At 53.9% G+C, this 57,671-nt stretch carries 44 protein-coding genes (1 of these 44 running past the window's edge); 19 read left to right on the top strand and 25 right to left on the bottom strand.

Annotated features, from left to right (window positions below; translation table 11 throughout):
- The 4 genes from argF to trpS form a co-directional block, all read left to right on the top strand.
- Positions 1–782 carry the 3' portion of an ornithine carbamoyltransferase gene (gene argF / locus IEV29_RS13510; RefSeq protein WP_188381795.1) on the top strand. Its footprint begins 133 nt before the window's first position, so the window shows 782 of its 915 coding nt (coding positions 134–915); the start codon falls outside the window, past its left edge; it ends in the stop codon at positions 780–782.
- Positions 783–836: 54 nt separating this feature from the next.
- Complete coding sequence (gene argG, locus IEV29_RS13505) at positions 837–2,177, top strand: argininosuccinate synthase (RefSeq protein ID WP_188381794.1); 1,341 nt, start codon at positions 837–839, stop codon at positions 2,175–2,177.
- A 24-nt stretch (positions 2,178–2,201) separates the two neighbouring features.
- Complete coding sequence (ppnP, locus tag IEV29_RS13500; protein ID WP_188381793.1) at positions 2,202–2,516, top strand: pyrimidine/purine nucleoside phosphorylase; 315 nt, start codon at positions 2,202–2,204, stop codon at positions 2,514–2,516.
- A gap of 260 nt (positions 2,517–2,776) precedes the next feature.
- Positions 2,777–3,811 carry a tryptophan--tRNA ligase gene (gene trpS / locus IEV29_RS13495; RefSeq protein ID WP_188381792.1) on the top strand — a complete coding sequence of 345 codons (1,035 nt, stop codon included), beginning with the start codon at positions 2,777–2,779 and terminating at the stop codon, positions 3,809–3,811.
- A gap of 67 nt (positions 3,812–3,878) precedes the next feature.
- Here trpS and IEV29_RS13490 read toward each other — a convergent pair whose 3' ends face one another.
- Entirely contained in the window at positions 3,879–4,502 is a 624-nt protein-coding gene (locus IEV29_RS13490; protein ID WP_229726416.1) for a DUF1294 domain-containing protein, read from the bottom strand.
- 2 nt (positions 4,503–4,504) lie between these two features.
- Positions 4,505–5,533 carry a UDP-N-acetylmuramate dehydrogenase gene (murB, locus tag IEV29_RS13485; RefSeq protein WP_188381790.1) on the bottom strand — a complete coding sequence of 343 codons (1,029 nt, stop codon included), beginning with the start codon at positions 5,531–5,533 and terminating at the stop codon, positions 4,505–4,507.
- A gap of 138 nt (positions 5,534–5,671) precedes the next feature.
- On the opposite strand from murB, the gene IEV29_RS13480 reads away from it, so the two are divergent.
- Positions 5,672–6,157 carry a YajQ family cyclic di-GMP-binding protein gene (locus IEV29_RS13480; RefSeq protein ID WP_188381789.1) on the top strand — a complete coding sequence of 162 codons (486 nt, stop codon included), beginning with the start codon at positions 5,672–5,674 and terminating at the stop codon, positions 6,155–6,157.
- Positions 6,158–6,218: 61 nt separating this feature from the next.
- Positions 6,219–6,854, top strand: coding sequence for a retropepsin-like aspartic protease family protein (locus tag IEV29_RS13475; RefSeq protein WP_188381788.1), 636 nt, complete (start codon positions 6,219–6,221; stop codon positions 6,852–6,854).
- Positions 6,855–6,922: 68 nt separating this feature from the next.
- Here IEV29_RS13475 and IEV29_RS13470 read toward each other — a convergent pair whose 3' ends face one another.
- The 15 genes from IEV29_RS13470 to IEV29_RS16300 all read right to left on the bottom strand — a co-directional run bounded on the left by IEV29_RS13470 (position 6,923) and on the right by IEV29_RS16300 (position 21,608).
- Positions 6,923–8,119, bottom strand: a complete 1,197-nt coding sequence (locus tag IEV29_RS13470; protein ID WP_188381787.1) for a DesA family fatty acid desaturase — start codon at positions 8,117–8,119, stop codon at positions 6,923–6,925.
- A gap of 104 nt (positions 8,120–8,223) precedes the next feature.
- Positions 8,224–9,594, bottom strand: a complete 1,371-nt coding sequence (locus IEV29_RS13465) for a mechanosensitive ion channel family protein (protein WP_188381786.1) — start codon at positions 9,592–9,594, stop codon at positions 8,224–8,226.
- Complete coding sequence (locus IEV29_RS13460) at positions 9,594–10,850, bottom strand: RsmB/NOP family class I SAM-dependent RNA methyltransferase (RefSeq protein ID WP_188381785.1); 1,257 nt, start codon at positions 10,848–10,850, stop codon at positions 9,594–9,596. Before IEV29_RS13460 ends, IEV29_RS13465 begins: the two co-directional genes overlap by 1 nt.
- 67 nt (positions 10,851–10,917) lie before the next feature.
- On the bottom strand, positions 10,918–11,535 hold the full coding sequence (gene purN, locus IEV29_RS13455) for a phosphoribosylglycinamide formyltransferase (RefSeq protein ID WP_188381784.1): 618 nt from the start codon (positions 11,533–11,535) through the stop codon (positions 10,918–10,920).
- 103 nt (positions 11,536–11,638) lie between these two features.
- Complete coding sequence (locus tag IEV29_RS13450) at positions 11,639–12,037, bottom strand: barstar family protein (protein ID WP_188381783.1); 399 nt, start codon at positions 12,035–12,037, stop codon at positions 11,639–11,641.
- 33 nt (positions 12,038–12,070) lie between these two features.
- Positions 12,071–12,445, bottom strand: coding sequence for a guanyl-specific ribonuclease (locus IEV29_RS13445; protein WP_188381782.1), 375 nt, complete (start codon positions 12,443–12,445; stop codon positions 12,071–12,073).
- Between the two features lie 60 nt (positions 12,446–12,505).
- Entirely contained in the window at positions 12,506–13,747 is a 1,242-nt protein-coding gene (locus IEV29_RS13440; RefSeq protein ID WP_188381781.1) for a patatin-like phospholipase family protein, read from the bottom strand.
- A 66-nt stretch (positions 13,748–13,813) separates the two neighbouring features.
- Entirely contained in the window at positions 13,814–15,607 is a 1,794-nt protein-coding gene (ggt, locus tag IEV29_RS13435; RefSeq protein WP_229726402.1) for a gamma-glutamyltransferase, read from the bottom strand.
- A gap of 121 nt (positions 15,608–15,728) precedes the next feature.
- Positions 15,729–16,385: an adenylate kinase gene (gene adk / locus IEV29_RS13430; RefSeq protein ID WP_188381780.1), complete on the bottom strand. Its 657-nt coding sequence runs from the start codon at positions 16,383–16,385 to the stop codon at positions 15,729–15,731.
- 197 nt (positions 16,386–16,582) lie between these two features.
- Complete coding sequence (gene kdsB, locus IEV29_RS13425) at positions 16,583–17,332, bottom strand: 3-deoxy-manno-octulosonate cytidylyltransferase (RefSeq protein ID WP_188381779.1); 750 nt, start codon at positions 17,330–17,332, stop codon at positions 16,583–16,585.
- Between the two features lie 24 nt (positions 17,333–17,356).
- Positions 17,357–17,539, bottom strand: coding sequence for a Trm112 family protein (locus IEV29_RS13420; RefSeq protein WP_188381778.1), 183 nt, complete (start codon positions 17,537–17,539; stop codon positions 17,357–17,359).
- Complete coding sequence (lpxK, locus tag IEV29_RS13415) at positions 17,520–18,548, bottom strand: tetraacyldisaccharide 4'-kinase (protein ID WP_188381777.1); 1,029 nt, start codon at positions 18,546–18,548, stop codon at positions 17,520–17,522. The genes IEV29_RS13420 and lpxK overlap by 20 nt, the downstream gene beginning before the upstream one ends.
- A 45-nt stretch (positions 18,549–18,593) precedes the next feature.
- Positions 18,594–19,028: an ExbD/TolR family protein gene (locus IEV29_RS13410; protein WP_188381776.1), complete on the bottom strand. Its 435-nt coding sequence runs from the start codon at positions 19,026–19,028 to the stop codon at positions 18,594–18,596.
- A 12-nt stretch (positions 19,029–19,040) separates the two neighbouring features.
- A complete protein-coding gene (locus IEV29_RS13405; RefSeq protein ID WP_188381775.1) occupies positions 19,041–19,652 on the bottom strand; it encodes a MotA/TolQ/ExbB proton channel family protein in 612 nt (203 codons plus the stop codon).
- A gap of 300 nt (positions 19,653–19,952) precedes the next feature.
- The gene (locus tag IEV29_RS16300) at positions 19,953–21,608 is read right to left on the bottom strand and encodes a sigma-54-dependent Fis family transcriptional regulator (protein ID WP_188381774.1); all 1,656 of its coding nucleotides are present in this window, start codon (positions 21,606–21,608) and stop codon (positions 19,953–19,955) included.
- 500 nt (positions 21,609–22,108) lie between these two features.
- Between IEV29_RS16300 and IEV29_RS13395 the strand changes: the two genes are divergently transcribed.
- From IEV29_RS13395 to IEV29_RS13380, 4 genes are all read left to right on the top strand, one after another.
- Positions 22,109–22,936 carry an ABC transporter ATP-binding protein gene (locus IEV29_RS13395; protein WP_188381773.1) on the top strand — a complete coding sequence of 276 codons (828 nt, stop codon included), beginning with the start codon at positions 22,109–22,111 and terminating at the stop codon, positions 22,934–22,936.
- Positions 22,933–23,715 (top strand): ABC transporter permease, encoded by a 783-nt coding sequence (locus tag IEV29_RS13390; RefSeq protein WP_188381772.1) that lies wholly within the window; start codon positions 22,933–22,935, stop codon positions 23,713–23,715. Before IEV29_RS13395 ends, IEV29_RS13390 begins: the two co-directional genes overlap by 4 nt.
- Positions 23,716–23,768: 53 nt before the next feature.
- Positions 23,769–24,749, top strand: a complete 981-nt coding sequence (locus IEV29_RS13385) for an ABC transporter substrate-binding protein (RefSeq protein WP_188381771.1) — start codon at positions 23,769–23,771, stop codon at positions 24,747–24,749.
- Between the two features lie 143 nt (positions 24,750–24,892).
- Positions 24,893–26,578, top strand: coding sequence for a carbon-nitrogen hydrolase family protein (locus IEV29_RS13380; RefSeq protein WP_188381770.1), 1,686 nt, complete (start codon positions 24,893–24,895; stop codon positions 26,576–26,578).
- 80 nt (positions 26,579–26,658) lie between these two features.
- On the opposite strand, the gene IEV29_RS13375 is transcribed toward IEV29_RS13380, so the two are convergent.
- Positions 26,659–28,284, bottom strand: a complete 1,626-nt coding sequence (locus IEV29_RS13375) for an ATP-binding protein (RefSeq protein ID WP_188381769.1) — start codon at positions 28,282–28,284, stop codon at positions 26,659–26,661.
- A 303-nt stretch (positions 28,285–28,587) separates the two neighbouring features.
- Here IEV29_RS13375 and rarD point away from each other — a divergent pair, with 303 nt between their 5' ends.
- The 4 genes from rarD (at position 28,588) to IEV29_RS13355 (ending at position 33,188) form a co-directional block, all read left to right on the top strand.
- On the top strand, positions 28,588–29,553 hold the full coding sequence (gene rarD / locus IEV29_RS13370) for an EamA family transporter RarD (protein WP_373868139.1): 966 nt from the start codon (positions 28,588–28,590) through the stop codon (positions 29,551–29,553).
- A 110-nt stretch (positions 29,554–29,663) separates the two neighbouring features.
- Positions 29,664–30,488, top strand: a complete 825-nt coding sequence (locus IEV29_RS13365) for a hypothetical protein (RefSeq protein WP_188381768.1) — start codon at positions 29,664–29,666, stop codon at positions 30,486–30,488.
- Positions 30,430–31,047: a hypothetical protein gene (locus IEV29_RS13360; protein WP_188381767.1), complete on the top strand. Its 618-nt coding sequence runs from the start codon at positions 30,430–30,432 to the stop codon at positions 31,045–31,047. The genes IEV29_RS13365 and IEV29_RS13360 overlap by 59 nt, the downstream gene beginning before the upstream one ends.
- A gap of 83 nt (positions 31,048–31,130) precedes the next feature.
- On the top strand, positions 31,131–33,188 hold the full coding sequence (locus tag IEV29_RS13355; protein ID WP_188381766.1) for a TonB-dependent receptor domain-containing protein: 2,058 nt from the start codon (positions 31,131–31,133) through the stop codon (positions 33,186–33,188).
- Positions 33,189–33,274: 86 nt separating this feature from the next.
- On the opposite strand, the gene IEV29_RS13350 is transcribed toward IEV29_RS13355, so the two are convergent.
- The 3 genes from IEV29_RS13350 to IEV29_RS13340 all read right to left on the bottom strand — a co-directional run bounded on the left by IEV29_RS13350 (position 33,275) and on the right by IEV29_RS13340 (position 46,505).
- On the bottom strand, positions 33,275–33,841 hold the full coding sequence (locus IEV29_RS13350; protein WP_188381765.1) for an invasion associated locus B family protein: 567 nt from the start codon (positions 33,839–33,841) through the stop codon (positions 33,275–33,277).
- Positions 33,838–44,805 carry a filamentous hemagglutinin N-terminal domain-containing protein gene (locus IEV29_RS13345; RefSeq protein ID WP_188381764.1) on the bottom strand — a complete coding sequence of 3,656 codons (10,968 nt, stop codon included), beginning with the start codon at positions 44,803–44,805 and terminating at the stop codon, positions 33,838–33,840. Before IEV29_RS13345 ends, IEV29_RS13350 begins: the two co-directional genes overlap by 4 nt.
- 71 nt (positions 44,806–44,876) lie before the next feature.
- A complete protein-coding gene (locus IEV29_RS13340) occupies positions 44,877–46,505 on the bottom strand; it encodes a ShlB/FhaC/HecB family hemolysin secretion/activation protein (RefSeq protein ID WP_188381763.1) in 1,629 nt (542 codons plus the stop codon).
- Positions 46,506–47,102: 597 nt separating this feature from the next.
- Between IEV29_RS13340 and xseA the strand changes: the two genes are divergently transcribed.
- The gene (xseA, locus tag IEV29_RS13335; protein ID WP_188381762.1) at positions 47,103–48,443 is read left to right on the top strand and encodes an exodeoxyribonuclease VII large subunit; all 1,341 of its coding nucleotides are present in this window, start codon (positions 47,103–47,105) and stop codon (positions 48,441–48,443) included.
- A 6-nt stretch (positions 48,444–48,449) separates the two neighbouring features.
- Here the strand turns inward: xseA and IEV29_RS13330 are convergent, their stop codons facing one another.
- The 4 genes from IEV29_RS13330 to IEV29_RS13315 form a co-directional block, all read right to left on the bottom strand.
- The gene (locus IEV29_RS13330) at positions 48,450–49,634 is read right to left on the bottom strand and encodes a PepSY-associated TM helix domain-containing protein (protein WP_188381761.1); all 1,185 of its coding nucleotides are present in this window, start codon (positions 49,632–49,634) and stop codon (positions 48,450–48,452) included.
- Between the two features lie 5 nt (positions 49,635–49,639).
- On the bottom strand, positions 49,640–52,129 hold the full coding sequence (locus IEV29_RS13325) for a TonB-dependent siderophore receptor (RefSeq protein ID WP_229726401.1): 2,490 nt from the start codon (positions 52,127–52,129) through the stop codon (positions 49,640–49,642).
- A gap of 87 nt (positions 52,130–52,216) precedes the next feature.
- A complete protein-coding gene (locus IEV29_RS13320) occupies positions 52,217–53,170 on the bottom strand; it encodes a FecR domain-containing protein (RefSeq protein ID WP_229726400.1) in 954 nt (317 codons plus the stop codon).
- A 35-nt stretch (positions 53,171–53,205) separates the two neighbouring features.
- Positions 53,206–53,709, bottom strand: coding sequence for a sigma-70 family RNA polymerase sigma factor (locus IEV29_RS13315; protein ID WP_188381759.1), 504 nt, complete (start codon positions 53,707–53,709; stop codon positions 53,206–53,208).
- 223 nt (positions 53,710–53,932) lie between these two features.
- Between IEV29_RS13315 and sodB the strand changes: the two genes are divergently transcribed.
- The 4 genes from sodB to cysW all read left to right on the top strand — a co-directional run bounded on the left by sodB (position 53,933) and on the right by cysW (position 57,666).
- Entirely contained in the window at positions 53,933–54,511 is a 579-nt protein-coding gene (sodB, locus tag IEV29_RS13310) for a superoxide dismutase [Fe] (RefSeq protein ID WP_188381758.1), read from the top strand.
- Between the two features lie 271 nt (positions 54,512–54,782).
- A complete protein-coding gene (gene cysP / locus IEV29_RS13305) occupies positions 54,783–55,793 on the top strand; it encodes a thiosulfate ABC transporter substrate-binding protein CysP (RefSeq protein ID WP_308632731.1) in 1,011 nt (336 codons plus the stop codon).
- 161 nt (positions 55,794–55,954) lie between these two features.
- On the top strand, positions 55,955–56,800 hold the full coding sequence (gene cysT, locus IEV29_RS13300) for a sulfate ABC transporter permease subunit CysT (RefSeq protein ID WP_188381756.1): 846 nt from the start codon (positions 55,955–55,957) through the stop codon (positions 56,798–56,800).
- 11 nt (positions 56,801–56,811) lie between these two features.
- Positions 56,812–57,666, top strand: a complete 855-nt coding sequence (gene cysW, locus IEV29_RS13295) for a sulfate ABC transporter permease subunit CysW (protein ID WP_229726399.1) — start codon at positions 56,812–56,814, stop codon at positions 57,664–57,666.
- Positions 57,667–57,671: the final 5 nt, after the last annotated feature.

Genomic DNA, 57,671 nt, shown 5'->3' with positions numbered 1-57,671 from the left:
TGGTGATGGTGTTCGAAAAAAATTCTACCCGTACGCGCCTTTCGTTTGAGGCGGGCATGCACCAGCTTGGTGGTGCCGCCATCTACCTGAACACGCGTGACAGCCAGCTCGGCCGTGGCGAGCCGGTAGAAGATGCCGCACAAGTCATGTCACGCATGTGCGACGTCATCATGATCCGTACCTTCGGTCAGGAAATCATCGAGCGTTTCGCCGCCAATTCGCGCGTGCCGGTGATCAACGGCCTGACCAATGAACATCATCCTTGTCAGGTACTGGCCGATGTCTTTACCTATATCGAACATCGCGGTTCGATCAAGGGCAAGACCGTGGCATGGGTCGGCGATGCCAACAACATGCTGTATTCATGGCTGCAGGCCGCGCAGGTGTTCGGCTTCCACGTAAACGTTTCTACCCCGAAACGCTACGAAATCGACCCTACGCTGGTCGCTGAAAACAACACGCATTACACGCTGTTCAATTCACCTTCCGACGCCTGCCAGGGTGCGCATCTGGTCACGACCGATGTCTGGACCAGCATGGGATTTGAAGAAGAGAATGCGGCACGTCTGAAAGCATTCAAGGGCTGGATAGTCGATGCGGAGAAAATGCAGCGCGCGCAACCGGATGCCCTGTTCATGCATTGCCTGCCCGCGCATCGCGGGGAAGAAGTCTCGGCAGAAGTCATCGATGGTCCGCAATCGGTCGTCTGGGATGAAGCCGAAAACAGACTGCACGTACAAAAGGCATTGCTCGAGTATCTTGTTCTCGGCAAACTCGACTGACCCCCATTTCGTTTCACCCAATACACACTTATTTCACGCAGCGAAGCAGAAACCATGTCCACCATTCTCCAATCCGTTCCCGTCAATCAAAAAGTGGGCATCGCCTTTTCTGGCGGTCTCGATACCAGCGCTGCACTGCACTGGATGCGTCAGAAAGGCGCGATTCCTTACGCCTACACCGCCAATCTGGGACAACCGGATGAAGCCGATTACGATGCGATTCCAAAGAAAGCCAAGCAATATGGTGCAGAAGATGCACGCCTGATCGATTGCCGCGAACAACTCGCCGCCGAAGGGATCGCTGCACTGCAAAGCGGTGCGTTCCACATCACGACGGCTGGTCAAACATATTTCAACACCACCCCTTTGGGCCGCGCCGTTACCGGCACCATGCTGGTTGCTGCGATGAAGGAAGACAATGTCGACATCTGGGGCGATGGCTCGACTTTCAAAGGCAACGACATCGAGCGCTTCTATCGCTACGGCCTGTTGATCAATCCTGCCCTGCGTATCTACAAACCATGGCTGGATGACACCTTCATCAACGAACTCGGCGGCCGCAAGGAAATGTCCGAGTTCCTGATCAAGTCGGGCTTCGACTACAAGATGTCGGTCGAGAAGGCTTACTCCACCGATTCCAACATGCTCGGTGCAACGCACGAAGCCAAGGATCTGGAATTCCTGAACACGGGCATCAAGATCGTGCAACCGATCATGGGCGTGGCATTCTGGCGCGATGATGTCGAAATCAAACGTGAAGAAGTCACGATCCGTTTCGAAGAAGGTCGTCCGGTCGCATTGAATGGGCAAACCTTTGCCACCATGACCGACCTGATTCTGGAAGCCAACCGCATCGGTGGCCGTCACGGCCTTGGCATGAGCGATCAGATCGAAAACCGCATCATCGAAGCCAAGAGCCGCGGCATCTATGAAGCTCCCGGTCTGGCCTTGCTGTTCATCGCCTACGAGCGTCTGTTGACCGGCATTCACAACGAAGACACCATCGAGCAGTATCGCGAAAGCGGCCGCAAGCTCGGTCGTCTGCTGTATCAGGGCCGCTGGTTCGATCCGCAAGCCATCATGCTGCGCGAAGCAGCGCAACGCTGGGTTGCACGCGCAATCACGGGTGAAGTCACGCTGGAGCTGCGTCGCGGCAACGACTATTCGATCCTCAATACCGAATCGAAGAACCTGACCTACGCCCCAGAACGTCTGTCGATGGAAAAGGTCGAGGATGCACCATTCTCGCCAGCCGATCGTATCGGCCAGCTGACCATGCGCAATCTGGACATCACCGATACGCGTCACAAGCTTGGCATCTACAGCGATGTCGGCCTGCTGACCGGCAACACCTCCGTTGCACTGCCACGTATCGCAAAAGACAGCGACAAATAATTCACCCTCATTGATTCGACAACCATGACTACTCAATTCGATAACGTTTCCGTCGTCAAAAAAGCCAACATCTACTTCGATGGCAAATGTGTCTCGCACAGTGTGCTGTTCGCAGACGGCACCAAGAAAACCATCGGCGTGATTTTCCCATCCAAGCTGAAATTCAATACCGGCGCAGCAGAAATCATGGAACTGAATGCGGGCAAATGCCGTATTCTTCTGGCGGGTGAAACCGAATGGCAAACCTATGAAGGTGGCCAGCAGTTCAATGTGCCAGCCAATTCGAGTTTCGATATCGAAACCATTGAAACGCTGGACTACGTTTGCCACTTCGTCTGATCGATGCCGGCAACACTTTAGCGAAGCCCGGCTTGCTGCCGGGCTTTTTTCATGGTCAGTGCGGGAAATCGGCGACGGCTTGATGCTATACTGCCCGCCATGCAAAGCGGAATCCCATTTTCAGATTATCGTTGGTGGCGCGCCTGACCAAGGCGGCCCGTTTTCACACAGTTTCATAAAACGTGATGCCGCCAGTCCTGGCGGCATTGTTTTTTGATGTCAGTCAGGACTGGCGATCTTCCGAATACCACGGAGTAACCATGTCCCTGAATGCCTCTTCGTCAAGCACCCCTTCCCGTCCTATCGTTCTGACCGGCGATCGCCCGACCGGTCCCTTGCATCTCGGTCACTATATCGGCTCGCTGAAGTCACGCGTCGAGCTGCAACACACGGCGCAGCAGTTCATCCTGCTGGCTGATACACAGGCCATGACCGATAACGTTGGCCGTCACCAGCGCGTGACCGAAAACGTGATGGAAGTTGCGCTTGACTATCTGGCTGTTGGTATCGATCCGGAAAAATCCACCATCTTCATCCAGTCACAAATTCGCGAACTGTATGAATTGTCGATGGTACTGCTGAATCTGGTGACGGTGTCGCGGCTGGAACGCAATCCAACCATCAAGGAAGAAATTCGTCTGCGTGGTTTCGAGCGTGATATTCCTGCCGGCTTCCTGACCTACCCCGTCAGCCAGGCTGCCGATATCACCGCCTTCAAGGCTGTTCTGGTCCCGGTCGGAAACGACCAGTTGCCGATGATCGAACAGACGAATGAACTCGTACGTCGCTTCAACAATGTGGTCGGCAAGGATATTCTGGTCGAATGCAAGGAGCTGTTGTCAGCGACCAGCCGTTTGCCTGGTATCGATGGCAAGGCAAAGATGAGTAAGTCGCTCGGTAACTCGATCCCGCTGGGTGCCACCCCAGCCGAGATCAAGAAAGCCGTGAACAATATGTACACCGATCCCAACCATCTGCGCGTCGAAGATCCGGGTCAGGTGGAAGGCAACGTCGTGTTCTCCTTCCTCGATGCATTCGATCCGAACAAGGATGAACTGGAAGGACTGAAGGCGCATTATCGTCGTGGCGGTCTGGGCGACAGCGTCGTCAAGCGTCGTCTGGAAGCACAATTGCAAGCCATGATCGAACCAATCCGCACACGTCGTGAAGAATTCTCCAAAGACAAAGGCGAAGTGCTGGCCATGCTCAAACGGGGTACCGAGCGCGCGCGCGCCGTCGCTGCGCAGACGCTGTCCGAAGTCAATGCAGCAATGGGACTGAATTACTTCGACTGATGGATCGTCGCAGAAAACAAAAAGGGCGACAGACTATGCTGTCGCCCTTTTTGTTTTCTGCCCATATTCAGGCGCCACTCATCAGCAGCGCGCGCGCCGCACTGCCATAAGAAGAGAACAACCACACCACGCCCATCAGATGCAGCAGTACCGTGATCTTGTACATCGTCTGAAATGATGACTTGCCGGATTTATGGCGCAAGCGCTTTTGCGCAAACAATCCCGCTGGCCAGCCGCCCATCAGATCAAACAGATGCAAACGCGCTTCCGGGGTGCGCCAGGCTGCTTTCTGCGCCGCCTTTTTATCGATGGCATACGCAAAATAACTCAACAGATTGATTGCCGCCAGATAGCCGAGAAAATTCCACGGCAAGCTGCCGATCACGACAGACACAACCGCAACACTCACGTACAGCGAAGCCAGCCAGCCCCACAAGGAGTCGCCGCGATCTTTTCCCAGCGGTTTGTGCGATACGCTGCCGATCATAGAAGCGTATGCCACATCCTGCGCACATTCACGACCATTTTCCGTGCCGAGGCGATAGGTGACAACATCATTCAGAACCGGTCGCCGGCCACGCTTGGCAAAATTGTTGATGTGAACGAACACCCGCTTGTAATCGCCATTTTGCGAGATAAAGCCAAAGCCCTGCTCATCGCGCCACTCGATGATTTTTCCCTGAAATCGCATACTCAAACAAAAACCGGTTCCGGTTCCAGCGTCACACCAAAACGATCATGCACATCGGCTTGAATCGCCTGCGCCAACGCCATGATGTCAGCCCCGCTCGCACCACCGCGATTGATCAGCACCAGTGCCTGATTGGCATGCACCGCCGCCGCTCCTTCTTGCCGACCTTTCCACCCACACTGATCAATCAACCAACCGGCAGCCAGCTTGAAGCTGCCATCGGCTTGCGGATAGTTGACCAGATTCGGATAGATATCGAGCAATGCGGCGCGTTCGTGCGGTGACACGACTGGATTCTTGAAAAAACTGCCCGCATTGCCAATAAGACGTGGATCCGGCAATTTGCGCGAACGAATCGCAATCACGGCGTCCGCAATCTGTCTGGCCGACACTGCAGCGCCCTCTTCAGCCGATGGTTTCAACGCATCAGCCAGTTCACGATAGCTGGTTATTCCCTGCCATTGCGCCGGATGCGGACATAGAAAGGTGACAGACAACACCAGCCACTGTCCCGGATGACGTTTGAACACGCTTTCACGATAGGCAAAATGACACGCCTGCGCAGACATATGGCTGATAACGCCAGTCTGCCAGTCCAGTACTTCGACCGACTCGATGCGTTCACAGACTTCCAGTCCATACGCCCCGATATTCTGTATGGGTGCCGCGCCAACCGTGCCCGGAATCAGCGCCAGATTTTCCAATCCGGGAACATCCTGCTCCAGTAATGCCATGACGAATGCATGCCAGTTTTCACCAGCTGCCGCCGTTACACGAATGCCCTCTTCACTACTGCGATCAATCTGAATACCTCGTAGAGCGACCTGCACCGTCAGTCCCGGCACATCGCGCGTCAGCAGAATATTGCTTCCACCACCAAGAAAGAATGCGCCGCCATGGGCCTGACAGGCCGCAATCAGGTCGGGAATTTGTGCACGGTCATGCAGGACGGCAAATTGCTCGGCACGAGCCGCAATCCCGAAAGTGTTCAGGGATACCAACGATTTCGCCGATTCAAAAGAGAGTTTCATAGCCCGTCATTATAGGCCGCGCCTGCATTTATCGTTACCCTGCTTGCTTTCCGGCACCGTGTTTTGGACGGATTCGGTGTCCATGCGGTGATCGGCAGGCTAAAATGCGCGCTGAACAAAGTTATTCAGGAGAACAGCATGCCCTCATTTGATACCGTATCCGAAGCCAACATGGTTGAAGTCAAAAATGCCGTCGATCAGGCAAGCAAGGAAATCGGCACCCGCTTCGATTTCAAGGGCAGTGATGCCCGCGTCGAACAGAAGGACCGCGATCTGACGGTATTTGCAGATTCAGAATTCCAGTTGAATCAGGTCATTGATGTGCTGACCGGCAAGCTGACCAAGCGTAACGTCGATGTGCGTTTCCTTGATCGCGGCAAGATCGAAAAAATCGGCGGCGACAAAGTCAAGCAGGTCATCAAGATCAAGAATGGTATCGAGACGGAAACCGCCAAGAAGATCGTGCGCGTCATCAAGGACAGCAAGATGAAAGTACAAGCCAGTATTCAGGGCGATGCCGTTCGCGTTACCGGTGCCAAACGCGACGATCTGCAAGCAGCCATGGCCTTGCTGCGCAAGGAAGTTGCCGACCTGCCTCTGGAGTTCAACAACTTCCGTGACTGATCTACCGGCCCTTCCGGATCAACAGTCAGATTACTCATCTCTGTCCTGACCTTCGCCGACCATGAAGAAACTGCCGCTTGCCACTGCATTTCTACTTGTATGCAGCCCGCTGCTTCACGCAGCCGATATCAGTGTGGTCGGTCTGTTTCCCGGCAAGGCCGTTCTGGTCATCGATGGCAAGCTGCCAAAAACGTATTCGGTCGGCAGTGAAGTGGTCGGCGGCATCAAATTGATCGAGGTGAGTCAGACCACGGCAACCTTTGACACGAACGGCAAAAGACAACGCATCGACATCGGCGCCCATGTCAATCGGGTCGCACCATCTGGAAACGGTAGCGTGACACTGCGTGCCGATGCACGTGGTCAGTTCATCGCACAAGGACAGATCAATGGCGACACCATGCGCATGCTGGTCGATACGGGCGCGTCCATGATTGCCATTCCGGCAAACGAAGCTCAACGGCTCGGCATCAATTACCGCAGTGGCAAGCCGGTGCTGGTCAATACGGCCAATGGCGTGACCACGGCTTATCAGGTCGTTCTGAATAACGTCAAGATTGGTGACATCAGCGTCAACCAGGTCGATGGTGTCGTGCAGGAAGTCGGGCTGCCGTTCACGCTGCTCGGCATGTCTTTTCTCAAACGGATGGAAATGCGCCGTGATGGCGATGAAATGACACTGACCAAGCGCTACTGATCATCAAAACAAAAAAGCCGATACAGACGTATCGGCTTTTTTATCATCGGCCTCACGGCCAGTTTCGGTCAGGCGTAACTGCGCAGACGCAGCGAGAAATCACGCAGAGCGGAAATACCAGACGACTCTGCACGGGCGCACCAGTCCTGCAACTGTTGCAGCAACTGATCACGGCTTGCATGCGAACGCTCCCACAGGCTGCCCAGTTCCACACGCATTTCATGCATGGTCTTGAGCTGCGCGCTGTGCTGGAACAAGGTTGTCAGTTGCTCTTTATGCGGCTCTTGCAACTGGCTTGGCTCACGATGCAACAGCTTGCGGCTGGAACGCAGGAAACGCGATTCAAGCTTGGCTTTCTCTTTCAGATGCTGCAACTCTTCTGCCCAGATACGGCGTACCGATTTGGCATACGTTGCCGTGACATCATAGCGATTGGCAATCACCGACTGCAAGGTATCAAAATCCAGATGCAATTTGCTGCGATCGAATTTTGGTTCCGGCGCGACTTTCTTCACTTTGGCCAGGCCAACCGCAGACAGCATGCGGATATACATCCAGCCGATATCGATCTCATACCACTTGCACGAAAACTTGGCCGACGTGCCGTAAGTATGATGGTTGTTATGCAACTCTTCGCCACCGATGATGATACCGATCGGGAAGACATTGGTCGCTGCATCATTGCATTCGTAGTTGCGATAGCCCCAGTAGTGGCCGATACCATTGACCACACCTGCGGCCCAAAACGGGATCCACGCCATTTGCACCGCCCACACGGCCAGACCGACGACGCCAAACAGCAGCACGTCCAGAATCAGCATGATGGAAACGCCCAGTGCGCTGTGCTTGGTATACAGATTGCGTTCGATCCAGTCGTCCGGCGTACCGTAACCGTACTTCTGGAGAGTTTCCTGATTCTTTGCTTCCGCGCGGTACAACTCCGCGCCTTCAAAGAACACCTTCTTGATGCCTTTGACAACCGGGCTATGCGGATCGTCTTCGGTTTCGCATTTGGCGTGATGCTTGCGGTGAATTGCAACCCACTGCTTGGTGACCATACCCGTAGTCATCCACAGCCAGAAGCGGAAGAAGTGGCTGGCGATCGGGTGCAGATCAAGGCCGCGGTGCGTCGCACTGCGGTGCAAGTAAATGGTCACGCCGCAGATCGTAATATGCGTCACGATCAGCGTGAAAAAGAAAACTTCCCAACCAGTGAAATGGGTCAGGCCATTTGAAAGGAAATCCAATACTGCGTCCAAGATCATATCTCTCCGAGCGAATGCCAAAATCGGCATGGTCCATATCTGGTGCCGTTATCGCAAATTACGAGAGGCACAAGTGTAAAAATTACAGATGGATTGTAACGCCTTTAGGTCTGCAAGTCCTTGTTTGAAAAGGATTGTTGCGAATTTATGTGCGAATTCATGTTATTTCGGATCGCATTGTATTGCTCATCCATCAACCTTATTTCGCGACGTGCTGCCGGTACCTCAACTCCATTGGCCCTGAAGGCTTGCCAGATTGCACGATTGACATCGGAAGAAGCACCGCCTTTATGGTCTGGTGAATTGACAAAAAATCCAAGCTGCAACTCGATACCATCCGGCGTAAAGGACAAAACGGTCGCACCGGGGACACGATCCGGTCCCTTGCGAACACGCTCCACGCTGCGCGCAGCCTCTTCCAGAAGCCGCAAGGCCATTTCCACGTCCGACCGGTAATCGATGATGATGCGCGTTGTTGCCTGTACCACGTTGTCCGTCAACGTCATGTTTTGAACTGCAGCCGATACCAGCATGTCATTGGGCAAAACGGTATCTGTACCGTCGCCACCACGCAGCACCGTGTAACGCGTGTTGATCTGTGCCACCTTGCCACTGAACTTGTCTACCGTGACCGCATCGCCAATCGACAAGCTGCGTTCCAGCAGAATGACAAAACCGGAAACATAACTGCTGGCGAGCTTCTGCAAACCCAGACCCAGACCGACGCCAAGCGCACCACTGAATACGGACAATACTGTCAGATCGATACCGACCATCGACAGGCTGAACAGCAGGGCAACAAGAATCAGCAATCCCTTGCCCATGCGCGATAACACAGCCCGCATGGACGAATGCATGCTGCTCAACTTCATCAGTCGCTCTTCCAGCAAAGCCGATGCCCACAACGCCAGCAGCATGGTCACACTGACCGACACCACGGCTTGCAACACCGTCATCAGCGAAACGCGATTGCGTCCCAGCGGCACGTAGCTCGATTCGAGCGCATGCACGATCTCCGGCAGCAAACCGGTAAGGTGCAAGGCAACAATGATCCAGACCAACGTAGCAAAAGTGCGCTCAAACAGAATCACCGCACCGCCCACACGACCGCCGCGAACGAAGACACGATGCAGCAGATAGAAACCCATCCTGATCAGTGCGAACGAACCAAACAAAGGCATGGCCAGTCGCAACAAATCGACGCTATACCAGCGTTGCAGAAGCGCCGCGGACAACATCAACAGCAACGCCGTCAGCAACGGCCACAGAATGCGTTCCGCTGCCTCGGCAGCCAGACGACGACGGATGGAGTTTTCCTCGCTCTCGTGCGCCGTAATGGCATTGCGTACCAGCCGCGCCAGCATCCAGCCTGAACCGACACTGAATACGATCATCAGAAGCTGCCAGCGCAATCCCGGATTGCCGAGATCGGTCGACAGTTCAAGCCACAGCGAGGAAAGCAGGTTGTTATCCATTATTTCTTGCGTTCAAAAACCGCCGCAAAGAAGCCATCGGTCTGATGCTTGTGCGGCAGCAGTTTCAGATAATCATCCATCTCCAGCGCAACCTTCTGCTCCGCCAACACCTGATTCATTGGCAGCAAGGTAAAGTCATCGCGTGCTGCCAGAAACTGCGCAACGATGGCATCGTTTTCTTCATCCAGAATACTGCAAGTCGCATAGACAAGACGTCCACCCGGTTTGACCAGTCGTGCTGCCGCGCTCAAAATCGAAATCTGCTTTTCGTTAAGTTCAGACAATGCCTGCGGTGTCTGGCGCCATTTGACATCCGGATTGCGGCGCAAGGTCCCCAGACCGCTACAAGGCGCATCGACCAGTACGCGATCAATCTTGCCGGCAAGACGTTTTACCTTGGCATCATTCTCATGAGCAATCAGCACAGGATGCACATTGGACAGACCACTACGTGCCAGACGCGGCTTCAGCTTGGCCAGACGCTTGTCCGAAATATCAAACGCATACAAACGTCCCGTGTTGCGCATGGCGGCGCCCAATGACAAGGTTTTGCCACCTGCCCCTGCACAAAAATCGACGACCATCTCGCCGCGTTTTGCACCGACGATCTGCGACAGTAATTGACTGCCTTCATCCTGCACTTCGATCGACCCATTCTTGAACAAAGGCAGATTCTGCAGCGCAGGCTTCTTGATAACGCGAATACCCAAAGGCGCGTATGGCATCGACTCGCACAGAATCGGCGCCTGCGCCAGTTCGGCCACGACCGCGTCACGGTCCGCCTTGATGGCATTGACGCGCAGATCGAGCGGTGCCGGCTTGTTCATGGCCTGTGCCAGCTCCAGCGTCGCCGCCTCACCGTCACGCGCAACCAGTTTGTCGAACAGCCATTCAGGCAGATTGGCACGGAGTGCTGCAGGAAGTGTGCTGCGATCGATCTGCATCACACGCTCCAGCCAAACGCGTTCTTCTTCCGACAAACCACCCAGCGCATCCACACCCGCCGCATCAGCCAGGCCAAGCAAGGTCATGCGGCGCATGATCGTGCCTGTGCCGGATTCGGCAAAGTTGGTGTACACGGACTTGTTACGCAACAGTCCGTATATCGCCTCGGCAATCACGCCGCGCTCACGCCCGCCGAGTCGCGGATGCTCACGGAAATAACGCGACAAGGTGCCGTCCGCCGGGCCGGTAAAACGTAAAACCTCACGCAGCACTTCTTCCGTGCTACCAATGATCGCGGGAGGCAATCTCATGACTTTTCCTTCAACTAGATAAATGAATGCCTGTAAACCGGCAGTGTATCGATGAAACCGGACGCCGTTACGCTACACCGACCTCAGCAATCCGGACAATTCCGTCCACAATTGTCAGCCGGCCTTCAATAAACCAGCGCACCGCCTGCGGATAAATTTGATGCTCGTGTTCAAGAACGCGTGCAGCCAGCGTCTGTTCCGTGTCATCCGGCAAAACCGGTACGGCAACTTGCGCAACAATCGGGCCGTGATCCAGTTGCGGGGTCACAAAATGGACGGTCGCACCATGAATGCGTACACCAGCCTTCAGCGCCTGCCGATGCGTCGCCAGACCAACAAAACTGGGCAACAGCGATGGATGGATATTCAACATGCGTCCCTGATAATGCTGCACGAATGCATCCGTCAGAATACGCATGAATCCAGCCAACACCACCAGATCGGGTGCGTGCGCATCAATGGCAGCCTGCAGCGCGGCATCAAATGCCGCCCTGTCCGGATACGCGTCACTGGGAATCACGATGGTTGGCACGCCTTGCTGCGCGGCAAAAATCAGACCGGGCGCATCCGCCCGATTACTGATCACGGCAGCAATCTCAACCGGCCATTGTTCATCTTGTGCGGTACGGAGGATGGCTTGCATGTTGCTGCCCCGTCCCGAAATCAAAATGACGATTTTCTTCATGGCGCGCATTGTACCGCAGCGCCCCCTGCCAAGCCCAGAAGCAATAACGGCCGCCCGCAGGCAGCCGTTATAAACCGGTCGCCATCCGGCGACAGGCAGCAGATTACTGAAACGAATAAAAGACGCGGAACGCTACTTTCTTGTCAGCCCAGAAATCAGCCGCATCGCGGAATACGTCCAACAGTGTTTCGCGTGCTTCCTTATCGAATTTGGGTGTATTCGGCAATTGCTCAAGCACCACCAGAAACCCGGGTTGCGGACCGGCCTTGTGCGCCAGACTCGTGAGGCAATCAGACAGGGCATCGAAATTCTTGCCGAAATGCCTTGGAAAATGGAACGCTTCTGCAATTGCAGCCAGCACCTGCTGTTTGGTCGTGGCATGCGCGCAATGGGCATAGAGGAAGTGCTGCCCCAGAGTCGCAGCTTCGGTCTGCAAATCAGTGACGCGAAATGCACGTATCGATTGCACGACATTCGGCGGGACGGTTTTGAACAAACTCATGTAATCCTATCTCCAGCAAATAAACCTGACCGCTTACTCGCTCACACGACGAAATGTACGGTAATGATCAGCCGTGTAATACACCTCTGCCGTTGATTGCGGCTCACCGCCTGTCACCAGACGTCTGGCACCCCGATGCCGCACATACGGTGTTTTTACGGTGAATTCGCGATAATACCCGCGCTTGCGTTGGGGTAAAACCTTTTCGTAGTTTCCAAACACCGATCCGTCCTTTTCGTAAGGAAATGGCCCTCCAGCCCGGATCAGTTGTAGCGTTTCGCGCGCCTCAGCCGGCAAATCACGATAGCTGACCGTGCCGGAAACGCCACTTTCGAACGAAAATGCATTAAAAGAAAGTAATAATGTAGCGAAAAACAGCCAAAACCGTGGAATTAATTTATTGCTCATTTTCATTTTTGTTGGTTTTCATATAATTTTTGAACCTTGCGTTGGTACTAAAAGCCCTGATCAAATCAGGCCAGGCTTCAGCGACGCTCTACTTTCTCCTTCGACCCACCGCGTTTCGTCTTCCGTTGCGGCCGTACAGTCAAAAAACCGCAGGATTTCATTCTTGTGCGCCTGCGCATCCTTGCGTCCCAGAGCCATCAATTCGTGGGTATAACTGCGCTCAAACAGCAAATACGATGCCAGTGCCGCGCCTCGCAACTCGGTGGCACCAATACCGCTTAGCAGCATGCGTACCGGACGCGGCAAGCTCCCAACATGCTGACTGGCAATGGTATCAAGCCGTTCGGACGGCACAATTGCCAGCATTTCCACTGGTCGCAAGGAAGTTTGTGCACGCTGCTCCGGCGTCAAAACGGACAAAGTCTGGTTGACACGATTGAGTCGCTCGATATCACCGGCAATACTGTCCAGAAAAATGCTCGACATGGCATGGCCGGCGATCTGGGCCAGACTCGGATATTGCGCATGCATGCCCGGATCGATGGCCGGCTCCAGCAAACGCCCCGCACCGATCACCAACACCTTGTCCGCCCCCAGATGAATAGCGGGTGAGATCGGCGCGATCTGGCGCATCGAACCATCGCCGAAATACTCACGTCGCCCTTCGCAATACAAGGGTGTTGCCGGAAAGATCAGCGGAATGGCGGACGACGCCAGCAGATGATCGATACCGATCTGACCGCGTACTGAAACCCGTTGCGTGCGTACCCAGGGCTTGATGTCTGCTTCTGTCTGATAAAAGGTGATGTGGCGGCCCGCTGTATAAGACGATGCCGTAATCGCCAACGCATGCAACTTGCCGTCATTCAGCGCCGCATCCAGCCGCGGCAGATTCAGCATGCGATTAAGCAGACTGACCAAGGGGGTGTTGTCGAGCAGGGAAACGGGCGGATTGGCCTTCCATGATCGCAGCAGCCAGCCGAAAGAAAACAAGGTCAGCCAGCGTGCGCCCGAACGCAGTACTCCTAACGAATCAGCGCGATAAACCTGTTCTGCGGTGATGTGCTCCCATGCGCCAACGATCCGTTGCAAGCCATGATTGAAATCGTCCGCATGGCAAGCCAGTGCCGTCGCATTGATTGCACCGGCAGACGTGCCGCAAATAATGTCGTATGGATTACGTTCCGGCTGCCATCCCGATTCGATCAGGATGTCATTGATCGCATGCAAAACGCCAACCTGGTAGGCCGCACGTGCGCCACCTCCCGTCAATACCAGACCTGTTTTTTTCCTGTCTCCCATGCGCCTCATTATTCAAGCGTTTGTGTTTCGGAGCAAGCCTTCACCTCTCTATCCAAACGCAGGGAATCATTCGCCTGCCGCAATACCCTCCCGACGGGGATCGGCCCCACCAAACCACAACTCTTCACCATGAATATTCAATCGCATCAGGCCATGCAAACCCGAGGTTTGTTCTTCCACGACGACATCATGGCCGCGCGCTTTCAGTTCGGCAATCAGCTCTGGCGACACCCGCCCCAGCTCCAGTTCTGTCGGGCCGTTCCGACTGCCAATGTTCGGCAGACTGATCGCCTGCTGCACATTGCGTTGCCAGTCCATCGTCCCGACCAGTGTCTTGGCAACGTAATTGATGATGGCCGAACCGCCTGGTGAACCAAGTGCCATCACCAGTTTGCCGCTGGATTTTTCGAAGATCAATGTCGGTGCCATGGAACTGCGCGGCCGCTTCCCTGCCTCTACCCGATTGGCGATCGCCCCATGTTCATCCGCAGGCAAGCTGGAAAAATCGGTCAGCTGGTTGTTGAGCAGGAAACCACCGACCATCTGACGCGCACCGAAACCGTTTTCGATCGTAGTCGTCATTGCCACCACATTGCCATAGGCATCGGCGATCGACATATGCGACGTGGAGGGACGCTCACTTGCCTGATCCGAACCAAACGCCAACGGCTGGGCGAACGGCTGCCCTGCCACGGCCTTGCCCATCGACCGCTCACCAATCAATGCAGCGCGTTGCGCCAGATAGGTTTTGTCCAGCATTGGCATGCCGCCACCTGGCAACGGGACAAAATCGGGGTCGGCAATATAACGATTGCGATCCGCGTATGCGAGGCGCCCTGCTTCGCTGAATAAATGCACTGCCTGCGGCTGCAGAGCGTTGCCGTCAGGTGGCAAGTCTTGTATCTCGGTGTGCGCCAAGATTCCCAGCATCTGCGCGATCGTGAGCGCGCCAGAAGACGGCGGCGGCATGCCGCATAAACGCCATAACTTGTATTCACTACACAAAGGTTCGCGCTGTTTAGAACGATACGCATCCAAATCAGCGATCGTCATTAATCCGGGATTGGTCGCGTGCGCGCGTACCTTGTCGACAATCGACTGTGCAATCTCGCCTTGGTAGAAGGCATCGGCGCCACCTTTGGCTACCATCCGCAAGGTCGCTGCCAGTTCCGGATTTTTCAGCAGATAGCCGACAGGTCGTGGCTTGCCGCTGGCATCGTAGAAGTAAGCGGCAGCCACCGGGTCCTGCCGCAGTGCGTCTTCCTTGCTCAGCAAGGTTGCCAGACGTGGACTGACCTCGAATCCCTCTGTCGCCAGACCAATCGCCGGTTCGAATAGCATCGCCCACGGTAACTTGCCATGCAAACGATGCGCATCTTCCAGCATGCGCAGCACGCCCGGCACACCAACGGAACGACCGCCGATCACCGCCTCGTAAAACGACATTGGCGTGCCATCTGCCTGCATAAAGAGGTTTTGATCGGCTGCAGCCGGTGCCGTCTCGCGGCCATCGAATGCCTGCACACGCTTGCCATCGAAATGCAGGAGGAAGGCACCACCACCGATCCCCGACGATTGGGGCTCGACCAACGTCAACACCATCTGGACTGCAATGGCCGCATCGACTGCAGAACCGCCGCGTTTAAGAATGAGATTCCCGGCTTCGGCCGCCAAGGGGTTGGCAGCGACCACCATATGCTTTTTGGCAAACCAGCCCTGTTTTTCCTGATAGCCGCTGGCGCCCTCTGGTGCCAGAGTGGGTGACGCAACCTTGGGTTCGATGGTGGCGCATCCGAGCAGCAAGGCTGTACATGACGCCATACCCAGAGCAAGAAGGGGACGAAAAGAAAACGGCGGCATCACGACTCCTGCAAAATAAACAACACCTGCAGTGTAACGCGTCTGCTGCATCGCACCAAAGCCGGCCAAAAATGAAAAAAGCGGACATCGAGTCCGCTTTTTTTTTATCGAGAGGGCTGAATCAGCCTTCGAGTGCCGCGAACGCGCTGTCGCGAATCTGATCAACCGGGCCCACGCCTGCAATCTTGCGGTACTTTGGCGCACCAGCTTCACCGGAAGCAGCCCATTGGTTGTAGTAACCAACCAGCACTTCGGTCTGATTGTGATAAACCGACAAACGCTTTTTGACGGTTTCTTCCTTGTCGTCATCACGCTGGATCAGTTCTTCACCCGTCACGTCATCACGTCCTTCGATTTTGGGCGGATTGAATTTGACGTGATAGGTACGGCCGGACGCAGGATGCACACGACGACCGCTCATACGCTCGATGATGGCGCTGTCCGGCACATCAATTTCGAGTACGTAGTCAATGGCAACGCCCGCTTCCTTCATCGCATCCGCTTGCGGAATCGTGCGCGGGAAACCGTCGAACAAGTAGCCGTTGGCGCAGTCATCCTGCTTCAGACGGTCTTTAACCAGACCGATGATGATGTCGTCGGAAACCAGACCACCTTCATCCATGATCTTCTTGGCAGCCAGGCCAAGCGGCGTGCCTTCCTTGACCGCAGCACGCAGCATGTCGCCGGTCGAGATTTGCGGGATGTTGAATTTGTCCTTGATAAAACCAGCTTGCGTGCCCTTACCGGCACCAGGCGCTCCCAAAAGGATCAGGCGCATGAATTATTCCTAAATGAATTTGAATCGATGACTGCAGGGGCCATGACAGGCCCGGAGGAAAGTCTGAATCACGGATTGGCTTGTCAGCAGAGCACGGAATTTACCACAAAAAGCAGGCAAAACCCGGCTTTCATAGCAAATCGACAACCTGGCAAGCACCAGAAAGGAGCGCACCGGAACAAGAGACGACCACGATATCAGACGTAATGACGTCGCACGCGCTCCAGATCTTCGGGCGTATCGACACCCGCAGCCGGGGCTTCGTTTGTTACGTGCACGGCAATCGGAATACCGTGCCAGAGCACACGCAACTGCTCAAGTGCCTCGATCTGTTCGATGGGCGACAGCTCCAATTTGGGATAAGCCTGCAGAAAATCATTGCGATAGGCGTACAAGCCGATATGCCGCAACGGCGCGTAGCCGGTCGGCAGCGCTTCTTTTGACTGCGCAAAGCCATCGCGATGCCAGGGAATCGTCGCTCGTGAGAAATACAGGGCCCGACTGGCACGATCCAGCACCACTTTTACGACGTTGGGATTGAATGTCTCGGCAACGTCGTGGATCGGATGTGCGGCGGTCGACATCGGCACGTCGTTACCGATCAATTTCGCGGTTGCGGCAATCAGGTCAGGGTCGATCAGGGGTTCATCACCCTGGACGTTCACGACGACGGCATCGGCAGGCAAACCAATGGCCGCTGCCACTTCTGCAATGCGGTCCGTACCCGATGGATGATCGCTGCGCGTGATGCAAACCTCGACGCCATGCACGTTGCACGCAGCAACGATATCGGTGTGATCCGTCGCCACAATGATGCGATCCGCGCCGGACTGCGCTGCGCGTTCCGCCACCCGCACGACCATTGGCTTGCCGCCTAAATCGGCGAGCGGCTTGTTCGGCAAGCGAGTGGAAGCAAGACGGGCGGGAATGATGACGGTAAAAGACATGCAGACATCCGAAAACGGGAAGAATCAGTCGGCTGCCGAAGCAACCTGCAAATCACGCGCCTGATCAGCCCACATGATCGGAATGCCATCGCGAATCGGGTACGCCAGACGATCTGCCTTGCAGATCAGTTCCTGCGCTTTTTTGTCATGGTCAAGCGGACCTTTGCAGATCGGGCAAACCAGAATATCAAGCAATCGAGTGTCCACGGAGTTTCTCCACTATACGTTCGGCAAAGGCGCCGTCGATCTGCGCCGTCACGGGCACGACCCAGATGCGCGGATCGTTTTTCAGGGTTTCATGTTGCCGACATTTTACTGCATCCTTCTCCGTGATCAGGATGATCTCGGCAGTCGAATCCGCAAAGGGATTGTTCGCAAAATCGTGGTGGTCCGGCAAGGCCATCGTCTCGAACTGCAAACCGGCTTCGCGCAGCATGTTGAAGAACCGTGCCGGATTACCAATGCCTGCTGCCGCCAGCAGCGACGCAATACCAGCGAACGAAGTTAGCGGACGTGTTTGCGCAGGATCGCTCAACTGTTCTACCTGATCGGCACGCAGATGCATCGCAATCGCATCCGCCGCGACACCCGGCGCAGGCAGACCACCGTTCACCACCGTGAAATCGCCTTGCCGCGAGGCCGGCTCACGTAGCGGGCCAGCGGGCAACAACCAGCCGTTGCCGATTCCGCGCTGATCGAACAGAACAATCTCGATATCGCGCACCAGACGGTAATGTTGCAAGCCGTCATCGGAAATAATCACATCAACCTGTGGATGCGCTGCCAGCAATGCCAGACCCGCCGCGACACGATCACGCCCGACCACAAGCGGACATTGCGCACGCTGTGCAATCAGCAAAGGCTCATCGCCCACATCCTGCGGCGATGACAGCGTCGTCACATTCTTGACCAAGCTATTGTCTGCGCCATATCCACGCGAAATCACGCCCGGGTGAAACCCCGCCTCGCGCAAGGTATGCACCAGCCAGATGGTCAGTGGCGTCTTGCCGGTACCACCGACAAAGATGTTACCAACCACGATGACTGGCACCGGCAGACGCTGTCTTTTTTCCGGGTGATCGAGATAGGAACGACGGCGAGAGTTTGCCAGATGATGGAACAGGCAGGACAACGGCAACATCGCATGCGCAAACAGACCGCGCTGCATCCAGCTGCGCGTCAGAAAGTTTTCGAGTCGGGAATGTCGTCGGGCCAAGTCACGCTCCGTGCAACGGCATAGTGAAAACCGCAGCCAAGAGAATTACTTCTTGCCGCGCGTTTGCGCCACAAAGGTGACCTTGGCGTAACCGGCGATACGCGCCGCATCCAGCACATTCACCACGGTCTGGTGCGTTGCCGTGGCATCCGCTGCAATTGCAATGACCGGATCAACATTCTTGGGGCCGGACGCATTGACGACGGCAACCAGTTCGGCTGCCAGCGCTTCGGCATTCTGCACTGGTACACGATTGTTATTGATCGTGTAGCGGTTCTGCGAATCGATACCGATGTTGATCTGCAGCGGTTGCTCCTGCTGCTTCTCGGCATCTGCCGTCGGCAATGTGATCTGCAAGGCAGTGAACTTGCTGAAGGTCGTGGTGACCATCAGGAAGATCAGGATCACAAGCAGCACATCGATGAACGGGATCAGATTGATCTCCGGATCTTCGCGGCCGTGGCGCTTACGAAAGTTCATGCGCGCTCGACCTTACCTGCGATTGCCGTGGACGATATCGACAAACTTGACTGCCTGTTGCTCCATCTCCACCACGAACGTATCGACCAGCGCACGGAAGTGACGATAGAACACCAGTGCCGGCATCGCAATCGCGATACCGAAGCCCGTGTTGTACAAGGCAACCGAAATACCATGTGCCAATTGGCCAGGATTGGAGCCCGTGCCCGATGCATTTTGCGAACCGAAGATTTCGATCATGCCCACGATGGTGCCGAACAAACCCATCAGAGGTGCCAGCGAAGCAATCGTGCCCAGCGTCGTCAGAAAACGCTCAAGCTCATGCGCCGTTGCCTGCCCGGCTTCCTCAATCGATTCTTTCATGATCTCGCGCGGCGCATCCACATTGCGCAAGCCGGCAGCAAGCACGCGACCAAGCGGCGAATTCTGTTCCAGTGTCGCGACGACATTGGCATCGATCTTGCCGTTCTGATAGACACGCACGACTTCCTGCAACAGCGTGGGTGGCAGGATGCGATTGCGGCGAAGATACAGCAGACGTTCAACGATCAAGGTCAGGGCGATGACCGAAGCCAGCAGGAGAAAGTAGATCGGCCAACCTGCCGCGTGAATGATGGCGAGCAAAACAAGCTCCTTCGTTGAATCAGGGATGTGAAGAGTTACGGATGAAGAATGTAACGTTTTGACCGGGCCGAGGCAAGGGCAAACCCGCACCACACCTGGAAATAGTCATGCACAGCAACATCGCAGAGGCCAATTCGCTCAGTCCAAACAGCCGTACGCAAGTTATTCACGGTTATGCAGATTTTCTGTGGATAAGACTGTGAGTAACCATGTGATGACGAATCAAAGCGATTGATTACAAAGACCTTTTTTATCGTGCTCAAAAAAAGCGCGACTGGATAATATGTGCTGCACGAGGCGTCAAACCGCAATCTCCAGCACCTTGATCCGATAATTCAGTTGCCGCAGCGTCAAGCCAAGCCGTTGTGCGGTACGCGACTTGTTGCCCCCACATTCTTCCAGTGCTTCGACAATGTTGGCGCGCTCGTCTTCTCTGACAGGCCGGATCGATCGGGTTTGCGGCGCATCGACAGGCATGCCCGCAAGCATCGTGTCGGCCGTGCGTTCCGATTGCAGCACTGCCCGCACATCGGCTGCCTCTATCTCCTGTCGCTCGGCCAGCAATACCAAACGCTCGACGATGTTTTGCAACTGGCGAATGTTGCCTGGCCACGGAAAACGCACAAGCTGGTCCAGGGCGCCCGGCCCGAGAATGGCCTGGCGTTGAAACGTCCCGTTCGCCAGCGAAAGAAAGTGCCGCGCCAGCGCCGGAATATCTTCTGGTCGTGCGCGTAACGCAGGCAGATGTACCGGCACCACATTCAGTCGATAGAACAGATCAAGCCGGAAACGACCGCTGGCGACGAGTTTTTGCAGATCACGATTGGTCGCGGCGACGATGCGCACATTCACCGGAATTTCCCGGCGACCACCAACACGCTGAATCTGTTGCTCCTGCAAGGCGCGCAACAACTTTACCTGCATCAGCAACGGCAGATCCCCGACCTCATCCAGAAACAAGGTACCGCCATCAGCATCTTCGAAACGACCTGGCTTGGCCGCATGTGCGCCAGTGAACGAGCCCTTCTCATGACCAAACAACTCGGACTCGAACAGATTTTCGGGAATGGCGCCGCAATTGACCTTGACGAAGGGCGCATCGCGACGGTCGCTCGCCGTATGCAAGGCACGGGCAAACAGTTCCTTGCCGGTGCCGGATTCGCCAAGCAGCAATACTGTGGCAACAGTACGCGCCACCTGCATGATCTGATGCAGCGCTGCACGCGAAGCCATCGACTCACCGATGATGCCACCCGCCTGCGCTTGCTGGCCCAATGCCTTTTTTAATTCAAGATTTTCGACAGTCAATGCTGCCGTACGACGTTCCACCTGCTCGTTGACCAGATTCTCGATACGCATCAGTTGCGCAATCTGCGCCGCTACCAGTCGTACTGTCACCAGATCGTCACTGAGTGGTCGATGCAAGCCGCGAAAACGATTGATCGCCAGCACACCACGCACTGTGCCATCGACGATGATCGGTAACGCGAACATCGAAATGATGCCCTTGGGCAGGCGATCGCGATCAACCGTGCGCGCCAGATAATTGGGCTCGGCATCGATGTCCTGAATGATCGCGACCTCGCCCGATTGAAACACCTTGCCAGTAATACCCTCACCCGGACGAAATACACCGCGTGCAATTTCTTCCGCCGCCAATCCATACGAATAGCGAATGACCAGACGCTGCTTCTGCGCGTCGAACAGAAAAAGTCGGCCACGATTCAAACCAAGAAATTCGGATAACAACTGCAGCATATTGCTGATCGCAAAAGCAGGGTCAAGACTCTTGCCGATCAGCTTGGAAATCTCCTGCGTCACAAACAACTGTGCCTGCGACCAGTCGACAATGCCATGCACATTGCGTTGCAACTCCGCCTTGGCTGTCGAACGTTGGGCGAGCGATCGTCGTCCTTCCTGCCGTGCCTGCGCCACCATTTGCTTCTCCTTAGTCATCGTCAAAGCCAATGTAAGCAATGTCCCTGCCAACGTTTACATCGTCCCCATCACCAAAATTGCACCGCATCCGTGCAAAAACAGTGGCTTAGCGTGACTTGCTCTCCATCGTCAGACCGGCGCAACCGGTAAATATTGCCGTATTGATATGAACAAAGGGGCTCATTGTGCTAACCATATTGTTAACAATTTTGGACAACTGAATAGCAAATAATGATCAAAATATCTATCCATTAAGGCAATCAATCGTCTGATTTTTCTGCCTGTTTGACGTCTGAATACATCGATTCTTTTCGTGTAAAAACGCGCCAGAACCCGCATGAAATAAGCAAATCAGACTGAAATCGCGCGCCCAAAAACGGGGGCGGCATCGCTGAATTCATCAACCTGACAAGCGCACTGGCACATCAATTGCGTTAGAGGAAGCAAAGAAGGATCGCAATATCAGCTCAATGCTTGTATCCGATCAATCGCACAGCATCCTCACAGGAAAGCAAATCATGAATCTCGTTGTCGACCTCTCCGGACGCCACTATCCGGGTAACCAGAAAAATGTGGTGCCGCCACCTGCAGCACGTCCGCATATCACCGTGCGCGGCTTGAACAAATCGTTTGGTGGCGTGCCTGTGTATTCGGACTTCAATCTCGATTTTCCGAAAGGCCGCGTGACCTGTGTATTCGGCCCGAACGGATGCGGCAAGTCGACGCTGATCAACATGATTGCGGGACTTATTCCCTATGACGATGGCGACATTCTGTTCGATGGCAAGACACTCAAGCAAACCACCATCGGCTATGTGTTCCAGAACTATCGCGAGGCACTGTTTCCGTGGATGCGCGCGATCGACAACATCAAGTACCCGCTTGAACTGATGGGCATGAGCAAGGCGGACTGCAACGCACGTGTCGAAGAACTGATTGCCTCGTTCGACGTCAAGTTCGACCTGCAACGTTATCCCTATGAATTCTCCGGCGGCCAGCAACAACTGATTTCCATCATGCGTGCCCTGGCTCCGCATCCCGAAGTGCTGTTTCTCGACGAACCTTTCTCGGCACTCGATTACGAGATGACGCTCTTCATCCGCGAAAAGCTGCAGGAAATCTTTCAGGCCACCGGCACCACCATGATCGTCGTTTCGCACGATCTGGAAGAAGCCGTTTATCTGGCCGATCATATTCTGTTGCTGACCAAACGTCCGACACGCGTTGCCGACAACGTTTATTTCGATGCGCCGCGACCACGTGATCTGTCGACACTGTCCAGTGATGCCTTCGTACAAACCAAGGCACGCTGCCTTGAAATCTTCCAGACCGAGGTGCGCAAATGAAAACCGCCGCATCGACTTTCCCCCCCGGCCTGACACGCGTCGCACGCGCCCTGATCGGACCCGCAGCCCTGATTCTGATCTGGTGGCTTGCCAACGATTCAGCCTGGGTCAGTAACAAGCTGTTGCCCAATCCGTTCGCCACCTTTGGCACGCTTTGGGAAAGTCTGCTGTCTGGCTCGATGACAGTTGATCTGGGCGCGACACTGTATCGCACCATGTATGCCTTTGCGATGGCCGCCGTGTTCGGTATTCCGGTCGGCATTGCGCTGGGATCGAATGAACGCATCTATCGTTCTGTGGAATTTCTGGTCGACTTCTTCCGCTCGACCCCGGCGACAGCGATGTTTCCCTTGTTTCTGCTGATCTTCGGTATCGGCGACTTTGCAAAGATTGCAGTTGCCGGCTTTTCGGCGTGGCTGGTTGTCGTGTTCAACGTTGCCTACGGTGTCATGAACTCGCGCAAGACACGCATTCTGGCAGCACGTGTGATGGGTGCCTCTCACTGGCGCGTGTTCCGCGATGTGCTGTTCTGGGAATCCCTGCCGCAGACCTTCGTCGGCCTGCGCATGGCGGTATCACTTGCACTGGTCGTGATCATCGTCGCCGAGATGTTCATCGGCTCCACCAACGGCATGGGCCACCGCATCATCGATGCCCAACAGGTTTTCGATTTGCAGCAAATGTATGCCTCCATCCTGATGACGGGTGGCGTGGGCTACGGATTCAACGTCTTATTCATCGCACTGGAGAAATGGATAGTGCACTGGGCTGGCCGGTGACATCTGTCACAGGATTGTTCCGGGTTTTTACTTTGATCTTTTTGGAGAATGGTATGAAAAAGCTTGTTTTGACTTCACTCATCACCGGTCTGTTATTCAGCGCCGGTAGCGCATCCGCACAGAAGATGGAAAAAGTTACCGCATCGTGGCTGCCAATCATGCAAACCATGGCTTACTACGTGGCACTGGAAGAAAAGCTGTTTGAAAAAGCTGGCATCGAAATCAACTCGGTCAAGTTCCAGAATCCGAACCAGATCATCGATTCGCTCGTATCCGGTCAGGCCGACTTTGGCCCTCCGGGTGCAGCCGCCGGCATCACGGCACTGGCAGAAGCACGCTATCCCGGCACCTTCAAGGTCTTTGGTCTGCAAGGTGGTGGCATCAAGGTCAACATGATCAACGATGGGTTGATCGTCTCCAATACATCGACCATTTCCTCTTTCAAGGATCTGAAAGGTAAAAGCATCGCAACCCTGCCCGGCATTCAATGGAAAACCATCACACGCTACGTCATCCGCCAGAACGGTCTGGATCCGGACAAGGATGTGATGATCAACGAGATCGCCGTGCCGATGCATATCCCATCACTGCTAGCTGGAACGGTCGATGCCACGCTGTCGCTGGAGCCGGTTGGATCGATCGCGATTGCGTCCAAGGAAGCCAAACGCGCCATGACAAATCCAGTCGCCATGTTCATTGCCGATCCGTTCTACTCGGGCGCGTCTGTTCTATCGACCAAGTTCATGAAGGAACGCCCAGCCGTTGCGAAGAAAATCGTGGAAGTGCTTGATCAGGCAACCAAAATGACCAACGAAAATTTCGACAAGTACCGTCCGATCATTGCCAAGTACACCGCGATCAAACCAGATCAGGTGTCGCTGGTTGCCCAACCTTACCTACGTGCCAACAGTGAGTTGACCGCAACCGATATTGCGTCTTACCAGGCGCTGGTCAATGTCTTCGAGAAGGAAGGCGTTTTGAAAGAACATGTCGATGTCAAAAAACTGATGCTGAAGCCAAGCGACTTCAACTGATCTCGACACCAATCCAGCGCACTGACTAACCGGCGCTCAACCATCTCCCGTTTCGGGAAACACAAACCACCAATGCAAGCACAGCAAGGGCGCAGCCCCTTGCCGGGCCGCTGCATTGCCTATTTCACTGAAGGAGCAATACCATGGCAACCCAACCATTCCGTGCCGCCGTCGTGCAAACACTGGCGACACTCGGCGATCTCGATATCAATATCGGCCTGCTGCGCCAATACACGAAAGAAGCTGTCCGTCAGGGCGCACGTCTGATCGTCTTTCCCGAATGCATGAACACCGGCTATCTGTTCGATTCCGCAGACCATTGCGCCGAACTGGCAGAACCCGTCAATGGCCGCTTCGTACAAGCGATGGCCGATCTGTGCCGTGAACACAATGTGTTCATCGCCAGCGGCTTTACCGAAAAGGATGAAAGCAAAGGCAAGATCTTCAACACCGGTCTGCTGCTCGATCCAAAGGGCGACATCATCGTCCACTATCACAAGCAATTCCTCGCCACGCACGATCAGAACTGGTTTGAACTTGGTGAAAACGGCTGCCCGGTTGTCGATACCGAACTCGGTCGCATTGGGCTGCTGATCTGCTTCGATGGCCGTATTCCTGAAATCACGCGCAGCCTGGCCATGCAAGGCGCCGAAATCATCGTCGACATGGCCAATTTCTTCGCGATGGATCAGGCCGATATGTGGGTACCGGCACGCGCTTATGAAAACGGCTTGTGGTTCGTCGCGGCGACCAAGGCTGGTGTGGAACGCAGCATTTACTATCCGGGCGGTAGCATGATCGTGGCACCAACGGGCGACGTGATTGCCAAGATTCCTTACGACACACATGGTGTAGCCACCGCAGAGATCGACGTCAGTCGCGCACGCAATAAAGGTTGGCACCATGAGGGTAATCGCTTTGCGGATCGTCAACCGGCGTTATACGGTTTGATTGGCAAACCCGTTACGGATACACCGCTGGCTGCCATTCTCGATCAACCATTGATTCCGGAACAAAGCGTGGCAAAAGCTGCCGCCGTACAAGCGCATGTGACGAAAGAAACAGGCAGTCTGGAAGCTGCCTACGACATGATCGACCACACCGCCAAGCTCGGCGTCAAAGTCATCGTCGTCCCGCAATTCTTCGGTAGCGCCACTTGGTTGCCAACACTGGCCGAAGCACATGCCGAAGCCAAGTGCACGGCATCACATCTTGCCAAGGTTGCCTCGATTGCCCAGAAGTACGGCTGCGTCATTGTCTTGCCTGTCCTAGAAGAAAAAGGCGACAAGATCGCCAGCGTTGCCGTCATCATCGGTACTGACGGCAAGGAAATCGGTCGCTATCAACAAACCCACATCGAACCGGAAATGAAAAGCTGGTGCATTGCAGGCGATACCCTGCCCGTGTTCGACACACCATTCGGCCGCATTGGCGTCTTGCTTGGCTACGATGGCATGTTCCCGGAAAGCAGTCGTGTGCTGGCGCTGCAAGGTGCCGACATGATTGCGTGGTGCAGCGCATGGCGCAATCCGCTGGATCGCAAGCTGCTGACCGTGCCAAAAGCGGAAGACAATCGCATCTTCCTGATTGCCGCCAACCGCACCGATTCGCCTTATCCGGGTGGCTCCTTCATTGTTCCGCCTAACGGTTTTCCACAATGGGATCTGGATGTGGCTGCGCCACCAACCAAACGCCACGGTGCCGTGATGCCGGCCTTCATGAATCTGGCGATGAGCCGTCAGAAGTTCATGATTCCAAAGGTGAACATGCTGCGTAACCGAATCGTTGCCAGCTACGATCCGATCACCACTGAAGAACCGGTTGTCTGATTAGCGATTCATCTGCATTTTTAAACAAAAGCCCTGCATCGCAATCGATGCAGGGCTTTTTAGTTGAGAGCAGACAATGTTCAGCGAATACCGCGGAACACCCCACACTGCTTGAATGCCTCTTCCGACAATGGGATTTTCTTGCTCTTGCAGTACTTCGACGTCAGCTTGATCAATTCTTTCACGTCGCGACCACTGCATTTCGCATACACGTCGCTGAGACGATCAATTAATTCATCCGACAGATTGGCGTGGAACTGCGCCGAGAGCGAAGCCCACAAACGCACAGCATCTTCCTTCGGCGGTACTTCATACTGGATCGTTGCAATACAACGCGACAGAATCGCATCGTCCACGTCACCAATCCGGTTGGTCGTCATGAACAACAGGCCTTTGAAGTATTCCAGCGTCCGCAGGAATTCAGCAACGATGGCATTGTGCTGCAGATCATTATCGCGGCAACGGATGTAAACATCTGCTTCATCGAGTAAAAGGATCGAATCCCAGCGTGCTGCCCGACGCAGAATAGAAGACAGATTACGCTCGACCGATTCCGCCGTGATGCCCAGTTGACCGGAATGCACGCGGTACAAAGGCTTGCGTACGATTTCGGAATAGACTTCCGCAGTCAATGTCTTGCCCAGGCCTGGCGCTCCCTGACAAAGAATCGTCGTACCGCCCGATTTTCCTTCGACGATGTCTTCCATCAGCACGTTCATGTCGGCCGTCAGGATGTCGATCAGGTCGCGATGCTGCGGTGGCAGAATCAGCTTTTCGCGCAACTCCGGTTTGTACTGATACTCGCTGACGTTCTGTGCATGCACCCAGATATTCTGATGCAGCTCCAGATGGAAAAGATGCAAATAGCAATGCATCGGGATGCGCTCAAATCCTTCATTGAAATCTGCATCACGCCAGAACTCGGCATCCGTCATCATCTCGAAGCGACGATCAAGAATCTCTTCATCGTTGACGCATCTGGCAGACATGCCTTCACGCAACATCATCATCGAGACTTTTTCCTTGTCATCAATGGTAAAGGCCGCATTACGTGCGACAAACTGCTTTCCGAAACGCGGCTGGAATTCGAGGAAGCGCTTGGCGTGCAGTTCGTATTCCTGCTTGAACTCCTTGCACTCCTTGAAGTAGCCCATCTCGCCCAACAGTTCCGGAATCGTACGGTTGACGATGTCGTGACGGTTAATCACGATGGCGTTAGTCATACCCGTACGACGCAAACGCATATCGCTGACTTCTTCTTTTGCCGCAGCCTGCATGGTATTGGCCAGCAAGTCCACGACGACATACGGCGCGCCCTGATCCGGCACCATGTAACGCAGGCGATGGATCAGCCATGGCAGCAGTACGCCATCCTTGTTGCGTTTGTAAATCCAGCCATCGATGACATCGCGCGCAAGATACGCAGCCAGCCCCGGCACAACCTGCTCCAGGTCGGGAATCTTGCGGGCCTGCGGTGCATTGCGGATATTATCGAGCGCCAGCATCTGGAACATCAGTGCACGGTCTTCGTTCGACTTGGCCAGGTTGTATAGCGTGTTGAGCGACTTGCCATCAAACAGACGGCTCGCCACGATCATGTGACCGTGACAGACGCCGTGTTCGGCCAGACGCTTGGCCAGCGGTGACTGCGGCTCGATCATGCCGAGCAGCACATTAATCATCGACTCCGGTATTTCAAAATCCATCACAGCTCCTGCTATTGTCGTGCTCGGGCACGATTCGAATGGTTTCCATATGCGGCGGTATCGGTGCATGCATGATGCACCTTGCAAAGCAAAACGGCCTCCATCACTGGAAGCCGCGGCCTGACAAGCGTCGGCCGGAATTTCCTCGTCTGCAGAGGACGCCTCGCTCTCGTCAACAACGGAGCATCATAAAGCAATCCGGCATGACTGTGAAGCCGCGCTCTACCCTGCAAAGGGACATCATACCGTGCAAATCCGGCCATTCCACGATCACATTCCGGGCAAACGTCGTTTGATGCCCGCATGACAAGTCGGCATCTTGAGGCAGACGGTGACAGGCGCGGCTATACTGGCGCGTTCTTATCCGTCTGTCATGGGCCTGTTGTGGTCAAAGGAATCACCTTCTCCGTCATCGGTTCGGCTCTGTTCGCCGTGCTGTATTACTACTCGACGTTACTGACGCCGCTGGATGGCGAGCAGATCTTCGGCTGGCGCACACTGCTGACCTTCCCCTTCCTGACAGCCTTCATCTGGATGACACGCCAGCAGCACATGGTCATCACATTGGCAAAGCGGCTGGCGGCGCAACCGCAGCTGATCTTTTTTGCCATTGCCACCTCGATCATGCTCGGCATTCAACTGTGGTTGTTCATGTGGGCGCCCTTGCACGGCCGTGCATTGAATGTTTCGCTCGGCTACTTTTTGCTGCCGTTGACGATGCTGCTGACCGGTCGCCTCGTCTATGGTGAACGCCTGACACGCTGGCAGAATCTGGCTGCCGGGTTTGCTGCGATTGGTGTACTCAACGAGCTTTATCAAATCGGCACGCTATCTTGGGAAACCCTGCTGGTCGCGTTTGGCTACCCCGGCTACTTCGTCCTGCGGCGCAAGATAGAGGCTGCCAACCTGGGCGGCCTCTGGTTTGACATGGCGTTGTTACTGCCTGCTGGCCTGTGGTTCATCATGACTGGCAAAGTGGGCTTTGACATGATCGCCGATCATCAGGCCCTGTATGGCTTGATCCCCTTGCTGGGCATTTTGAGTTCGATGGCACTGGTGTTTTACATACTGGCCAGCCAGATGCTGCCGCTCAGCCTGTTCGGCCTGCTCGGCTATGTCGAACCGGTCCTGCTGGTGTTCGTTGCGCTATTTCTGGGCGAAACCATCAGTGGCACTCAATGGCTGACTTACATTCCGGTCTGGATTGCCGTCAGTCTGCTGATTATCGAAGGTGCGCTCGGTCTGCGGCGCATGCGCGCAAGCACTTAATCCAACAACCTCCCTCCTGAAAAAAGTGTATCGATATTTCCACACGGATATTGCGCTATCGTTATGTAGTTATATAACATAACGAACTTTTGGATTTCCAGAGGTATGGCATGCAAGGATTCGGCCGCGATCCGGTGAACGAAGCGCAATGGCGCGCGCTGGATGCAATCGGCACAAGCTGGTCGCCACCACAGCCCAGCGACTGGCTGCTGGCGATCGACGATACCGACAATCTGGACTCGCGCGGCACCGGCTTTCTTGCGCGGCAATTAGGACTGAGACTTGCCGAAGCCGGTCTAGCCGAAGTCAAGGCAATCACGCGTCATCAACTGTTGGTCGATCCACGCATTCCTTACACCTCTCACAACAGCTCGGCCTGCCTGGTCCTGCAAAGCATCGTCGATCGCAAAACCATCTTCGACTACACCTGCCGCTACCTGCTGGATGAAAGCGCGGAAGGTTCCGATGCAGGCACGGTGCTGGTTCAGCGCGCCGATTTGCCTGAAGACGTGCAAGCGTTTGGCTATGCCGCCAAACAGCAGGTACTGGAACAAGCCGATGCATGGAAGCTGGTTGAGCAACGACCGATGGACATGGCCGGGCTGACCGGTACGCATGGTGGCGTCATCGGTGCGCTGGCTGCAGTTGGTCTCAACGCCAGCGGTCGCGATGGCCGATTCCTGTGGCTCAAGCAATTGCGCAGCCTGTCAGGCAAGCAATGGACAGTCGGTGCGCTCGAACAGGCAACCGGTGTGACAGTGCAAAGCACACAAGGACCCGACATCTCTATCACCGCTGACGATCACATCGATCTTGGCGAATGGCCACGCGCCATCTTCCTGCATGGTCAGGCAACACTTTTAGTGGAGAACATCAATGAAACCAATTTCAACGGCTGGCGCTCAGCTTCCAAGGACTACATCCGGCAGTTTTGAATGGCCCGGCACGCGCGACCAGCAAGACAAATTTCCGCTCGCGCTTGAAGTGATCCTGCTGCTGGCCGTTGGTGTACTGGCCGCCGTATTACATCAGTCATTACGTATTCCACTACGCATGCCCGGCTATCACGGCATGGAATGGTTTGCCTTGCTGATACTGGCGCGCCTGCTTTCCAACCGCAGCAGTGCTGGCATGGTGGTCGGCCTCGGCGCGGCAACCAAAGCATTTGTCTATGCAGGCAGTATCGGCCTCGATGGCAAATCGGCGCAAATGCTGACCTATCTGCTGCAAGGTTGCATTGTCGACGTGCTGCTATTCCGCTCCCGTTCGCCACTGCCTTGGTTTGTCTGGCTGCCTGCAGTCGGCGCGATAACACACATGATTGCGCCGCTGACGCGTAACGTCTTCAGTGGCATCAGTGCCGGCACTATCGAGTTTGGCTCACTCATCCATGGCATTGGTTACCCACTTGCCACGCATGCGCTCTTTGGCGCAATCGGTGCCAGCGCAGGTCTCTTGATTTATCTCGGTGCTGCCAGCATGCGCCGCCGCTAATCCGTTTTCATCTGCAGTCTTTGTTGCCAGTCTCCGGGCTGGCATTTTTTTGCCTCTGTTTTTTCCATCCTCAGAAAGTCATCATGAACAAACCCGCACGCCACTCCCTGCTACTCGCAGGGGTAGCCAGCTGCGTCTTCGGCACGCCTGCACTTGCCGATAATCAGGCTTACACGCTTGGTCAGATTGAAGTCGCTGGCAGTCAGCAAGCCGACGTCGCCGAAAAGTCCACCACGGTCTGGCGTATCAGTGCCGACGAGATCGAACGCCGTGGCGCACGCACGCTGGATGAAGCATTAGCGCAAATTCCTGGCTTGAATATCCGCACTGGTGGCGAAGGTTCACCCCGTATCGACATGCGCGGACAACGTACCCGCCAGATCAAACTGCTGGTCAATGGCATTCCCGTCAATTCCAATGCAGATGGTCAATTCAACCCTGCGCTGATTCCCGTTACGCAGATCGAAGCGATCGTCGTACGTAGCGCCACGTCTTCTGTTCTGTATGGCGAAGGTGGCACCGCCGGCATCATCAACGTCATCACACGTCGCGGTACTGCCGATCACACGACGGCTTCAGTCGATGCACGCTTTGGTACAAACGCATCGCGCGCAGTCAGCGCCAGCGTCGGCGGTCAGGCTGGCGCGCTTGACTGGTTTATTGCAGCCGATCATCAGGAGCATGGTAATACCCGTTTGTCCAACGACTATGTAGGCACTGCCGAACAACCACGCGGCAAACGCCGTAACAGCGATCTGGACAACACAAACATCACCGGTAACTTCGGCTATCAAGTCAACCGTGACCTGAAAATCGGTCTGGGTATTAGTGCAAGCGAAGGTAGTCAGGGTAAGCCTCCTGGCATTTACCCAAGCACTGATGTCTTTGCGCAGGTACCGCGTTATGAACGTAACGACGATATCTCGCAATTGTCGACTCAACTGTCGGCAGACTGGGCCATCAGCGATCGCACGCGTCTGCGTGGCTGGATCTACGCCAGCCAGCTTCGTCAAGACGAACGTCGTTACGACAATAGCAGCTATGCACTCTTGCAAAGCAATGCGATCAACGGTGGCTTCGACAAGACATCGGACAGTCGTAGCCTTGGTTATCACTTACAAGTCGAACATTTGGCAACTGATCGCCTGACACTGAGCGCTGCCTTCGATACACGCCGTGACAGTTATGGCGAAGATGGCCGCATCCGCGATGTCGCTGTTACAGGTGGCGGTGGCGGTGGCGGTGGCGGTGGCGGCGGCGGCGGCGGCGGCGGCGGTGGCGGCGCGACGACCTATAACATCCGTGCCATCGATTTTAGTCAACAAACCTATGTCGACTCCATCAGTGGCGAAGCCGCTTACAAGATCAACGATCGTAGCGGCATTACGGCCGGCGCCGGCTGGATTCGCCAACGGCGTGACGATGGTGGCAGTGATCAAACCGCACCGATTGCAGCGTTGAGTACTTACGTCGATATCGATGCGGCATGGCGACTCAAAGGTGGCCTGTCGCGCAAGGCACGTGCACCAAGCCTTTCTCAGCTTTACGAGAGCGCACGCGGCAATCCGAATCTGAAGATGGAAGAATCGACTACCGCCGAGATCGGTACGGTGTGGAAGGCAAACGCCCACACTACGGTGGAAGCAACCGTATTCCGTTCAGAGATTCGCAACTTCATCCAGCCGGATAACAACAGCGTGCAACAGAATCAGGAACGCTTCCGCAATACCGGTCTAGAAGTATTGGCACGTACGGCATTGGGCAACGGCACCATCAGTACCGGCTATACCTACATGAGTGCAAAAAATCTGGTCAATGCAGAATCACGTACGCTGCAATATCTGCCACGCCATCGCCTGACGCTGGATGTCTGGCAGCCCATCGGTGACAAGCTAAGCTGGTCCGGCAGCTTGCTGTATGTGCGTGATCAGTCTTACTACTCACGCGGCACGACAACACCAGCACTGTCAGCTGAATTGCCATCCTACGTGCTGGCCAATACGCGCCTGACGTATGCACTGGATACCAAAATCCAGCTGTATGCAGGCATCGACAACTTGTTCGATCGCGATTACGCCACGGCCTATGGCTTCCCGCAACCAGGACGCACTGGCTACCTTGGCATGCGCGTACGCTTCTAAAAACAAAAAGCCGACTGCAATCAAACAGTCGGCTTTTTTCTTGGATGCTGCTTTTACCTTACGGCATGATCGACATCAAGTCTTGATCAGAGCGATGGATACGCCTTACCCAGACCATCCAGCGTGACATCGATCACAACGACCTTCTCGGAACCCAGCGGACGGAAGCCGACTTTCATCTGCTTGCCGCTTGTCAGTTGCCTCTTGATGTCATCGGTCACAATCGTACTGACCAGACAACCGCCCGGCATACAGGTCAGGAATGGCACCGTTGTCTCCTTACCGCCATCGATCTGATACACCATACCTGGACGCAAATCGATGCCAAATGGCAATTCAAAGCTGAGCACTACACCTTCCTGCTGCTTTTGCAAGGTCATGCGCAACAGTCGCTGACCGGTGCTTTTGCCATCTTTCTCATTACGCGTTTCCAGTGCCTGCACAACCTGACAGATTTCCTTCTTGTCCGGCTTGGCGCAGATGACTTCCCAACTACCGTGGGTTGCCTTCTGCTTCCACTGCGGCGTAGCAGGAGCCTTGTCCGGCGTTGCCGGCGCAGGCGTCTGCGCCATGGCAAGACCAGTTACGGCCACGCCAAGTGTCAGTGCAAGATGCGCAGCCGCTGTGCGAAATGTAGAACGTGTCTTGATCATCGTGCTCCCTCCATCGTGTCATCGGCCTGACGCACACCGCCATTGACGGTCACGACATAGGTCGTCGAACGTGAGCTTTCATCACCAACGATTTCGCCCACGGCTTGATTGATGGATTCTGCACCAACTATCGAGCCAACGCCACCCGGTACTGTCGAAGTCAGATTCACCATCTGCAAATCACCGATTGCCATCTGTTTCGATCCGGCATTGCCCAACAGTGCCAGCGACACTGGCTGATGCACGTCGCTCAGGTTTGGACGCATGCCGGCTTGCTGACTACCTATCGAGAACAGCGTTGGCAGATAGTTCTTGATGTTATCGACCGGACGACCGAACTGGATACGACCACCTGCGGTGACATCCAGCAAGGATTTACCTGTTCTAGCATCACCATAGAACAGCGCATCACCGCCAACAGCAACTGTCGTCGCACCTTTGACGTGGACCGCTTCTTCAAAAATCAGCGAGCCGGTCAAGGCGATTGAAGGGCCGTGGATGTTGATTGTGCCAGTGCCAGTTCCACCGTACAGATTCTTCAATGGTGCCGTGTCACCAATTGCGCCACCAAATGTGGTCAAACCTGGTGTTTTGACCGTCACGTCATGCGGACCATCGAGCGTGTCATTAAAGGTGATCGGGCCACCCGCTGTAAAGACCGTATTGGCACCGACCGTTACACCATCGTTGAAGGTTTGTGCGCCGCGTGTCGTAACAGAACCGCCATTGATTAAGACATCACCGTCCTCGTCCGTGGTCAAACTTGCCAGTGCACTCTTGCTACCGACCGCGCCATTGAAAGTCGTGGTGCCAGCCGTTGCAATGGTCAACGTACGTGCGCCATCAACTGTGCTGTTAAAAGTGATATCGCCCTCATCACTGCTGGACAGCACCGTATTGGCGCCAAGCGTCACTGCGTTGTTATAGGTCTGCTTCCCTTCCGTCTTCACACCACCGCCATTGATCTGCACGGTGCCCGTGCCAGTCGTCGTCAGACTTGCCAACTCACTCGTACCGCCAACGGTTTGTGTAAAACGCGTCGTGCCGTTGGTCTTGATCGTCAGATCATGGGGGCCATCCACCGTACCGCCAAATACGATATTGCCGTTATCCGTCGATTCCAGAACCGTGTTATGACCCAGTGTGACTGGTGCACCATAAGTCTGCGCACCAACCGTCGTGACTTCCCCACCATTGAGTGAGACCTTGCCATCTTTGCTCAAGCTGGTATCAAGGCTTGCAAGACGTTGATCATTATCGCCAACCTTGCCGTTGAACTCGATATCACCGGAGGTATCAATGGCCAGAGATTGCTGACCATCATCCTTGGCACGTACGTACCCGCCAAAAACGATATCGCCCTGGCTGTAGCTGGTCAGTTTGGTATTCGTGCCAAGGATGACATCCTCACCATAGCGCTGATCACCGTGCGTAATCACCGTACCGTTTTCGAACGTCACGGTATTACCATTGCCAGGCGAACCATCTGTCGTGATGCTCCAGAGCGGACGGTAAGTACCAATGGCACCGGCAAATTCCGTTGCGCCTTGCGTATTTACCGTCAGTGATGCAACGGTACAAATCGCGGCATCGATATCACCATCGAATCGGACCAAGCCTGCATTTGTGCTTTGCAAGATCGTGTCACGACCAAGGATGACCTTGTCACTGTTGTAGAGCTGTGCACCAGAGGTGGTCACGCTACCGCCATTCATCAACAGCGTGCTTGTCGCATTAGCGACAGTCAGGCTTGCCAATTGTGAGGTAGAGCCAATCGCACCTTCAAAGATAGTATGACCATCTGTTGCGACCGTCAGCGCATTCGGTCCATCAATCGCGCCATTGAATGTGATGCCACCGACTCCGGTATTCGTGCGCGTCAAGGTTGCATCCGCACCCAACGTCATACGACCGTTATAGGTTTGATTGCCGGTCGTCGTCGTTCCATTACCCACGGTATTTACACCACCACCATTCATTTCGATCGTGGTTGCAGTCGCAACCAAGCTCGTCAATGCGTCAGTCCCACCAACCATTCCGCCAAATCGGAGGGTGTTGGTTGCACTGGCGGTAAGGTCATGCTCACCATTGATCGTGCTACCAAACAGCAGGTTATTGCCGCTGTTCAGCGTTGCATTACCTGTCAGGCTGACAGCATCGCCATAGCTTTGACTACCAACAGTCGTGATTGCAGCACCGTTCTGAATAATCGTGCGACCACCAGCATCTGTCGTCAACGATTGTGCTTTTACCAGAACTGGCAGTGTCACATCCTGACTTGTGTTGATCGTCAGATTACCCAGTTCTGTGGTTTCACCAATATTGCCACCGAACGAAATCACACCATCACCTGCAGTCAGCGTCGTGCTACCACTGTAAGCAGTAGAGGCATTGTTCAGCGTACCGCCAAAGGTGATGTTGCCGTTACCCGTTGCACCCGTACTGAGTGCAACTGCCCCACCAACTGCCACCGCATTGGCAAAGCTAATGTTCGTACCTGTCGTGGTGATATTGCCAGCCAACTGCGCCGTGCCTGCACCATTTTGTGCGAATCCACCAGCCGCATTGATGTTGCTGCCTGCCCCCGTCGAGAACAATCCAGCGTTCGTGATCGTGGCTGAACCTGCGGTCAGGCTACCGTTGGCAGCAATAGCAAGCTCATTACCAGTGAAGGCAAAAGCACCGCCACTAAACAAGTTGGTACCGCCTAGAGTAGTTTTTCCAGTACCAGCTTGCTGTGTGAACGAAGTCGCTGTTATGCCGGATGATTGAACATCATTAGCTGAACCAATGACGATGGCACCGAGTGCTTTGGTATGACCGACCAAGCCACCGAAGGTGATATCACCACCGGTACCGGTATTAACCGTCAGGTTGCGTGTTGTATTGTCTGAGTCAAGTGTGCTCTTGAACCACACGTTGCCACCAGCAGCTACATCACCGCCATCCGTCGTATCGATCACCACACTGGAACCCAGGGTCGTCGCGGAACCCAAAATGATGGCATTACCGGCCGTCGTCAATGAGCCATCTACGCGAATGCCATCGGTTGCAACCAGCTCAATGCTGCCTGACGAATTGAAAGCCGATGTATTGGCGATCGTCAACGCATCCTTTGTAGCCAGTTTGATGTTGCCATCAACCGTGGTGGTATAGCGCATATTGTTGGCGGTAGCATTCAACGTTTCGCTGTTGATATTAATGTCACCGGTCGTCGTGACATTTCCACTCAAGGTCGTTGTGCCTTCAGCATTGGAAATCACCAAACTCCCTGCATTAACAGTACCAAGCGTCGCGTTGTTGGCAGGGGTAAGATTCACTGCACCTGTTGCATTGACAGCCCCCATCGACACATCGTTGACCGACGAAACCGTCAGGCTGCCAATTTTGCTGGCAACACCAATTTGACCAAGCGACACGCTGCCATATTCCGTCGTATTACCGACTTGTCTGCTCGAATTGATCGACAGGCCATTGCCGCCATCGCCATTGATTCCACCACTGAAAATCACATCGCCGCCGCCAGCACTAATCGTCGCAGTTTTCGCGCCACTGGAGCCTGGCAATGCTGCCAGCATGACAGGATCACTGAATGTCAGATTACTACCTGCGCCACGTGAGCCATTCGCTCCACCGTATCCGCCAAGCAGATTGATGGTCGTACCATCAAGCGTGATCGCTCCACCAGAAGTAGCATCAACGATCAACGTGCCGGCCGCACCACCAGTAGCATTAGCCGTCGAGTTATTAGAACCATTGCTGCTGATCGTGACCTGGCCCAATTCAACATTCTGCCCACGCAAGGTAATGACACCACCTTGCTGCGACGTATTGCCAGATGATGCATAACCGTTCGAAGTCACACCACCTTTGATTGTCAATGTTCCGCCAGTTGACGTCAGATTGATGACGCCACCGCCCACATTGGCACCGACCGTATTACGTGTCGCATCAATTTCAGCAGTCGTCAGCAGATTGCTGCCACTAGTGACATTGATCGCACCACCCCTGCTAGTTAAACCATTAACTGTCGTCGTGCCCGTATTATTAACCGTCACGGCACCGATTCCATCAGCTTTAACCGCAAGCGTACCGTCATTAACAACATTAACCGTTGAACCGGCACTGATCACGGCCGTTGCGGTACCAGTATTGTTAACACTGACAGCACCCGTGGATGTTGCATTCAAGTCAAGGGTACCCGTGTTTGTAACGCTAATCGCGCCGCCAGAGCTTCCATCGAAATCAAGGTTGCCCGCGTTGGTAAGGCTAATACCGTTGCGTGTTGTCGCGCTGAACGTACCAATGTTATTACCCGCATTGTTCAACGTCGCACTGCCCGCACCATCGGTAATAGAACCAAGTTTGACATCAAGCGTATCAACCTTGAGTGCGCCCGTTTGCGTCACCGACCCAGTCCAGCTGTTCACAGACAACGAGGTGATAGGTCCATTGCCTTGCGTGAAATCAACGCTATCCAGACGAATATTGCCGCTGGTCGGCTCACTAGACGAATTGCGACCAATCACGAGATTCTTCGCTTGAATCTGAAGCAGTTCGGTAGCGTTCAACGACAAGGTATTGGCTGCATCTGCACCACCGACAGTGATGTTGCGCCCCGTACTTGCAGTGCTAACCTCTACCGTGCCGGCACCATTTTTCGACGACAGTGTGCTACCTGAAGCAAGTACGAGATCATCCACCCGAACTTTGACATCACCGGCCGTACTTGTGATGGCGCTGTTACTGCCCATCGTCAGCGAGCCAGTTCCATTAGAACGAACACTGGCTTCACCACTTGTCGTCAATGTGGCATTAGTACCAAAAACGATATCTCCAGCTGCCCGGATACTGCCACTGCCGCCTTTAATATCAACGCCATTATTGAGATTAACGTCACCACTGGTTGCACTTACAGAGAATGCGCCACCTTTCAAATCGGAATCCGCATCAACCGTGATAGAGCTGCTGCCTGTAAAACTGAAGTTCGAGCGATTGGTTGAGTTGGCTGAAACAACGTAGCTAGTACCCGTACCTACCGCTGAGAAATTCAGTCCAGGCCCATCCTCTTTACCAAGCACCTTATAGAACACATCCGTCCCGCCGGATGTCGAAGTGATCGACACTGATTCCAGATTGATTCGATCTGATGCTTGGTAGTTATAAGCCTGTACATGAATCACGCCGTTCGATTTGACGGAGATATCATTCGCACCTTGGGTGTAAATAGCTTGTCCAGTAGAACCCACTACCGAACCGTTGAGAGTAACTGAGCCTCGGTTATTTGCATTGCTCAATACCAACCAATTTTCAGCTTCTGGACCAGCATCAAGAGCCGTGATCGCACCAACACCGCTTTCCAACGTCAGATTATTAACATTTTTAAGATAGACGTTACTGGTAATCGTCGTGTTACCGCTCGTTGCCAGCGTCAATCGATCAGAAGCATGGATCTGATCTAGCAAGAGATTGTTGATTGACAACCCACCTGTACTGCCGTCGCCAACATCGATAGCGAGGGAGTCGGTGACTTGCCAGACATTGTTTCCTGTGGTGCTACCACTCGCTTTACCTGTCAACCAGACATGACCAGCACGAATCGTGTTGCCGCCATAGATACTCATAGCATCCGCTGCGATCGCAACATTACCGCTGCCCATATTGATGGAATCTTCAACTTTTAACGAACTGATGTTGTACAGACCTAGATTGCCAGAACCTGTGATGCCCGCCAGCCCATTCAAAGTGACGGTTCCAACAGTCAAAGAGCTGTTACCACGACCACCATTATCGAAATAGAAGCCTGTCGTTACATTAGCAGCCAATTTGGCAACGTTATTCTCATTCGTAAGTACAGCCTCGCCGGCTTGTGTGGAGATGACTTCCAGACCAGCTGCCGCGATAATGCCGGAGCCCTGCTGATCAATAGAACGGGCGTTTGTTCCACTACCTGACTTACCTGTCAGGGCGACCGTACCCGTCACATTGGTGACATACCCCGTACCGGCAAATACAACACCATCGCTAGTTGCGCCTCCTATGCTGCTATTGCTGCCACCCGTACCATTGATCGCAACTTTTCCACCTGAACCTGTTACAGCACCCGCAACCACAACGCCATCCTGATCACCGCTACCATTACCACCAGTACCAGTGATGGAAATCGCACCACCTGTGGAAGAAACTGTGCCATTAATTGCGACACCATCGTGATCACCACCGTTTTGGCTGGAAGAGCCTCCCGAGCCAGCAATTGTGATCGAGCCGCTAGAAGCAGAAACAGAACCGCCAATGACTACACCATCGTGGTTACCACCGCTTTGGCCGGAAGAACCTCCCAAACCAGTAATTGCAATCGATCCCGTCGTCGCAGAAACTGCACCAGCAATCTCTACACCATGCTGATTAGACTGATCATTGTTGCTATCGCCACCGTTACGGCCATTACCACCACGACCTTCGAGGACAATGCTGCCAGATTCTGTGCGCACACTACCGGCTGCAAGAATATCAACACCAACGAAATTACCTGAACTGCCAGTCGACTTAAGGGAGATTGCACCAGTAGTGCCGGACACCAATTGAGAAACAGTAATACCGTACTGGGTTTGCAAGGCAAAATCTGCCCCTCCAATCATGCTTCCAACAACCTTGATTGGAGCGTTACCGATAAAGCTGAAATCCAACGGATCGGCATCAGGGTTAATCAAACCGATGGTGTACACACCTTTGATTGTCGGAGTCTGTCCTTGATACCAACCCGAAAAGTTTTCACGACCGAAAGTAAGCCCCGCGGTCGACGATACTGAATATGCGTAGTTTGCACCTGCAGAATTCGATGTGATATGCAGTTTATTCAGATTAGCATCAGCATTATCCGCCGCATTACGTGCTGCAACATTGATATCGCTTGCCGAAGTCAGCGTCAGACTAGATGCGCCAACCGTCTTTAGAGCACGAGCAGAAGTCCCAATACCAGTATCAGCAACAGAACCATTGGCGGTGCTGTTTAATATCAGCACACCATTCTCGCGGTTGTTGAAACCGAGTTTGCCGTCTGCACTACCCAAAATACCTTTGCTTGCCGTGATCGACATGGACGACACGTTGGCAAGGAAATCACCTGAGCTGTTCACGCTGCCACTATTGGCCGTAAGCGTTAGCGAAGTCGCCTTCAAGTGTTTGGCTTCGTCATCCGTCAGCGAAAGTTTGTTTGCTTCTTCGCTTCCAAGATAAACGTCTTTCGCCGTTGTGATCGAGATATTGGCAGCATTGACATCGGCACCAATGTCCATTTCACCGATGTTGTTGAAGGAAACCGTACCTGCAAGGGCATTGATAGCCGCGTCAACATCCACTTTATTGGTATTGTTAAACGTAACCGAACCACCAGCATTAATTGCTTGCTCCAGCTTGATCTCATTAGAACCATTGAAGGTCACTGAACCAGCTGCGCGAATACCATTCGTTTTCACATTCTGATCAAGGCCTACGGCACCAATAGTCAACACACCTGCATTGCCACTATTATTCAGCGTGAAGCTACCGTTGGTCACATCAGCCGCGACCATCTTGATGTTGTTACTCTGGGCCAAATTTACACTACCATTTGTGCTAATTACTTCCAGCGCATCCGTGGTGATAGAACCTGCAATTTGATTCAATGACTTAGCTGTCAAATGAACCGATGTACCCTTCAACGTCCCATTCAGATCCAACGCATTGTCACCGTTGTTGAAGGTGATTGTCCCTACCGCCGTCGCAGCCAGGGAGCCGGCGCGATTATTCGTTCCTGCCAGAGTGATATCGCCATCACTTGTCAGATTGGCTGAACCAACCTCAAAACTCTGGGTCTGGGTGATATCGCCTTTTGCCTTGATGTTCAAAGCATTGGCTTCGATCGTTTGCTCGAGGCTGACATCACCGCCATTGAAACTCACGACACCATCAATTGCGATTGCTTTGTCGATCTTGATGTCTGCGTCGTTGGTCGTTCTACCAATGGTCAGTGCACTGACTGCATCCAGCCCACCTTCAGCTGCATTGAAAACAAACTTGTTGGAAAAATCGTTGAGACTGAATGCTTGATCAAAACGTGTACCGGCAGAGAGCACAGCTGCGTCGCCCTTGCTGCGAACATTGACAATACCGTTGGTGCTGAGCGCATCACCTTGCAATGTCAAATTGCCTTCGCCTGTTCCGATGTAACCACCAGCTGCATCGCTGGCATAGGCCACACTACCAACATCGGCACCCACCTCTGTACTCACGATGACATCACGATCACCGCTGGCATCACCAATTTGACCGCGCTGATTGAATACCAGCGCATGGTTATTACCGACAGCACCGCTACCACCGGCCGCATTGACTGTGATTAGCCCGCTGTTGGAGGTAATCACACCGCTATTGACATTGCCGTTACCCTGAATCACAACACCGTGATTCTCGCCTCCAACATTGGCGCCACCAGTACCAGTTACCTCGACTTTGCCTGATCCACCAGCGCTAACGATTGCATTGGTAATTTGTACGCCAACCTGATGACCACGATCGGCATTACCACCACGTCCGCTAATTTCAATATCACCACCTTGCGTCGTGATGTTGGCGTTTTGCACAAGCACACCCGTGTAATCACCGGACTGCCCTTGATTTGCGTTCAATGAAATATTGCCGCTGGCCGTGGTGATATTCGAATTAACCTGCAGATTACGTGCCTTCAGATCAATGTCGCCGCCAATACCTGTCGAAACACCATTTACCCCACCAATATTAGTAACCGTCAATCCGGCAGAATTGGTGTTGTAGAAAGCGATGTCGCCCGAATTGGAACGGGCAGCAATGTTATCCACCGCATTGCTACCAGCTGTCAGCGTCACATTGCCTGAATCAGTGTCCAGCTTCAGGCCGCCACCAATGATTTGACTGTTGCCACCCTGACTGATACTGCCAGTGGTCGTTGTCAAATTGATTTGTCCGCCAGCACCTGCTACACCGGTGCTAGTACCGCCCTTTGCCAACAGATCGCCGCCATTAAGTGCAATGCCTGTTGTACTGTTAATTGTGATGGAACCTGCTGCTCCACCGGCAGCCGTGCTACCCGTTGCTGCTGCCGAGCCACTCGTGTTGATAACAGCTTGATTACCGAGGATGACGCTACCGCTTGCTGCGTTCAGATTGACGTTACCACCCACACGACCTGCGCCACTATTTGCAACACCACCGTTTGCATCGATCGTTGCATTTAGTTCGATATTGCCCGTCGCTGCTTTGGCGGTGAAGTTACCGCCTTTGGTATTCGCCGCACCAACCGAAGTGATATCGGCATTGATGTAGATGCTGCCGGTTGCATCGAGCGTCAGGCCTTTGCCGCTGCTCCATGTGATCGCATCCTTGACGGTAATCGTGCCAACGCACGTCGCAGTAACGCAAGCCGACTGGACCGTAATATCCGTCGTTGCCAATGCAGCTTCCAGCACGTCCGTACGCAGGAACGAGAAATCATGCGCAGGATTAGGCGTTGTGCCTGACGTAAAGTCAGCGAACGTGCCACCTTGTTTTGTAATCCAGCCAGACGTATTGACCTTGCCAATCGTCAGATTGGTCGGATCCAGCAACAGCGTCCCGGTTTTGCCTTTGGCCGCCGTTGTATCGACCGTCCCCTGGAAGTCGAGGAACTGCTTGCCTGATACTTCGACCAAACCGCCGTTACCGCCTTCTGTACCACCCTTGGCTTCGATCGTGCCGCCAAATGCAGTGCGATCATCGGACCAAACAATCACCTTGCCGCCGTCACCGTTACCCGTCGCATTGGCACGTACTGTCGCACCTTCACCGACAAAGGTCATTTGCGCATTAGTGACTGCTGCATTCTTGCCTTGATAGTCACCGCCCAACAGCACCGTACCGCCACCAATTGCGCCGGAAGCATCGACCACGCTGCCATCCAGAATGCCAACGCTTGCTCCCGTCACTTCAACGTAACCGCCTTTACCTTCAGCCGAGCTTGCATTCAAGGTGCCACTGTTGGTGACTGTGCCGCCATCTGCCAGCAACTGGATCGTGCCGCCATCTCCGTGTGCCAGACTGGTTGCTTCGATAATGCCTTCATTATTGATTGCCAAAGTGGCCAACTCACTGGCTGTCTTGACGGTCATAACGACGCTACCGCCTTCGGCCTTGATCAAACCACCGTTGCGGATATAGCCATCGATCACGGCTTCATCGACTTCGATCTTGGCTGGGCCGCCCAGATCCAGGCGTACCTTGCTGCCCGAGCCCATCAGGACTTCGCCACCACGCACACGGATGTCGCCAACGTTTTCAATCTTCGCGGCAACCAGTGCAACAAAACCACCATCGGCAGCCTTGATGCTGCCTTGATTGACGACAGAGTTAGCAGAATTACCGGTCAGATTAAAGTTGCCAGCCATGAAATCTTCATTGCTCATATTGAGCGTAGAAGCCAGCAAGGAAGCCACTTCGACTTTAGAAGTCGGCCCGAACATGATACCGTTCGGATTCAACAGAACGACACGACCGTTCGCGCTGATCGTACCGCGGATGACCGAAGGATCACCGCCCAGCACGCGGTTCAACGCGATTGCATCTGCCGACGGCTGGATGTATTGCACGCTGTTACCGCTACCAATGCTGTAGCTGGTCCAGTCGATCACCATTTTGTTGCTGTTCTGATTGATCACCATGTGACCATTCGACGGTGTGCCAATCTGACCATTACCAGCCGTGATCTGACCACCGGTCGGTAGCTCAGCCAACGCCCCAGCGCTGCATAGCACCAGAATGCTGCCTGCACTCAGACGCGCAAAACCGCTTTTACTCAAACGTACCGATTTCGTCTTGCCTTTGCCTTTGGTGTGTTCCGAAGCAACCTGCCATTCGCCGAGAACAACGTTCCATACCACGCGGAAGATGCGATTGAGTGAGCCGTGACCGTTCATGTTTCTTTACCTTTGAGCTGAATTCTTGATGTCGTATTGCTTGACGAATATGTAGTTGGCGCGGCGATGAATCAGAAGCGCTTGATGAGGGAAGCCCAGATGCGTGCACCACGCTCGTTCGGCTCTACCTGCGATGGCGAGCCGGCATCAGCCCACGCTGCCGTCACATCCAGCGTCCAGCCAGCGTAGTTATAGCGCGCACCCACGCCATAGCCAGACAAGGTACGTTTGAGCGTGGTCGTCAGATTCGAGGCATGACCTTTGTCGTAGAAGACATAAGGGGAAACCTTGTACTGCGGCAGGTTGTAAGCCAGCTCGGTCTGTGCAGACCAGCCACGATGTCCGCTGAATTCACCAACCGGGAAAGCGCGCACCGCGTTTGGTCCGGAAATCGGCAAGAATTCCGTCGCATCGATGTTGTCGTTGGTGTGTTGTCCAGAAGCCTTGATGCTGGCTTGCAGACGATCCGTCACACGTTGGATACGCGCCAGATCCAGATTCACTTTACGGAAGCTGTCATCACGGCTCGCCGTCGGCAGGTTGTCGCTACCGACACGTGCTGCGGTGTATGTCAACGCACCGAATGTGACAGCACCGCCGTTGAACTGATCGCGCACATCAAAATTGAGTGCCAGCGGCAAGGTATTGATGTTGTAACGCTCGCGTGCACCGATTTCATTGGTATAACGCTTGTTTTGCACGCCGCCACTCACGGTTAGATTGGCATTTTGTGAACGCACAAGCGGATAGCTGACCAGCGCACCCAGAATATTTGCCTTACCCTTGAAGCCAGCGCCCGTCATCCAGTCGCCACTCAATTGATACGAGCTGTGAACAGCAGACAAATCCAGGCGCAAACCATTTGGCATCAACGGCATGCTGTAACCCAGTGCTACCAGACCGGTTTCACCATCGGTCAGCAAGCCGGTTACACGCAGTTCATCACCGAGCATCAGATTGTGTGCTCGCGCCACATCTGCACGTGCACGATACAAGCCCGTATAACGGCTGCCGTGATTATCGACACCGATCGAAGCGCGCGTACGGTCACTTTCCACCAGACGCACTTCCAGATCGCCACTACCGACATCCGCGCCCGGACGCACAATCGGCACTGCCGTGTAACCAGGCAGATCGTTCATGATCAAGGCGATACGCTCGATTTCTGCGGCGCTGATGACCTCGCCTTTTTTCAGCGGTTTCAGATAAGCCTGCGCTTCGCTATCAGCCGCTTGCTTGCCACCACGCTCAATTGTTGCAGCCACTTCCGCGTAACGACCTTCCACAATATTCATCGTGACAGAGCCGTTCGCCACATCCTGGCGCGGCAGATAAGCACGTGCGAATGGATAACCGGCTGCGCGATAAGCCGTCGTCACGACATTGGCAATTTCCTGCAAGCCTGCCAGATCAACTGACTGACCAATATAAGGTTGCACCACACTCGCCAATTGCTCGGACGTTAGTTTGGTATTGCCCTGAAACTTGATTTCCTTGAGCGGAAAGCGCTCACCACCCGGCGTTGCCGTGCTCGGCAAAGGCGCACCTTGCAGATTAAAGGATGGGGATGGCTCCGGCGGCGCTAGACGCGGCGCGGTCTCTGGATACAACACACTAGCATCAGGCAATTGCTGGGCATTTGCCGCAGCAAATGGCGCCAACACCATCAAGGTCAGCGAAAGTTTGAGTCGTGGGAGCATGGTTGAATCGAAGTGAAGAAATGTGCGGCGTCGCCAAATTAATCTTTGAGAAACATCAAGCGACATGAAAACTTACGTGAAAATTACTGAGAGAAAAAAGCGAATTTGCTTCAGGCAAGATTACTGCATGGAAATGTGAAGGCGCGATGAAATTTTCATTTTTCAGAGGAGAAAAATTTTTTTCGTAGGAAAAATCCCACAAGTGTGAACAAATGTTTCACAGAAAAATTGAGACGTTGTTTAAACAAAATGTCATTCACACAAACATGAAAATTTAGTCATGCCTTTCATGCATGATTTCTTTTTTGATTTTGGATTGCTTAAATTTTAAGCACACGATTTTTCCAAATCGTGATGTCTGCTTATCGACAAAAGAAAAAAGCTTGGCATCCCGCGTCGGCATTGCATCTAACTAATCAAATTACGATTTGATGCGATTCTTCTCTCGATTTTCTTTCTATGTAGACTTTAAAATCCATCTCACTCACTTTCTAGTGACATAACGACCATCAGGGTCAACATCCCGCGATTGGATTACCATCTGTTTGTCGCACACCGTGCAAAAGATTTCACATTTCGTTTTCTGATTTTCGTTTCATGACAAACACAACCACACCCAACGTCGTCAGCGTTTCTGCACTCAATCAGGCCGTTGCGCGCATGCTGGAAAAAAGTTTTCCACTGACGTGGATTAGTGGCGAGATCTCCAATTTCACACGCGCAGCCTCTGGCCACTGGTACTTCACGCTCAAAGACGATGCCGCGCAGGTGCGCGCCGTCATGTTTCGCGGGCGCGCGCAATACGCTGATTTTTCGCCGCGAGAAGGCGACAAGGTGGAAGTCCGCGCGCTGGTCACGTTGTACGCGCCGCGTGGCGACTATCAATTGAATGTGGAAGCGATTCGCCGGGCAGGTGTCGGCAATCTGTACGAAGCGTTTTTGCAGTTGAAAGAAAAACTCAATGCCGAAGGCTTGTTCGATCCGGCCCGCAAACGTGCGCTTCCCTCATTTGTGCGCACCATCGGCATCGTCACCAGCCCGCAAGCCGCCGCATTACGCGATGTGCTGACCACGCTGGCGCGTCGCGCACCGCATGTAAATGTGATTTTGTACCCAACGCCGGTACAAGGCGAAGGCGCAGCCATGAAGATAGCGCAAGCCATTGCCACCGCATCGGCACGCGCCGAATGCGATGTGCTGCTGGTCTGTCGTGGTGGTGGCAGCATCGAAGACCTCTGGTCCTTCAATCATGAGATCGTGGCACGCACGATTGCGGGCTCGGATATGCCCGTGATTGCTGGTATTGGTCACGAAACCGATTTCACCATCGCCGACTTTGCTGCCGACGTACGCGCACCTACGCCAACCGCCGCAGCCGAACTGGCCACCTTGCCGCGTGCCGACTGGCTGGCGCAACTGGATACGCATGCCGATGATTTACGCGTTGCCATGAAACGTCAGCTTGGCAATGCATCGCAAACGCTGGACTGGATGTCGCGCAGACTGATCAGCCCTGCCGCCTATATCGGCCAGGAGCGCTCGCGACTCGGCGCGTTACAGAATCAGCTACAACATGGCACGCGCATTCCGATCGATCGCGCTCGCCTCTCACTCACACGTCTGACGCATCGCTGGCAAAGCCAAAAACCGGATACCCGTACAGCGCGCCTCAACATCGCACGCGATGCACGCAGCCTGCTCGGCAGCATGCAAACCCAGCTCAAGCAACGCCAGCAACATCTGCGTGGGCTGTCAGCGCAACTGGAAATGTTGAACCCGCAACGCACGCTGGAGCGTGGCTACGCCATCGTCAGTAATGAAAAGGGAGAAATCCTGCGCTCACCGCAGTCGCTGCAACCGCGCAGCAATGTGACTGTGCGGTTGGCAGAAGGGACGGCGCAGGTGGGAATTGCGAGCGTTCAGAAACAGATTGATTGATCTCTATCAAATTGTTTTGTAAGCATGATCACGGCGTGCGGCCCTTTTCCTCGCCCAGATCACAACCCCTGTCACGCTTAAGACAGCGATAAGAATTCCCAAAACCGATACAAGAATGCGTCCTGGCATGCCGGCAATACGACCTGAATGCAATGGGAATTGTGCTGCCATGAAGATATCTGCGGCAGTGCCTGCAGTTGGCACCTCCTCGCTGAATAACGCACCCGTTTTACCGTCGTAGTACAGAACTGAGTTGCCAAGGCCAGCTGCACCTAACGCATTGCCCGGTGAGAAGAAGCTCACTCCATACAAGTTGTACGGAGCGTTGTAGTGAATAGCACCGGCCGGTTCCTTCCAGCCTCGCTTCGTTGCCTCTGCAACCGCAAACGCCAAAATAGTTTCACGAGTTATCTCGGGTGCAATCGGTCGTTTGGTACGAATACGTCCATCGTATCGTGTTGGCGTGAGCTCGGCGACGTAGCCAACGGCACCACGAACAACCTCCGGAAGATTCATTGCAATGGAGGTCAATGCCATGATGAGCAGAAGCCCCCACAACCAAACCCCACCTGAGCGGTGCAAGTCAAAGTTCAATTTGTAGTTGCCGCTCGTGAGACGGAAAGCAAAAGATTTCTTCCACGCTTTTCGATGCGGGAACGCGATGATTAGAGCAACGAAGCAATCGATGAGCCAAACGATGGAGACGATGCCCATGAACCAGGTGCCAAGCTTGATTCCCCAGCCATCGGGGATATGCATTGTGTAATGCAGCTTGTAGAGGAACGGCATGATGGCCTCACGTGAAAAGGAGAGCTCTCCCCACTTTCGCGTTGCCTGAATCGTTCCGTTATCGGGATTTAACGACACCTGATTGAAAGGCAACCGATGCACACGATTACTCTGTGCGTCCCATGTCGGTGTCACCGTCAATGTTAGAGATTCACCAGCCTGTGTTGCTAACGGCAAGTTCTTTATTCGTGCACGAGGCTCGGCAGTTTCAAACTGATTTGCCAGTTCAAGGATGCGTTGTGCACTGAGGGCTGCGCTATCTGATTTAAATAGCGACGGATTCAACCAGGAATCCAACTCGCGATCCCACGCAATCAAGGCACCGCTGATTCCTGATAAGAACAGGAATACAGCGATGAACAGGCCCGCCCAACGATGCAGGCGACCAAGAAGCCTACGCATGTTGTTTACCAGCGATACGTCATGGTTCCGGTGACTTGTCGTGGCATGCCGTAGTCACAAATACCCGAATAACACATGGATGGGATGTAGGTGCGGTCGGTCAGATTGGTGATATTCAATGCATACGACCATGGACCATCGACATATCCGATACGTGCATCCATCAAGGTGTAGGCTGGCCCGCCTCGTGCTGGGAGGGATGGTCGATTCGGACGTGAAGACACATAACGCACGCCAGCACCAGCGCTCCAATTAGGAAGATCGAACATGCCTAGCTTGGCATTCATCCAAAGCGAAAGAAGATTCCTCGGTGAATTGAACCGTTCACCTTGTTCTCCAGGGTTGTTGCTTTTGGTGACTTCCGCATCGGTGTACGTATAAGCGCCGATAACATCAACGCTCTTGCCGAGTTTCGTTTTGAGTTCAAGCTCCAAGCCACGCGAACGCACTTCACCGGTTTGTACCTGAAAAGTGGACTCGACCGGATCACGCGTGGTCACATTCGTTCTTTTTAAATCGTAAAGACTCGCCGTTAAAAGCGTGTCCGTCCCTGGGGGCTGATAGCGCAGCCCGATTTCGGTTTGCTCGCCCTCACTCGGTTTGAAACGCGCGCCAAAGCGATCGGTCTGCGCAGTCGGTTCAAATGATTGTGTGAAGCTGATATATGGTGCGAAACCATTCGCCGCCAAATACACTAAACCGGCACGTCCCGTAAAAGCCGAATCAGAGCCATCGTCGCTTACCCTTGTTGTGGACCGGATCTGATCGCTGAACACATCCGCTTTATCGTATCGACCACCAAGCAAGACAACCCATTTATCCGAGACCTTGATTTGGTCTTGCAAATAGAAACCGAGCTTCTTTTCTTTCGCGATAACCGTTCGGTCAAAATTCATCGGCACCGGGCCGGTCAAGTACACCGAATTATAGATATCAAACAGTCTGTTGGCAGCACCACGGGTGCGTGTACTATCGTAACGCGAGTTTGTGTAGTCAAATCCTGCTAACACGACATGTTTTACGTTACCGACGTGCCAAGTCTTTTCCATGTTCGTATCCATGGTAAAGATGGACGTATCATCAAGGAATCCCCGAGGTGAAAGCGAAACTTGGCGACCTGTACCATTCACGTCGCCAGTCAAAACGGTGTAGCGCATATCCAGATCGGACTCGTAATAACGGAGCGAATGTCGCAACTTGAGCGTGTCGGAAAATGCGTGCTCAAACAGATAGCCAATCGTGCTGGTATTGGTTTCGAATTTGTTGTGACTTGTATCGCCAAGGAATCGATTGCGCGGAATCTGTCCATTTGGATTCGGCAACAAACTCCCTGTCACTGGGACGGAAGGCGCAAAGATGGTATTGGATTTCTGGTAACTGGCAAGTAAAGTGAGCGAAGTCGCAGCAGATGGTTGCCAAGTCAACGCTGGCGCAATATAGGTACGATCGTCACGGCCGTAATCGATGTAAGTGCCACTTTTTCGTTCTAACGCGGTGATTCGATAAGACCAAATTCCCTGATCATCCAGAGGACCGCCAAAATCTGCCGAGAGCTGCCTGCGATTGTGGCTGCCATATTCCACATTGATTTCACGCAGGGGCGGCGAGGTCGGTCGTTTGGTCACGGTATTGATCACACCACCTGGCGCTGCTGCACCATAGAGAATGGAAGACGGACCTTTCAGCACTTCAATACGCTCGAGACCGTATACTTCCTGCTTGCCGTTATACAGGTTAGCCATGTAACGCATGCCATCACGGTAGTAACTGCCGTTTTGGGGATCTGCTGCAAACCCACGGATGCTTACCGTGTCATCAATGAGCGGATTCTTGGCCGAGATTCCCGTCATCAAGCCGGCGGTATATCCAAGTGCATCTTGGATGGTTTGTGCTTTTTGGTCTTCCATCTGCTGGCGACCAACGACAGAAATTGACTGAGGAACTTCTATTAGCGGCGTGTCTGTTTTGGTCGCAGTGCTCGTCCTACTGGCTACATAACCAAGGACTGGGCCAGTTGCACTCTCTTGTACACCCGTCACGCGAACCGTAGGCAGGGTTGTGTCCGATGGCATTGCTGTTGGCTGATGCTGCAACAGATAGCCACCATTTTTCTGTCGTGCGGCTTGTAAACCTGTACCTGTAAGCAGCATAGTCAGCGCAGAGTCCACGCCGTGCGTGCCCTGCAATCCACGTGTTTGCAGAGAATCCGTCATTTCGGTAGAAAACGACAACATGATCCCCGCCTCGCGACCGAATCGATTGAGTGCGCCAGTCAACTGACCTGCAGGGATGTTGTAAGTGCGTGTGACTTCGGCTGTCTGCGCGTGCGCCTGAGTCGGCGCCACGGACGGTACAAGAACAGCAACACCAAGCACGAGATGCAATACCGCGCCGGCGATTGCAGTGCGTTTGAATGATTGCGGGGATGCAATGAGCGCGGTTGATGCGGCTTGCTGATGATGCGGTTGAGTCATGTTCGTTTCCCTGAAGTTCAAATGAAGAAAGGCCTCCTGTCTTCATTGCCCCGTGAGAAACGAAAATGGCTCAACTTTTTGAAAATATTTTTTGATACGCAAATTTTCTTACGTACGCGTTGGCTCGACCTTTACCCAGTAACGCGTGACGAATCGAATATCCACCGGCAAGGTCTTGCGCAGCATGTCAAGAATCTTGTCGGTATCAGCCAGCGGATAAGTCCCGGTCACTTTCAGATTGGCGACAGTGGCATCACAACCAAGATAGCCGCGACGATGCGGACCCAATGCTTGCAAGAACGCGCCTAACGGCATGTCGCGTACGACCAGCATACCGTCCGTCCAAGCGATAGCATTGTCATCAGCCTCTTCAATTTCTTCAAAACGATCTTGCGAGAAGCTGGTTTGCTGGCCATCACGCACGATACGCGGTGTTTCCACATGACCGGGGCGCACTTCCACTGCGCCTTCATACACAGCAACCAGGCTGTGTCCTTGCTGATCATCGCGCTGCTGCACCAGAAAGCGCGTCCCTAATGCGCGCATTTTGCCGTGGGCTGTTTCGATTAAAAATGGTCGACTACCGCTACGCGTTACCAGTGGATCAGGCGCAGTCACAACCAACAGCTCGCCTCGCACCAAACGAACCAGCCGTTGCGTTTCGGTGTATTCAATATTGATGGCGGTCTCTGCATTGAGCTGCAACTGCGTGCCGTCATCCAGCGTGATGCGCGTGCGTTCACCAACACCAGTGCGACGATCTGCCGTCCATTGATCAATCGGTGCCTCTCGCCCAACCAGCCATGTCGTGCTACCGGCAAACAGCATGATGGCGAGTGTCTTGACTGCACGCCGACGTCCTGCAGTTTTAGGTTGCGTCAGTGCCGCATGGGCTAGCGGGGAAGACAGACCCTGCAGTCGCTCACCAAATGCTTCAATGCGCTGCCATGCATGTGCGTGATCAGAATGTGCATCGCGCCATTGCTGCCAGCGCTGCCGCGTTTCATCCGCGACGTCTGCGCTTTGCAGCTCAACCAGCCATTCTGCGGCTTGCTGCTGCACTTGTTCTGGGATCGGGGATATCGGAAATTGCGCGCTCATTCGGCGAAACAACAACGTGTCAACGCTTTGGCGATATGACGTTTGACGGTAGAAATAGAAATGTTCAGGCGCTCTGCAATCTCGGCATGTCCAAGATCATCGAGTTGCGACCACAGGAATGCCTTGCGCACATCCATGTCCAGACCGTCGAGAAGACGATCGATCTCCATCAGGGTTTCGAGCATGACAGCGCGTACTTCTGGCGAGGGCGCATGTTGTTCTGGTATGCGTGCCAGAGCGTCAAGATAAGCCTGCTCAATCTGACGATGACGATATTGATTGGCGATCAAACCCTGCGCAATCGTCGTCAGGTAGGCACGAGGTTCACGGATGACTTCAACAACGTCGCGGGTCAAGACACGGATGAAGGTGTCCTGTGCGAGATCGGCTGCATCGAAAGAATTGCCGAGTCGTTTACGCAACCAGCCATCAAGCCAACCGTGATGATCGGTATAAAGCGATTGAACGTCGTGATGCAAACGAGGCTTGGCAGCCGACATGGTGGTGCACTTTCCGGTGCCGAAGTCGCACCAATAAAAATGAGAATAATTCGCATTATAAATACATCCCCTGTTCTTGGAAAGCCCCGCCAATCCTTGCTCTCCGGCCGGCATCTCGTTCTTGCAAAATTGACCTGCGTCGTGTGCAAGCATTTAATAACCGTTTTACAATGAATGTCTTTTAAAAAATACGTTTTCATTTTTAACTTCACAAAGGACGACCATGGAACATACCCTGCCGGCACTGCCCTATGCGTTGGATGCACTTGCTCCACACATCTCGCAAGAGACACTTGAATTCCACTATGGCAAGCATCATCAAACCTATGTGACGAATCTGAACAACCTGATCAAGGGTACCGAATTCGAAAACCTGTCCCTGGAAGAAATCATCAAGAAATCGTCCGGCGGCATTTTCAACAACTCCGCACAAGTCTGGAACCACACGTTCTTCTGGAACAGCCTGACGCCAAATGGCAAAGGTGCTCCTGAAGGCGCACTGGCTGACGCCATCAATGCAAAATGGGGTTCGTTCGATGCATTCAAGGAAGCGTTCACCAAGTCGGCTGTTGGCAACTTCGGTTCGAGCTGGACCTGGCTGGTGAAAAAAGCGGACGGTTCGCTGGACATCGTCAACACCTCGAACGCTGCCACGCCACTGACTACCGCCGACAAGGCGCTGATCACCATCGATCTGTGGGAACACGCTTACTACATCGATTATCGCAACGCACGTCCGAAGTTCGTCGAGACTTTCTTCAAGCTCGCCAACTGGGATTTCGCTGCAAAGAACTTTGCCTAATCAGCAAAAAATCTGCATCCCGAAGCTGTGATACAAGTCAAACGCCTCCTTAACGGAGGCGTTTTTCATTTTGCGCATCGTCTTGTAAGATCATTCGCCTCTTATTCTATATGCGAATTTTGCATACTTAAATGCAAAATAGATCGTTTGATCGCATAAGAGAACTTGTTATATTTGCGGCTCGGCAAGTTGTCACGCATCAAGAAGGATGACGCCTACATCGCAGCACCCTGCGAATGCCCCACGAATTTCTCTCTACATGGAGTACGACATGTTTAAAAAAGCCGTTTTGTTGTCGGCCATAGCTGCCACATTCTTTGCCGGTGCTGCTCAGGCGCAGGAAAAACCACTGCTCAACGCGTCTTACGACGTTGCGCGCGAACTGTTCGCAACAATCAATCCTAAATTCCAGGAAAAATGGAAAAAGGAAACCGGTCAGGATCTGAAGATCGATCAATCCTTTGCTGGCACCTCGCGTCAGGCACAAGACATCATCCAGGGCAAAAAAGTGGATACCGTGACCTTCAATCAAGTCACCGACATCGACATCCTGGCAAAACGCGGCTTGGTACGTAAGGACTGGCAAAAAGCCTTCCCGAATAATGCGTCGCCTTACTACAGCACGATCGCTTTCCTAGTTCGTAAAGGCAATCCCAAAAATATCAAGACTTGGGATGATCTGGTCCGTGATGACGTGAAACTGGTTTTCCCGAATCCAAAAACTTCGGGTAACGCACGTTACAGCTACCTTGGTGCATGGCTTTACGCAAATGAAAAATTCAAGGGCGATGAAGCCAAGACCAAGGAATTTGTCGGCAAGCTGCTGCGCAATGTCGTCAACTTCCCGACCGGTGGCCGGGGCGCAACCGTGGCGTTTGCTTCGAACAACCAAGGCGATGCACTGCTGACCTTTGAATCCGAAGTGATCAACATTGCCAAGAGCGACGAGTTCAAAGCGGGTGGCTATGAAGTCATCGTGCCACCAGTCTCCGTCCTGGCTGAGTTCCCAGTTGCTGTTGTTGACAAAGTCGTGGATGAAAAGGGCACCCGCAAACTGGCAACCGATTACCTGAATTTCCAGTACTCGCGTGAAATTCAATTGTTGCTGACGACCTTCAACTACCGCGTGCATCATCCTGACTTGGTTAAAGTGATTACCGACCGTTATGCAAAGGTCCGACTGATCAACCCAAATACCGTGCTCGGTAGCTGGGATGACATTCAGGAAAAACACTTTGGTAGCGGCGGCGTACTCGATCAGTTGCTCTCCCAACGTCGTTGATCACCCAGCCGGCCTCCCATAAGGTGGCCGGTTTTGGCAACAACGCGCGCGTGGTTTACAATGCCACCCTGCAAAACGACCATCCTTTTGTGATGGTCGTTTGTTTTTAAGCTCAGACAACTTGGTCTGACTGCACTTTTCGCAACGACATTGCCACTATCGTGAATCAGTCCCTACGCTTCTTCCGCAGCACGCCAGTGCTTCCCGGTTTCTCGCTCAGCTTCGGTATCTCGACGCTGTACATCAGCCTGGTGATCCTGCTGCCGATTTCTGCGCTGCTGATCTATGTCAGCGGCATGACGTGGGCGCAGTATTGGTTTGCGATCACGGATGTGCGTGTATTGCAGAGTTATAAAGTGACGCTGCTTGGCGCGTTTTACTCGACCGTCGCCGTCACGGCTATCGGCTTTCTGTGGGCGTGGATCATTACGCGTTATGACTTCCCGGGCCGTCGCCTGATGGATTCTCTGGTCGATCTGCCTTTTGCATTGCCGACTTCAGTCGCTGGCCTGACGCTGTCGACGCTCTTCATTCCAACCGGCTGGCTTGGTCAGTTCTTTGATGCGGCGGGCATCAAGATCTCGTATGCCTTCCCCGGCATCGTGGTCGCCATGATCTTTACCAGCATTCCGTTCATCGTCCGCTCGGTGCAACCGGTGCTGGAAGACATGGAAAAGGAGCTGGAAGAAGCCGCCCTCATGCTGGGCGCCAACAAGTGGCAAATCTTCTGGCGCGTGATTCTGCCCACGCTGGTGCCGGCGCTGATCGCCGGCTCCTCACAGGCGTTTATCCGCAGTCTGGGTGAGTTTGGCGCGGTCATCATGATCGCCGGCAATATTCCGTTCGAAACCGAAGTCACCTCGCTGATGCTGTTTGTCCGTCTGCAGGAATTCAATTATCCGGCCGCTGCCGCGATCGCCTCGGTCGTGCTGATGGCATCGCTGGCCTTGCTCTTCCTCCTGCAACTGGTGCAAAGCCGGCTGTTCAACCAAACGCCGCGCACCTAAGGAGAATCGATATGGCAAAAGCAATCAAACGTCCAACCGAACTCCATCAATGGGTATTGATCGGTCTGGGCATCTTCTTCACCATCGTTCTGCTGATCCTGCCACTGACGCTGATCTTTGCGCAGGCATTGAGCGGCGGCGTTGCGCTCCTTCTGCAGAATCTGAACGAAGACTACATGAAGCACGCCATCAGCCTCACACTGCTGGCCGCCGTACTGACCGTACCGATCAATCTGGTGTTCGGCATTCTGCTGGCATGGTGTGTCACGCACTTCGACTTCTTTGGTCGTCGCCTGCTGATTACGCTGACTGAAATTCCGTACGCCACCTCGCCCGTGGTCGCCGGCTTCTGCTATCTGGTCGTGTATGGCCTGGAAGGCGTCATCGGCCAATGGTTATACGCGAAAGATATCCAGTTGATGTTTGCCTGGCCCGGCATCATCATGGTCACTGTGTTTGTCACGGCACCCTACATTGCGCGCATCCTGATGCCGCTGATGCAAAAACAAGGTACGGAAGAAGAAATCGCCGCCCTGTCACTCGGTGCCAGTGGCTGGCAAATCTTCCGCAAGGTAACGCTGCCCAACATCAAATGGGCGCTGCTTTACGGCTGCGTGATCACCAATGCGCGTGCGGTGGGTGAATTCGGCGCCGTCGCCGTTGTTTCCGGCACCATCATGAACCAGACACTGACACTGCCGTTACTGGTTGAACAGCTGAACAACGACTACAAAACGGCTGCTGCCTTTACCGCTGCAGGCCTGCTTGCCTGTATGGCGATGCTGACGCTAGTGCTGAAAACCTTCATGGAATGGCGTCAGGAGCGCCGTGAAGCGGAACCCGCGATGGATCCGCGCGGCGCTTAGCCCAA

The organism is Oxalicibacterium faecigallinarum, from assembly GCF_014635705.1.
In the GTDB taxonomy this organism is placed as follows: Bacteria; Pseudomonadota; Gammaproteobacteria; order Burkholderiales; family Burkholderiaceae_D; genus Oxalicibacterium; species Oxalicibacterium faecigallinarum.
This window is presented reverse-complemented; position numbering and strand designations above follow the sequence as displayed.

Coding starts and splice junctions, on each gene's coding strand:
- xseA (WP_188381762.1), top strand. CDS start 47,103: ATGACAAACACAACCACACCCAACGTCGTCAGCGTTTCTGCACTCAAT.
- ggt (WP_229726402.1), bottom strand. CDS start 15,607: ATGCCGCCGTTTTCTTTTCGTCCCCTTCTTGCTCTGGGTATGGCGTCA.
- IEV29_RS13490 (WP_229726416.1), bottom strand. CDS start 4,502: ATGCGATTTCAGGGAAAAATCATCGAGTGGCGCGATGAGCAGGGCTTT.
- IEV29_RS13375 (WP_188381769.1), bottom strand. CDS start 28,284: ATGGATTTTGAAATACCGGAGTCGATGATTAATGTGCTGCTCGGCATG.
- IEV29_RS13380 (WP_188381770.1), top strand. CDS start 24,893: ATGGCAACCCAACCATTCCGTGCCGCCGTCGTGCAAACACTGGCGACA.
- argG (WP_188381794.1), top strand. CDS start 837: ATGTCCACCATTCTCCAATCCGTTCCCGTCAATCAAAAAGTGGGCATC.
- cysW (WP_229726399.1), top strand. CDS start 56,812: ATGGCAAAAGCAATCAAACGTCCAACCGAACTCCATCAATGGGTATTG.
- murB (WP_188381790.1), bottom strand. CDS start 5,533: ATGAAACTCTCTTTTGAATCGGCGAAATCGTTGGTATCCCTGAACACT.
- ppnP (WP_188381793.1), top strand. CDS start 2,202: ATGACTACTCAATTCGATAACGTTTCCGTCGTCAAAAAAGCCAACATC.
- cysP (WP_308632731.1), top strand. CDS start 54,783: ATGTTTAAAAAAGCCGTTTTGTTGTCGGCCATAGCTGCCACATTCTTT.
- IEV29_RS16300 (WP_188381774.1), bottom strand. CDS start 21,608: ATGACTAAGGAGAAGCAAATGGTGGCGCAGGCACGGCAGGAAGGACGA.
- kdsB (WP_188381779.1), bottom strand. CDS start 17,332: ATGTCTTTTACCGTCATCATTCCCGCCCGTCTTGCTTCCACTCGCTTG.
- purN (WP_188381784.1), bottom strand. CDS start 11,535: ATGAAGAAAATCGTCATTTTGATTTCGGGACGGGGCAGCAACATGCAA.
- IEV29_RS13465 (WP_188381786.1), bottom strand. CDS start 9,594: ATGGATAACAACCTGCTTTCCTCGCTGTGGCTTGAACTGTCGACCGAT.
- IEV29_RS13460 (WP_188381785.1), bottom strand. CDS start 10,850: ATGAGATTGCCTCCCGCGATCATTGGTAGCACGGAAGAAGTGCTGCGT.
- IEV29_RS13440 (WP_188381781.1), bottom strand. CDS start 13,747: ATGGGAGACAGGAAAAAAACAGGTCTGGTATTGACGGGAGGTGGCGCA.
- IEV29_RS13315 (WP_188381759.1), bottom strand. CDS start 53,709: ATGTCGGCTGCCAAGCCTCGTTTGCATCACGACGTTCAATCGCTTTAT.
- IEV29_RS13385 (WP_188381771.1), top strand. CDS start 23,769: ATGAAAAAGCTTGTTTTGACTTCACTCATCACCGGTCTGTTATTCAGC.
- IEV29_RS13360 (WP_188381767.1), top strand. CDS start 30,430: ATGAAACCAATTTCAACGGCTGGCGCTCAGCTTCCAAGGACTACATCC.
- IEV29_RS13390 (WP_188381772.1), top strand. CDS start 22,933: ATGAAAACCGCCGCATCGACTTTCCCCCCCGGCCTGACACGCGTCGCA.
- IEV29_RS13395 (WP_188381773.1), top strand. CDS start 22,109: ATGAATCTCGTTGTCGACCTCTCCGGACGCCACTATCCGGGTAACCAG.
- IEV29_RS13365 (WP_188381768.1), top strand. CDS start 29,664: ATGCAAGGATTCGGCCGCGATCCGGTGAACGAAGCGCAATGGCGCGCG.
- IEV29_RS13355 (WP_188381766.1), top strand. CDS start 31,131: ATGAACAAACCCGCACGCCACTCCCTGCTACTCGCAGGGGTAGCCAGC.
- trpS (WP_188381792.1), top strand. CDS start 2,777: ATGTCCCTGAATGCCTCTTCGTCAAGCACCCCTTCCCGTCCTATCGTT.
- rarD (WP_373868139.1), top strand. CDS start 28,588: ATGACAAGTCGGCATCTTGAGGCAGACGGTGACAGGCGCGGCTATACT.
- IEV29_RS13450 (WP_188381783.1), bottom strand. CDS start 12,037: ATGAGTTTGTTCAAAACCGTCCCGCCGAATGTCGTGCAATCGATACGT.
- sodB (WP_188381758.1), top strand. CDS start 53,933: ATGGAACATACCCTGCCGGCACTGCCCTATGCGTTGGATGCACTTGCT.
- adk (WP_188381780.1), bottom strand. CDS start 16,385: ATGCGCCTGATCCTTTTGGGAGCGCCTGGTGCCGGTAAGGGCACGCAA.
- IEV29_RS13330 (WP_188381761.1), bottom strand. CDS start 49,634: ATGCGTAGGCTTCTTGGTCGCCTGCATCGTTGGGCGGGCCTGTTCATC.
- IEV29_RS13410 (WP_188381776.1), bottom strand. CDS start 19,028: ATGAACTTTCGTAAGCGCCACGGCCGCGAAGATCCGGAGATCAATCTG.
- IEV29_RS13475 (WP_188381788.1), top strand. CDS start 6,219: ATGAAGAAACTGCCGCTTGCCACTGCATTTCTACTTGTATGCAGCCCG.
- IEV29_RS13445 (WP_188381782.1), bottom strand. CDS start 12,445: ATGAGCAATAAATTAATTCCACGGTTTTGGCTGTTTTTCGCTACATTA.
- IEV29_RS13480 (WP_188381789.1), top strand. CDS start 5,672: ATGCCCTCATTTGATACCGTATCCGAAGCCAACATGGTTGAAGTCAAA.
- IEV29_RS13350 (WP_188381765.1), bottom strand. CDS start 33,841: ATGATCAAGACACGTTCTACATTTCGCACAGCGGCTGCGCATCTTGCA.
- IEV29_RS13345 (WP_188381764.1), bottom strand. CDS start 44,805: ATGAACGGTCACGGCTCACTCAATCGCATCTTCCGCGTGGTATGGAAC.
- IEV29_RS13340 (WP_188381763.1), bottom strand. CDS start 46,505: ATGCTCCCACGACTCAAACTTTCGCTGACCTTGATGGTGTTGGCGCCA.
- IEV29_RS13470 (WP_188381787.1), bottom strand. CDS start 8,119: ATGATCTTGGACGCAGTATTGGATTTCCTTTCAAATGGCCTGACCCAT.